This window comes from Bradyrhizobium sp. CCBAU 45384 (assembly GCF_028128665.1).
In the GTDB taxonomy this organism is placed as follows: Bacteria; Pseudomonadota; Alphaproteobacteria; order Rhizobiales; family Xanthobacteraceae; genus Bradyrhizobium; species Bradyrhizobium manausense.
On sequence record NZ_LBIZ01000110.1, the window covers coordinates 1 to 55,172 of the forward strand.

The window sequence follows — 55,172 nt, forward strand, 5'->3', positions numbered from 1 at the left end:
AGTCTGCAAGCCAAGCCGCCCATCAGCCGCCTCGGCCTGCCGATGGACGACCTGTTGAAATTCCACAGCTAACCCACCCTACAGGAGCTGCGAACTCGCCTCACTTCTTCGCGTAAATATCCTTGTAGGTATCCCGCAGCACGTTCTTCTGCACCTTGCCCATCGTATTGCGCGGCAATTCATCGACGACGAACACCCGCTTCGGCATCTTGAACTTGGCGAGCCGTCCGTCGAGCGCCTTCAACACGGCAGCCTCGGTGACCTCGGCGCCCTTGTTGCAGACCAGCACCGCCGTCACCCCCTCGCCGAAATCGGCATGCGGCACGCCGATCACGGCGGACTCGATCACGCCGGGCATGGCGTCGATCTCGCTCTCGATTTCCTTGGGATAGACGTTGAAGCCGCCGGAGATGACGAGATCCTTGCCGCGGCCGAGGATATGGACGTAGCCCTTGTCGTCGATCTTGCCGAGGTCGCCGGTGATGAAGAAGCCGTCGGGCCGGAATTCCGACTTGGTCTTCTCAGGCATGCGCCAATAGCCCTTGAACACGTTGGGGCCCTTGACCTCGATCATGCCGATCTCCTCGCGCGGCAGCTCCTTGCCGGTCTCGGGCTCGGTGACGCGGACGGAGACGCCGGGCAGGGGGAAGCCGACGGCGCCGGGGACGCGCTCGCCGTCATAGGGGTTCGACGTGTTCATGTTGGTTTCGGTCATGCCGTAGCGCTCGAGCACGGCGTGACCGGTGCGTGCGGACCATTCGCGATGGGTCTCGGCCAGCAGTGGCGCCGAGCCCGAGATGAACAGCCGCATATGCTTGGTCGTCTCCTTCGACAGCGCAGGATTCTGCAGCAAGCGCGTGTAGAAGGTCGGCACGCCCATCAGCACGGTGGCGCGCGCCATCAGCTTGATGATCAGGTCAGGATCGAGCTTGGGCAGGAAGATCATCGAGGCCCGCGCGAACAACGTCACGTTGGTCGCCACGAACAGGCCGTGGGTGTGATAGATCGGCAGCGCGTGGATCAGCACGTCCTTGTCGGTGAAGCGCCAATAGTCGACGAGCGACAGCGAGTTCGAGGCCAGATTGTCGTGGCTGAGCATCGCGCCCTTGGAGCGGCCGGTCGTGCCCGAGGTGTAGAGGATCGCAGCGAGGTCGTCGTTGGCCCGTGCGACCGTCGCGAATTCGCCGCTGGTCTTGTCAGCGGCCTCGGTCAGCGAGCCCTTACCGTCAGCGCCGAGCGTCTCGACCTTGGCCCTCACCTTGGCGGCGATCGGGGCGAGCCCTTCCGCCTTGGAGGGGTCACAGACAACCAGCGCAGGCTCGGCATCGCCGATGAAGTAGTCGAGCTCGTTCAGCGTATAGGCGGTGTTGAGCGGCAGATAGACCGCGCCAGCCCGCACGGTCGCCAGATACAGCACGATATTGGCGACCGACTTTTCGACCTGCACCGCGACGCGATCGCCGGGCTTCACGCCGCGCGCGACCAGCACATTCGCCACCTGGCCTGCCCGCGCGATCAGATCGCCATAGCTGATCCGGGCGCCGTCATGCGTCTCGATCGCGAGGCGGTTGGGGTCGTCCAGGCCGTCGAACAGGCGGGAAAACAGGTTGGCGTTGGCTGCGTGGTTCATGCAAGATTTCCTCGACCGCAGGACTGACAAGGCCGGTCAAAACCGAGGGCTGGATTAGCAAAAACCGCCCCAATGAAGCAACGGAGACAGTTTGCATGACAAAAAATGGGAAACGCGTGGCCTGGGTCACCGGCGGCGGCAGCGGGATCGGGGAGGCCGGCGCCGAGGCGTTGGCCGCCGACGGCTGGACGGTGGTGGTTTCGGGGCGCCGCAAGGACGCTTTGGAGACCGTGGTCGCGAAGATCACTAAGGCGGGCGGCTTGGCCGAAGCCATCGCGCTGGACGTGGCCAATGCGGACCAGGCCCAGAAGGCAGCCGACGGAATCGTCGCGAAGCATGGCCGCATCGACCTGCTCGTCAACAATGCCGGCATCAATGTCCCCAAGCGCAGCTGGAAGGATATGGAACTGGAGGGCTGGGACAGACTGGTCCAGGTCAATCTCAACGGCGTGCTCTATTGCATGCGCGCAGTGCTGCCGACGATGCGCAAGCAGCAGGACGGCTCGATCATCAACGTCTCGTCCTGGGCCGGCCGTCACGTCTCCAAGATGCCGGGCCCGGCCTACACCACCACCAAGCATGCGGTGCTGGCGCTGACCCATTCCTTCAACATGGACGAATGCGTCAACGGCCTGCGCGCCTGCTGCCTGATGCCGGGCGAGGTGGCGACCCCAATCCTGAAGCTGCGCCCGGTGGTGCCGAGCGAGGAGGAGCAGGCCAAGATGCTGCAGCCCGAAGATCTCGGCCGCACCATCGCGTTCATCGCCTCGATGCCGCCGCGCGTCTGCATCAACGAGCTCCTGATCAGCCCGACCCATAATCGCGGCTTCATCCAGACGCCGAACAATAGAGACTGAGGCGGGCACACTGCCGTAGGGTGGGCAAAGCGAAGCCTGCCCACGCATTTTCCGTGATCGAGAGAGATGGTGGGCACGGCGCTTCACGCCTTTGCCCACCCTACGGCACCGTGCGATTGCGCACCCACCCCACACGGACACGCCGCCCCATAGTTTCACGCATCACAATAAATTATTCCCCGAAACCGCCGCGCGAACCCTCCCGTAGTTCGGCCAACGACGCGCTGCTGCTTCACGTCAACTGTCGCAGACGCCGTTGTTGCCCCAACGCAAACGCCGGCGATCGCCGGTCACAATCGGGAGTCTCTCCATGTCGAAGCGCATTGCCTATCTCACCGCTGCTGCCTTCAGCGCGCTGGCCGTCACCGCAACAATCATCGCGCCCGCCCGCGCCGAGGAAAAGACCGTCATGGTCGGCGGCGCCGCGATGTTCCCCTCCAAGAATATCGTCCAGAATGCGGTCAATTCGAAAGACCACACCACGCTGGTGGCGGCGGTGAAGGCAGCAGGTCTCGTCCCGACGCTGGAAGGCAAGGGCCCGTTCACGGTGTTCGCGCCGACCAATGCCGCTTTCGGCAAGCTGCCGGCCGGCACCGTCGATAACCTGGTCAAGCCCGAGAACAAGGCGACCCTGACCAAGATCCTCACCTACCATGTCGTGCCCGGCAAGCTCGAGGCTTCCGACCTCACCGATGGCAAGAAGCTGAAGACGGCCGAGGGCGAGGAACTCACCGTCAAGAAGCAGGACGGCAAGGTCTGGATCATCGATGCCAAGGGCGGCACCTCGATGGTGACGATCTCCAACGTCAACCAGTCCAACGGCGTGATCCATGTGGTCGACACCGTGCTGATGCCGGCAACGTAACACCGCACCCTCCTGTTTCATCCCCGACAGGATGCGGACGAAATAGCGAGCCGGGGACACCCGGCTCGCATTATTTTGACCACCATAGCCTGACGGTATCGATTCGATTTGCCGCGTGGCGTAACGAAAGCGGCCGGACCGGCGTATAATCACCGACACCGACGTTCAGGACGGAACCACCATGTCGAGCCTTACCGCGACCGACGAGCAAATCAGCGCCACCAAGGCCAAGGTGATCCAGCCGGCCTGGGTCCGCGTCATGCACTGGACCAACGCCGTCGCCATGATCCTGATGATCATGTCGGGCTGGCAGATCTACAACGCCTCGCCGCTGTTCGACTTCCGCTTCTCCCACGACATCACGCTGGGCGGCTGGCTCGGCGGCGCGCTGCTCTGGCATTTTGCGGCGATGTGGCTGCTGATGGTCAACGGCCTCGTCTATCTCATCACCGGTTTCGCCACCGGCCGCTTCCGGAAAAAGCTGCTGCCGATCACGCCGTCAGGCGTGCTCCATGACGTCAAGGCGGCGCTGACCTTCAAGCTCGCCCATGACGATCTCACCGTCTACAATTACGTGCAGCGGCTGCTCTATGCCGGCATCATCGTGGTCGGCGTGCTAATCGTGCTGTCGGGCCTGTCGATATGGAAGCCGGTGCAATTGCACTGGCTGGTGACGTTGTTCGGCGACTATCCGACCGCGCGCTACGTCCATTTCTTCTGCATGGCCGCGATCTGCGCCTTCCTCGTCATTCACGTGCTGCTCGCGCTGCTGGTGCCGAAGAGCCTGCGCGCGATGATCATCGGCCGCTGAGGAGAATAACGATGGCCAAGCGCTCATTCCTGATCCCCGGCGTCGACAAGCGGCTGCTGATCAAGGACTCCCTCAAGGTGATGCCCGATCTCACCCGCCGCCGCTTCATCGCCGGCGGCGCCAGCCTCGGGGCGCTGACGCTGCTCACCGGCTGCGACGTGATCGATTCGTCCTCGGCCGAGGAGATGCTGAAGAGCGTCTCGAAGTTCAACGACGCGGTGCAGGATTTCATCTTCAATCCCGACGCGCTGGCGCCGACCTTTCCCGAGAGCGCGATTACGAAGCCGTTCCCGTTCAACGCCTATTACGATCTCGACGATGCGCCCGAAGTCGATGGCAAAGACTGGAAGCTCGAGGTCCGCGGCCTCGTCGACGTCAAGAAATCCTGGACGCTGGACGAGCTCACCAAGCTGCCGCAGTTCACCCAAATCACCCGCCACATCTGCGTCGAGGGTTGGAGCGCGATCGGCAGCTGGACCGGCACGCCCTTGCGCGATTTCCTCAAGCTTGTCGGCGCCGACACGCGCGCGAAATACGTCTGGTTCCAGTGCGCCGACAAGGACGGCTACAACTCGCCCTTGGACATGCGCACCGCGCTGCATCCGCAGACGCAGATGACGTTCAAATATGCGGGCGAGATCCTGCCGCGCGCCTACGGCTTCCCGATGAAGATCCGCGTGCCGACAAAACTCGGCTTCAAGAACCCGAAATACGTCGTCTCGATGGAAGTCACCAACGACTACAAGGGCGGCTATTGGGAAGACCAGGGCTATAATTCGTTCAGTGGGAGCTAGCGGCGAACTCCCCTGCCGTAGGGTGGGCAAAGGCGCGTGGCGCCGTGCCCACCATCTCTCTCGATCGCGAAAAATGCGTGGGCACGCTTCGCTTTGCCCACCCTACGGCACTACGGCATCGGTTGCTTTGCCGGCCCCACCTTCCGTTGCAGCAGCGCCAGCACCGCGCCCAACGCCAGCAGCGCCGCGGATACATTGAGCGCGTAGCTCAAGCTCCCCAGCGCGTCCGTGATCGCGCCGACCACGATCGGGCCGAGCGTCTGGCCGATGCCGAACGAGATCGTCATCGCCGCGATCGCGGTCGGCCACATCGGCGGCGGATAGTTGAAGCGCACGAAGGCAGTGGTCGAGCCGACGACCGCGAAGAAGGCGACGCCGAACACCAGCGCCGAGATTGCGAGCCATGCGGGCGAATGGCCGAGGATCGGCAAGGCCGCGCCAACAGCGTTGGTGCCGAGGATGATCGCGGTGGCGAGACCGCCGCGGTCGAGTGCGAGCACGCGGCGCCAGGCCCAGGGCGTGACGAACGCACTCATGCCGATCAGGCCCCAGAACCCGGCTTGCGCCGCGGCCCCGCCGCCGCCGTCGCGCACATAGGCGATCATGAAGGTCATGTAGGCGATGTAACCGGCGCCGAACAGGAAATAGGCGGCGAGATAGATCAGCACCGGGAGAACTGCGAAGGCGCCGTTTCTGCCTTCGGAAAAGCGCGCGCCGCTCTCGATCCGCACCAGAAACAGTGGCACGGTCATCGCGGCCGAGAGCAGCGTCATTGCCCACCACACGATCCACCATGAGCCCGGACCGAAATGCTGCAGCGTGAACGGTGCGATCAGCCCGGAGGCGAGAATGCCGATTCCGGGCCCGGCGTAAAACAGGCTCAGCAGGAAATTGGCCCGTTCAGGGCGCGACTGCGCGATTGAAGCCGCCAGCGCGCCGCCGGCGACGAAGCCGGCCGCTGCCCCGAGGCCGAGCACCAGGCGGGCGATGCTCAGCGCGATGAAATTCCCCGTCAGTGCACAGGTGGCCAGCGCGGCGAGGCAGGCGAGGGTTCCGCCGCGGATCGCGGCCGACCAGCCAATGCGCTGGATCAGCCGGGACGCGGCCAGCGCCCCCACGAGGTAGCCGACGGCGTTGATGGTGTTCATGAAACCCGCCGCCGAGTAGGACCAGCCGAGGTCCTCCCGCATGTCGGGCAGCACCAGCGCATAGGCAAAGCGGCCGATGCCGAGCCCGACGGTGGCGGCCAGCGACAGGGTCAGGATCAGCCGCGCGGGATGCGCGACAGGTGGGCGGCGAGGTGCGGGCAAAGGGGTACTCCGGCGGGGCGCAGTGTGGCAGGCCCGGTCCGCCTTGCACAGCCGCACCCCGGCAATGGTGTCTTGCCAAGCGCGCAACGCCGCTCTAGCACTCCGGCCGACCTGTCATTCCGGGGCGCGCAAAGCGCGAGCCCGGAATCCATTTTCCCGCTTGCGCTGTGGCCCGATGGATTCCGGGCTCGCTCGCTACGCTCGCGCCCCGGAATGACGGCTTAGAATTGAGAGGAAGAACTGATATGGCGACCCACAAATTGCTGCTGCTCCCCGGCGACGGTATCGGCCCCGAGGTGATGGGCGAGGTGAAGCGGCTGATCGACTGGCTCAATTCGTCAGGTGTCGCCAAATTCGAGACCGATACGGGTCTGGTCGGCGGCTCCGCCTATGACGCCCACAAGGTGTCGATCTCCGAAGGCGACATGGCCAAGGCCAAGGACGCCGATGCCGTGATCTTCGGCGCGGTCGGCGGTCCGAAATGGGATTCGGTGCCTTATGAGGTCCGCCCGGAAGCCGGCTTGTTGCGCCTGCGCAAGGATCTCGCTCTGTTCGCCAACCTCCGCCCGGCGGTGTGCTATCCGGCGCTGGCCGATGCCTCCAGCCTGAAGCGCGAGGCGGTCGAGGGCCTCGACATCGTCATCGTGCGCGAGCTCACCGGCGGCGTCTATTTCGGCGAGCCCAAGACCATCACCGATCTCGGCAACGGCCAGAAGCGCGCCATCGATACCCAGGTCTACGACACCTATGAGATCGAGCGCATCGGCCGCGTCGCCTTCGAGCTTGCCAGGAAGCGCAAGAACAAGGTGACCTCGATGGAGAAGCGCAACGTCATGAAGTCGGGCGTGCTCTGGAACGAGGTCATGACCCAGCTCCACAAGCGCGAATATCCTGACGTCACGCTCGAGCACCAGCTCGCCGATTCCGGCGGCATGATGCTGGTGAAATGGCCGAAGCAGTTCGACGTCATCGTCACCGACAATCTGTTCGGCGACATGCTGTCCGACATCGCCGCGATGCTCACCGGCTCGCTCGGCATGCTGCCCTCGGCCTCGCTCGGCGAGGTCGACGTCAAGACCAGGAAGCGCAAGGCGCTGTACGAGCCGGTGCACGGCTCGGCCCCTGATATCGCCGGCAAGGGTCTCGCCAATCCGATCGCGATGATCTCGTCCTTCGGCATGGCGCTGCGTTATTCCTTCGACATGGGCGATCTCGCCGACAAGGTCGACCAGGCGATCGCCGCGGTGCTCGCCAGCGGTCTTCGCACCGCCGACATCAAGTCGGAAGGCACCACCGCCGCCTCGACCACGCAGATGGGCGAAGCGATTTTGAAGGAATTGCAGAAGCTGCACGCGTAGCCACAAGCACCGCAATCGTAGGGTGGGCAAAGCGCAAGCGTGCCCACCAGTTGGTTGTGATTAGAGAGAGATGGTGGGCACGGCGCGATGCGCCTTTGCCCACCCTACGGCACCTGCTCCCGGAGCTACTTTCATGGATGCCTCACCCCGCCCCAAGATCGCGGAAACCTTCATCCATGAAACCGTGCGCCAGCGCGAGGCGCAGATCGGGCGGCGCTGCGAGATCCTTAGCCACACCCGGATCGAATACGCCGCGCTCGGCGATTACTCCTATCTCGGCGAATATTGCGACGTCGCCGACGCCGTGATCGGCAAGTTCACCGCCATCGCCAATTCGGTGCGGATCGGCGCGCCCAATCATCCGATGGGGCGGCCGTCGCAGCATCGCTTCACCTATGTCCCCGAATATTACGAGGCGGGCGCAACGCGCGATCGCGACTTCTTCGCCGATCGCCGCGGCGACCGCGTCATCGTCGGCAATGATGTCTGGATCGGCCACGCCGCAATCCTGCTGCCCGGCGTCAGCATCGGCGACGGCGCGGTGATCGGCGCGGGCGCCGTCGTCAGCCGCGATGTCGCGCCCTATACCATCGTCGGCGGCGTGCCTGCGCGCGCCATCCGCAAGCGCTTCGATGATGCTGTCGCGGCAAGCCTGCGCCGCATCGCCTGGTGGGATTGGCCGGACGAGCTGATCTTCGGGCGCCTCGCCGATTTCCGCTCCGAGGCAATCGAGGAGTTTTGCCGGCGCTATGATCCGGCAGCCAATTCGTAGGTGGTGTCGTAGGGTGGGCAAAGCGTAAGCGTGCCCACGCATTGTTCGTGATCGAGAGAGATCGTGGACACGGCGCAAGAGCGCCTTTGCCCACCCTACGGCACCTCGCACAAACAAAAATGGCCGGGCGCGAGCCCGGCCATTCTGATTCGGAAATCAGCCCGCTCAGTACAGCGGGAAATTCTGCGGGTAGCCGCCGACATCGGCCGGGGTCGCCAGCGGCTGGCGATCGATCGGGCGGTTGAGGTTTTCGCGGGCGAAGGACGGATAGCCGACGGCCGGCGGGAAGGCGTAGTCGGTGAACTTGCGGTCGCCCGGATTGACCTCGGTGCCGCCGTCGAGCCAAGAGCGCTTGCTCACATAGATGCGGGTGCGACCCTGCTGGTAGACCGCGTTGGGACCAGCAGGGCCGTAATAGGGACGGCCGCGATCGTCAAAGCGCTGCTTGGTCTTGGTGTCGGCCGAGGCCGGCGCCGCGAAGGCCACGGCCATCACGGCGCTCGCCGCAAGCAAGGTCGCCAATTTGTTCGCGGCAAAAAAATTCGAGCTCATCACGTCCCCTTCAGGCGGCAAGCCGCCAGTCGATTTCACCCCATACTAGCCCGGCCGGGGGCACTGCAACTAGGTCAATTCAGTCACACCAACACGGAATAATCGGGCGCGCCGGCAAAAGTTGCATGAATACCAGCGACTTGGGCTTGATGCGGGTCAAAGCGCGCCGCGCAATTGCGCATTCGCCGCGCCCAGCAGCCAGTCGGCCGGGCCGGGGGGATCACAGGAGCGGCGCTTCAGCTCGGCATGGGCGAACATCTCCGCCAGCTTCGGCTCGTTGCCGGAGGTCAGCAGCGTCAGCCGGTTCAGCATGCAGGCGATCGCGGCGCGCCGGGCCGGCATGGTGTCGCCCTGGCAGGAGAAGCCGGAGATCTGCAGCGGTGGCTCCTCGTTGCGCTTGAGGTAGCCGAGGCACGCCGGCGAGCCGTCCGCGGTGCCCGATGGCCGAAACAGGGCGACAGGGCCGAACTTGGTGTCGATCAGGCCGGCCTGCTCCAGCGCGGTGGCCGCCACGAGGCCCATTTGGATGGCGAGGCCGGCGGCTGCCGGACGCGTCACGTCGAATTCGTTGCCTTCCCGGTAGATCTCGAGCTCGGCCCAAGGTCTGTCGGCGTCGCCAGCCCAGCGCATGACGTCGCGGCGGCCGCCTTCGGGGTGCCTGAAAATTGTATAAGAGGCTGTTTTCTCTGATGTATCGAACCGGCTGAGGGCGAAGGCCGGATGCGAACGGTCAGCGATGGCCCAGCCCGGTTTCGCGGCAGGCTCATCGTCACGCAAATCGGGCAGCTGGCCGAGCCCGGCAAGCGCCAGGATGGCAAACAGGGCCAGCGCCCCCACATAGGCGAACAGGCGCGCCAGCGTCCCGACCACCTCGTCGGCGAAATTGGCAAGCGCCAGATCGATCTGGGTGGGGTTTGCGGCCATGCTGGCCTCAGGCGACTGCATCCACGGCCTTCAGGCAGGGTCCAACGTTGTCTTGAGGCCGGTTCTCGCATAGAAGCGCTGCTCTTCCTGTTTAAGCGTCAGCTTCAGGAACGGGCTTTTTCATCGGAGAGTGAACGATGGGTTACAAAGTCGCAGTCGTCGGCGCGACCGGCAATGTCGGACGGGAAATGCTCAACATCCTCGATGAGCGCAAATTTCCCGCGGACGAGGTCGTCGCCCTGGCGTCACGCCGCAGCGTCGGCGTCGAGGTCTCCTATGGCGACCGTACCCTGAAGGTCAAAGCCCTCGAGCACTACGATTTCTCCGACGTCGATATCTGCCTGATGTCGGCCGGCGGCTCGGTGTCGAAGGAATGGTCGCCGAAGATCGGCGCCGCCGGCGCCGTCGTGATCGACAATTCCTCGGCCTGGCGTATGGACTCGGACGTGCCGCTGATCGTGCCCGAGGTGAACGCGGCCGCGACCGAAGGCTTCAGGAAGAAGAACATCATCGCCAACCCGAACTGCTCGACCGCGCAGCTCGTGGTGGCGCTCAAGCCGCTGCACGACAAGGCCACCATCAAGCGCGTCGTGGTCTCGACCTATCAATCGGTGTCGGGCGCCGGCAAGGATGCCATGGACGAATTGTTCTCGCAGACCAAGGCCGTCTACACCAATGACGAGCTGGTCGCGAAGAAGTTTCCCAAGCGCATCGCCTTCAACGTCATCCCCCACATCGACGTCTTCATGGAGGACGGCTACACCAAGGAAGAGTGGAAGATGATGGCCGAGACCAAGAAGATCCTTGATCCCAAGATCAAGCTCTCCGCCACCTGCGTGCGCGTGCCCGTGTTCGTCGGTCACTCCGAGGCCGTTAACATCGAGTTCGAGAATCCGATCAGCGCCGACGAAGCGCGCAACATCCTGCGCGTGGCGCCCGGCTGCCTCGTCATCGACAAGCAGGAGCCCGGCGGCTACGCCACGCCGTATGAAGCCGCCGGCGAGGACGCCACCTATATCAGCCGCATCCGCGAGGACGCGACGGTGGAGAACGGCCTCGTGCTGTGGTGCGTGTCGGACAATCTGCGCAAGGGCGCCGCGCTGAACGCGATCCAAATCGCGGAAGTCCTGATCAACCGCAAGCTGATCAGCGCGAAGAAGCAGGCGGCGTAACTCCGCTGCCGTAGGGTGGGCAAAGGCGCAAAGCGCCGTGCCCACGATCTTTTCCGATTGAAGCAGGTGGTGGGCACGCTTCGCTTTGCCCACCCTACGAATTCAAGCTGAAACGCGGCGACTGGTGAGTAGCGAATGGCGAATGGATTTCCATTCGCAACTCGCTACTCGCCATTCCCTACTCGCCACTCGCCTTCTTGAATTGCTTGCTCGCCTGGTCCAGCACGAACAGCGTTCCCTCGGCAACGCCGAAATAGGCGCCATGGAGCTGCATCTGGCCGCTCTCGACGGCCCTGCGCACGAACGGGAACGTCATCAGGTTTTCGAGGCTGCGGAACACTGCGGCCTTTTCGATGCGCTCGACGAACTGCGCCATGGTCTCGTGGTCGCGCTGCTCCACCACTTCGCCCGGCTTGATGAACATCTGCATCCATTTGCCGATGAAGTCGCCCGGCGTGAGCGGCTCGATCTTGTCGACGAAGGCGCGGATGCCGCCACATTGCGCGTGGCCGAGCACCACGATGTGCTTCACCTTCAGCACCGTCACGGCATATTCCAGCGCGGCCGAGACGCCATGCGCGTTCTCGTCGGGCTGGTAGGTCGGCACCAGATTGGCGATGTTGCGGACCACGAACAGCTCGCCGGGCCCGACATCGAAAATCACCTCGGGCGAGACGCGGCTGTCGCAGCAGCCGATCACCATGACTTCCGGCGACTGCCCTTTCACCGACAGCTCGCGGTAGCGACTCTGCTCGGCCGGCAGCCGCTGGGTGGCAAAGGCCTGGTAGCCTTCCAGCAAATGCTTCGGGAATGTGATCATGGCCTATGCCTAATCATAGACCGCCAGGGTGAACAAGCCTTTCGAATGGGCAGGCCAGATGCTATCGCCTCCAACTGGAACAAGTCCGAGCCATCAGGAAGGAACGCAGCATGACCCGCCCGCGCCGCAGCCATCTGTTCATGCCCGGCTCCAATCCTCGCGCCCTTGAAAAGGCAAGGAATCTCGCCGCCGACGGCCTGATCCTGGACCTCGAGGATTCCGTCGCGCCTGACGCCAAGGCGCTGGCGCGCGACGGCATTGCCGCCGCGATCGCCGCAAAAGGCTTCGGCAAGCGCGAGGTCCTGATCCGGACCAACGGTCTCGACACGCAATGGTGGTCCGAAGACGTCGCCATGGCGGCCGAGGCTTCGCCTGACGGCATCCTGGTTCCAAAAGTTTCAAGCGTCGAGGATCTCCGGAGCATCGGCCGCGACCTCGCCCATCTCGGCGCCGCGCCATCAGTGAAGGTCTGGGCGATGATCGAGACCGCGCGCGCGGTGCTGCATGCCGAGGAGCTGGCCGAGGCCGGACGCGATCCATCGAGCCGCCTCGCCGGCTTCGTGTTCGGCCCTAACGACATCTCGCGCGAGACGCGGATCAGGATGCTGCCCGGCCGCGCCGCGATGATCCCGATGATCACCCATTGCATCCTGGCGACGCGCGCCGCCGGTCTCGAAATCCTCGATGGCCCCTATAGCGACATCGCCAACCCCGACGGTTTCGCCACCGAATGCGCGCAAGCGCGCGATCTCGGCTTCGACGGCAAGACGCTGATCCATCCCTCACAGATCGAGGCCTGCAACGCGATCTTCACGCCGCCCGAGGAGGACATCGCCCGCGCGCGAAAAATCATCGCGGCGTTCGAATTGCCGGAGAACGTCTCGCGCGGCGCGATCCGCCTCGACGGCGCAATGGTGGAGCGCCTGCACGCCGACATGGCGCGCCGCACCATCGCAATCGCGGACGCGATCGCCTCGATGAGCAAGGGCTGAGGTGTGAGCCAGTCCGCTTTGTCAACCTGGACAGCATTGGAACGCGGGTCGTTTTGAAGCTTTAAACGCCGCGAATGCATTGATTTGCCGCGCCGGTTTCTGATCACGACCGCGCGAAAATCGGCCGCGGTTGCTGCCGTTGACTTGCATAAGGCCCACGTCGCAAGGTAATGCCGGAAAGAATTGAAAGTGACTGGGTCCAACCTGGTGTGAGGTATCCTCATGACGGCTCTTGCGGAAGTGGCTGCTCCGGCCAATCTCGTTGACGAACTCACTGTTCATGCGGTGCGCAGCATCGAGGCCGCTGATCATTCCGCGTCTCCGTTTCCCCACATCGTCTTCCGCGATTTCTTCCCCGCGGATTTCTACCGGGACATGATCCGGAGCGTGCCGACCCAGGGCTACGATCCGATCACCGGTACGGGCACACGGATGGCGCTGCGCCTCTACGGTGAAAACGTCGACAAGATCGAGCCGTCATTGCGCCCCGCATGGGCTGCGGTGTCGGCCATGCTGACCTCGAAGCCTGTCGAGCAGGCGATCCGGAACCGGCTGCATGACGGGCTCGAGATTCGCGCCCGCGGCGACAAGGTGGCCAAGGCTGAGGATCTGACGCTGGTCGCAAAGCCGGTCGTCTATGTCGACAGGGACGGCTATCAGATCAAGCCGCATCCGGACACGCGCAAGAAGGTCGTGACGATGCAGCTGTATTGCCCGGCCGACGGCAGCCAGGAAGCGCTGGGAACGACACTCTACCAGGCCTCGCTCAAGGGCCTGTTTCACGTCGGCTCCTACTGCCTCGAGCCCGTGAAGACGATCCCGTTCCTGCCCAATGTCGGCTATGCCTTCGTGGTCCTGAAGGCCTATCACACCCTGACCCGGATGAGCTGGCACGGCCGTCCGCAGATCCATACCGATCGTGACAGGGTCACCATTCTCAACACGTTCTATGTGAACGAGACCGTCGGCTTCTGATCGTTGGGTCTGGACCGCGACCGGTTCGTAGCCGGTCGCGAGTACCACCGCCGCCTCGTCAGATCGTCTGGCCCCCGGACACCTCGACGCGCTGGGCCGTGATCCAGCGGTTGTCAGGACCGAGCAGGCTCGCGACCATCGGCCCGATGTCGTCGGGCAGGCCGACGCGGCCGAGCGCGGTCATCTGTGCAAATTGCTTGTTCAGATCAGGCAGGTCCCGGACGGCTCCGCCGAGGAAGTCGGTTTCGATCGCACCCGGCGCGACGACGTTGGCTGTGATGCCGCGTCCGCCGAACTCCTTGGCCATATACACCGTCAAGACCTCGATCGCGCCCTTCGCGGCTGCATAGGCGGAGAAGCCGGGGAAGGACACGCGCGTCAGCCCGCTCGAGAAGTTGATGATCCGGCCGTTGTCGGCAAGCAGCGGCAGCAAGGCCTGTGTCAGAAAGAATGGCCCTTTGACATGCGTGTCGAACAGGGCGTCGAATTGCAGCTCTGTCGTCTCGGCGATGGAAGCCATCTCGCCCTGGCCGGCATTGTTGACGAGATGATCGAACGTGGTCGCGCCCCAATGCATAGTCAGCGTCGATCGAACCTTTGCGACGAACGCGGGAAATGACGAGACGGAGGTAACGTCGAGTTCGAGCGCGACGGCCTTCCGGCCGAGCGCCTCGATCTCGGTGACGACCTCGCGGGCGGCGGAGGCGCCGCTGCGATACGTCACGATCACATCGCCGCCGTGACGCGCGATGGCGATCGCGGTGTTGCGGCCAAGACCCCGGCTGGCGCCAGTGACGAGCGAAATGGTGGGCATCGGAAGTTCCTCGTGGAGTTGCGGTGAGTTGCTTCTGCCCGCGATCGTTCGTCCGATGTTGCCGGATCCTCGGATCCTCTTGCCCAACACTCCAGAATGCGGCGGCGGCGGACTTGCCCAAAACTCCTGCTTTTCTGCCTGATTGCCCGGCGTTGTTGCTTGCGCGCCGGGCTCGGCCTAAAATTGGCGTGTGACCGAAACGCTGCTCCAGATCGCCAGTCGTTATTCCGCGGCTCACGCCGACGACAAAGGCATCGCCTCTACTCCCTTCGCCGGTGTCTCGATCATCCGCGAGACCGCGCCGAGCGCGCTCCTGTACGCTATCTCCAAGCCTCTGGTCGCATTGGTCCTGCAAGGTGCCAAACGTGTCGCGACCGGCCGGACGTCCTTCGACTTTGGTGCAGGCGATTCGCTGTTGATTGCGAGTGATGTGCCGACTGTCAGCCAGATCACGCGCGCGACGGCGGCGGCACCGTATCTTTCGCTCGTCCTCGAGCTCGACCCCACAATCATCGAAGGACTGGTGGTCGAGATGGGTTCGCTCCCGTTCATTCCGTCCCAACCGCTACGGGTCGAGCCTACGGAACAGGAGGTTGCGGATGCGGCGCTCCGCCTGTTGCGCCTGATCGACCGTCCCTCTGCCTTGCCGATCTTGCAGGGCCAGTTGGTGCGCGAGCTGCACTACTGGCTGCTGGCAGGACGGCACGGTGGCGCCATCAGGGCCCTCGGCATTGCCGACAGCCATGCCAAACGGATCGGCCGCGCCGTTGCCATCATCCGTGCCGACTACGCCAAGCCGTTGCGCATCGACCGGCTGGCCAGAGCCGCTGGCATGAGCCCGTCGGCGTTTCACGCGCACTTCCGGAGCGTCACGTCGGTGACCCCGCTCAAGTTTCAGAAGCAGCTGCGCCTGATCGAGGCGCGTCGCGCGATGCTGCCGGATGCTGCAAGCATCGCGGCCGCAGCCCATCAGGTCGGCTACGAAAGCGTCACGCAGTTCACGCGCGAATATTGCCGGCTGTTCGGGATGCCGCCCGGGCGCGACATGCGCGAGATGAAACGGCGCGCCGAAACGGCGGCGTGAAAGGTTGCTGATGGCGACGATCGACAAGGTCTACATCCTCGATGGCGGTATTGCAGAGGTCGAGGATGGCTCGATCTACTCTCCCGGCATCAATGTCGGCGTCCCCATGACGCTGAGTTGCAATGCCTATCTCATCAGTCACCGTGGCGAATGGCTGATCTGGGATACGGGAATCGAGGATGCGCTGGTGAAATACCCGGAAGGACGTATCATCGCGCATGGCATACGCGGCATCGTGCGTCGTCCCATCGCCGACCAGTTGGATGAAATTGGCGTGCGGCCCCGCGATGTCGGCACGATCATCCTGTCCCATGCCCATTTCGATCACATCGGAAATGTCGATCTGTTTGAAAATGCAAAATGGATCGCTCAGCGAGCCGAGTTTGAGGCCATGTTCGGACCGGAGCCTGACGAGTTCGGCTACTCGCTGCCGCACTACAAGATGTTGAAGGAGCGGCCTTACGAGATCGTCGATGGTGACCACGACATCTTCGGGGACGGCGCCGTGCGCATGATCTTCACGCCGGGCCATACTCCGGGGCATTGCTCGCTGATGGTAAGATTGCCGCGGCGCGGCGCCGTGCTGCTGAGCGGCGACGTCGCGCACAACAGGGAGAACCTCCGGCACATGCGCGTGCCGTCCTTCAATGCGGACCAGCAGGCAACGGTCGCGTCCATGGCCAAAGTCGTCGAAATGCTTCGCGCCGAGAACGCCGAAATCTGGATCAATCACGATACGGCGCAGAGCGAGGGGCTACCTCACGTGCCAGACTGGATCGCGTGAACGCCCGCGCGTCAATGCGGCGCGACCTCAGTGCGATCGAGCGATTCCAGCGTCGCGGCGTTGCCGCAATAGCCGTGATAGTTTTCGGCCGCGGTGCCGTCGGCGAGATCGCGGTCGCACTCGCCCTTGTGACCGCAGAGCGAGCAGACCCGCTCCATGTCGCGCAGCAGCAGCGGCTGTGCGCGTCCGAGTGCTTCCGCGCTGATGCCGAGCTGCTCCAGCATCTTCGGCAATTCGTCGGCGGCATGCTTGCCGTTGCGGACCAGCTCTTCGAGGTCGTCAGGCGCGATCCTGAGATCGTTCGCGATCCGGTCGAAATCGAAGCGATCAAGCTGCCGCATCTCGGCCATCTCGCGGCGATGCTTCAGCCAGCTCGCGAAGGACTCGATGAGGTCCTGGACGACGGGATAAGGCCTGCTTGCGGTGCTCATGGAAAGCTCCATTCGAACGTCGGAACTGGAGCAACACTAGGCAAAATGGTGCAGGCGCGCGTTGCGCTGGATCAAATCACGAAGATTGTCAGCGAGCTTGCGCCGCCTCTCCCGCTTGCGGGAGAGGGTCGGGGAGAGGGTTTCTCCTCGATGGGACAGTCCCCTAGAGGAGAACGCCCTCACCCACGTCGCTTCGCTCCGCGGCTCGATGATTCCAAATCAATGACCTCGGATGCGCTTGCGGCCCGTGATCATGGCCCGGATCAGGTTTTCGCGCTGAAGCAGGCTCATCAGCACCACGCCTGCAACGTGCAGCAGGACCAGAATCATGACGGCGTCCGATGCGAAGGCATGCGTGTCCTCGATCCACCAGACGCCGAAGAGGGTGACTGTCACCGACAGCGCGCCTGTGATCGCCGAGACGGCAATTGACAGCAGCAGCGCCACCAGCATCAGCGTCCCGGCGGGATTGAGCCCGATATAGCGGCCGGTGATGCCGCGGCGCAGGTTCCAGAGATAGGAGGGCGCGGCACGAAGGCGGACGCCGATCAAGCGAAAGCGCGAATAGCGGCTGCCCCAGAAGCCCCAGGCCAAACGGAAGACGAGAAGCCCGATCACCGCATAGCCGACGATGCGGTGAAGCTTGTCGTAGACGGTGGGTGTGAACCACGCCACCAGGACGCACGCTGCGAGAGCCCAATGCCAGAGCCGGAGCGGAAGGTCCCAGATTGCGACCGTCCGATCCGCGGGGGTCCGTTTCGCCCCCCCGCACGTGTCTGATACCGCGTTGCCGCTCAAGCCGGGACCACTTTCAAAGCATAAGCCCTACCTGGCAAACTTACTTGGCAAACCTACTTGGCGATCGTGTGCTTCAGGCTGAGATCTTCCGGGCTGTAGAACAGCTCATAGAGCTTGCCTTCCTTGACGCCATAGACCTCATAGCAGGAGCCTTCGATCTTGGAGCGACGCACTTCGTAACCCAGCGCCGTCGCCTTGGCTTCGGCGTCGCTGGCCGGCTTCCATGACGCCTTGTCGAGCTTGGTGCAATTCTTGAAACCGTCGGCCATCGCCGTCGATCCAGCGCCGATTCCGATCGCCAATGCCATGGCAACAACACGAATGACCTTCACGAACATCTCCTCTCCGTCATCTGCGCACCGCCTTGCGCGAGGCGCATCCGAAGGAAGCAAAGGCGGGCATGAAGTCAATCGACTCGGGTATGGCGTGATTTAGATAAGCTCTAACGTCGGATTGACGATGGCAGTCGTTGCGACGATCAGTAACCGGCCGCCGCCATCACCACGACGGCCGTGAGCGCCATCCAGCCGAAGTGGCGACCACGCGTCGCCCAAGCGTTGGCGCAGGCGGAAAGGCCGAACACGCCGATCATGGTCAGGACGATCCAGCGACGCGCCGAGGCTGAATCCATCCAGGGCGCGGCGACCAGCAGCACACCGCAGCCGATCCAGGCCACCGTCGAAGCCTGCCAGACCAGGCGGACCAGGGTGCGGAGCCGCGGCGGCTCGATGGTGGCACGGGGAAAGACCTTGGCTTCTCCGAGATAGCCATGGATGAGCGCCACGATGATGGCGCCGACGCCGGCACACTGCAGCAAGAGATCACGCATCAAGGCCTCCATACATGAGTGTATGGTGGGATAAGGGCTGGCCTGCCGGCTGTCAATACACTAGTGTATGGTCTGGGATCGGAACCCGACATGACCGAACAGCTCACCGCCGACGACTGGATCAGCCAGGGCATCAAGGCGCTCACCAGAGGCGGCTTTACCGCGCTGAAGGCCGATCCATTGGCAAGGGCCATCGGCGTCTCCCGCGGCAGCTTCTACTGGCATTTTGCCGATCTCGGCGCGTTCCACGCCGCCGTGCTGAGGCGCTGGCGCGAGATCGCGGCCGAGGAGATCATCGCCCGCGTCGAGGCCGACAGCGACGAGCCGCTCAGAGCGCTGCTGCGCAGGACCTTCGGCGCCCGGCTCGACCTGGAACGCGCGGTGCGCGCCTGGGCGGCGTTCGACGCGGCGGCGCAGGCGGCGGTCCGCGCCATCGACCGCCGCAGGCTCGATTATATCGAGGCCTTGCTGGCGAAACGGGGACTCGACGCCGCGACAGCGCAGGCGCGCGCGCAAATCCTGTACTGGACCTTTCTCGGCTTTGCGCTCTCGGCAGCGCCCGTGCCGAGCGCGCGGCTCCAGGGCCTGCTCGACGAGATCCAGAAGATGGTCTCTGACTAGCGTTTGACGCGTTTTCTTAACGCGAACCGGCGTCCACTTCGCTTGAAAACGCTACGGCCGGTGATGGGCGACCGCGAATTTCTGTGTTAGAGGCAAGCCAATGCCGGAGACCCCTATGAACGCGCCCACCGAACGCCCCGAAAACAGCGTCGATCCGAAACTGCTGGAGATCCTGGTCTGCCCGCTGACCAAGGGCCCGCTGGAATTCGACGCGGCCAAGCAGGAGCTGATCTCGCGGTCTGCGAGACTCGCTTATCCGATCCGCGACGGCATTCCGATCATGCTGCCGGAAGAGGCGAGGAAGATCGACTAAGCGAGTAGGGAGTGGCGAGTGGCGAATCGCAAAACTCTACTCGCCACTCTCCATTCGCTACTCGCCTACAGCGCCTCGCCCTTTAGCAGGCGAGGGATTTCGCCGGTGAGGCCGGCCGCCTGGCGGATGAAGAGATTCTTCAGAGGCGGGGTGCGGTCGACGATGCCGAGTCCGATGTCGCGGACGGTGCGCAGTAGCGTCGACTTATTCGAGAACAGGAAGTTGAGCGAGTTGGTGGCAACGCCCATCGCCATGGTGTCGAAGCGACGCCAGCGCTGGTAGCGTTCGAGCACGTCAGCGCCACCGAGATCCATGCCGAGCCGCGCGGCATCGACAACCACCTCGGCCAGCGCGGCGACATCCTTCAGCCCCATGTTGAGGCCTTGCCCCGCGATCGGGTGAATGACGTGGGCGGCATCGCCGACCAGCGCGAGGCGCTCGGCGACGAAGGAGCGCGCGACGAAATAGGACAGCGGAAACGCGCGCGGCTTGTCCAGCGCCTTGACCTCGCCGAGCTGCAAACCGAAACGCTGCTCGAGCTCGGCGTGAAATTCCTCGTCGCCAAGCCCAATGATGCGTGCGGCCTCTGCGCGACGCTCGGTCCAGACCAGCGAGGAGCGCCTTCCGGTCAGCGGCAAAATCGCAAACGGGCCCGCGGGCAAAAAGTGCTCTTCGGCGCGGCCTTCGTGATCGCGCTCGTGGCCGACGGTGACAACGATGCCGGATTGATCGTAGTCCCAGCCATGGGTGGCGATGCCGGCGCGCTCGCGCAGCTTCGATTTCGCACCGTCAGCTGCGACCAGAAGACTGGCGGCAATCTTGCTGCCATCGCCAAGCGTGACGTCAATGCCATCGGCGCTGGCGTCGTAGGACGCGACGGTGGTTGCGCGAAGATCGATGCCGGCGGCTTCGGCGCGGACCACCAGCGCATCGATCAGCCGACGGTTCTCGACCATGTGCGCGAAGGGTTCGCCCGGAGCGACGTCGCCGGCGAAATTCAGGAAGGTCGGACGCGTGGCGTCCTCCAGCTTCGAATCCGTGACGACCATGTCGAGGATCGGCTGCGCCTCGGCTTTCACATCGTCCCAGGCGCCGAGCACCTCGAACAGGCGGCGGCAGGCGGCCACGATCGCGGTTGCGCGGGGATCCCGGCTTGGCCGTGAGCTGAGCGCGGGATCGGCGACGATGACGGCAATCTCGGGGCCGAGCCCCTGACGCAGTGCCAGCGCGAGCGCCAGGCCCGCAAATGCGCCGCCGCCAATGACTATGTGACCCTGTACCGACATACCAAGTTTTCTCTGCCAAGCTTCCCAGTCAATTCTCGGGTCTTGCTAGCAGACTTGAGCTGGGCGAAACAGGGCGGTGAAACAAGGGCGGAACGGCCCGTCTGTGTCATTCCGGGGCGCGACAAAGTCGCGAACCCGGAATCCAGAGGTTATCAGCTCGAGATTCCGGGTTCGCACTGCGTGCGCCCCGGAATGACGACAATGCGAAAGCACCACCATGTCCAAAAGCCTGATCGACCTGATTTCGATCCTCGACCTCGAGCAGCTCGAGGTGAATTTGTTCCGCGGCAACAGCCCGAAGACAAGCTGGCAGCGGGTGTTCGGCGGGCAGGTGATCGGGCAGGCGATGGTCGCGGCCTGCCGCACGGTCGAGGGCCGGCTGCCGCATTCGCTGCATTGCTATTTCATCCTGCCGGGCGATCCGCAGATCCCGATCATCTACCAGGTCGAGCGTCTGCGCGACGGCAAGAGCTATTCGACGCGCCGCGTCACCGCAATCCAGCACGGCAACGCGATCTTCTCGATCATGGTATCGTTCCATGCCGAGGAAGAGTCCGCGTTCGACCACCAGGACAAGATGCCTGACGTGCCGCCGCCGGACAAGCTCACCGCGGAGGAGGTGGCGAAGCAGCCGATGTTCCGCGAGATGCCGGAGTTCATCCGCCGCTACTACGAATCCGATCGGCCGATCGAGCTGCGCCCGGTCGAGCTCGGCCGCTACTTCGGCCAGAAGATCGAGGACGGCCGCATCCATGTCTGGATCAAGACGGCGGCCAAGCTGCCCGACGATCCGGCGCTGCATATGTGCGCGCTGGCCTATGCCTCGGACTTCTCGCTGCTGGATGCGATCATGGCGCGCTATGGTCGCACGCTGTTCGACAAGCGCATGATGCCGGCAAGCCTCGACCACGCGATGTGGTTTCACCGCCCGTTCCGCGCCGACGAATGGCTGCTTTATTCGCAGGATTCGCCGAGCGCGCAAGGCGGCCGCGGCCTGACCCGCGGCTCGATCTTCAAGCCGGATGGCACGCTGGTCGCGTCCGTCGCACAGGAAGGCTCCGTGCGCGAGCGCAGGAGCTGATGATCCCAAGCGCGAATTCATCGCGCTCGAGATGGCTTGATCGTGCTTACATCGATCCGCGCGGCGCGAGCTCGGTCTGCGATGCGAACCAGTTCATGATCCAGCGATAGACCCACGGAATCGGGATGATGAAGCTGCACAGGATCGCCGCCACGATGCCGCGCCAGAGAATCCCGAGCCCGCTACCCCTGAAGTTGATCTCCCGACGCGTGCCCTCGATATTGCGATAGATCCAGCGCAGCTGGGCGGCCGCGACCCAGGCCCATCCGATGATGGTGATGAGGGAGATCGCGAACAACAGGTTCCAGCCGATATAGCCGAGCACCGAGCCGTTGAAGCTGAGGCCGAGCGGCTGCCCGTTGGATGCGATGTTCGCGATCATCCATTTGATCAGCATCCAGTAGAGAACGATCTGGACGATGTAGAAAGCGGTGCTCAGGATCTGGCTGCCGATGTAGCCGATCACAATTGCCAGAACGATGAAGCCGAAGAACCAGGGCACCATCGTCATTGCATTGCCGGTGAAGGACAGGTTCGGCCGCCCCGGGACCTTGACGCAGGACACGATCCATTTCGTATACCAGACGAACACCCACGGCACCGGAATGACGAGGCACGAGAGGATCAGCATCACCAGCGTGCGCCAGGTGAAGTCGACGATCCCGAAATCGACCGACAGCGATCCGCCGGCCGCACTGCCCGCGCCGGTATAGGCGCCACCACCCATCATCGGCGGCCCCCCGGCCGGAATGATCGGCGGCGCGCCGCCGCCGGAGATCAATCCAGGAATTTCGGCGGCCTTCTGCCAGCCGGCCATGCCCTCGGACCACACCAGCGTATCCGCGCGCACGACGCCTTGCGCGATCAGGTCGCGGAATTGCCCCTCCGGATAGGGCCCCTGCTGCTTGCCCTCGGATGCGTAGAACCAACTCGCCATGACGCGCCCCCCCCAAAATACTTATGTACCGCTCGGCCGGCGCGGGTTCACCGCATCCATGCCAAAAACGCATTGTGAGCGATGAACGGATGCCCTGTACAGAGGCGGCCGTTCACATCACCGCCCTTGGCCAAACGTTTTTCCGCTTCAATCTGCAAGTTTTTTGTGCCATTTGCCCGGAAAGATGCCAGATTGACGCATCGCCGGGGACACACGGCGGGCGCATCCCGGGGAACAGGCTGAATCATGAAACTCGTCGTCGCGATCATCAAACCCTTCAAGCTCGATGAAGTCCGTCAGGCCCTGACGGCGATCGGCGTCCACGGCATGACCGTGACCGAGGTGAAGGGCTATGGCCGCCAGAAGGGCCACACCGAGATCTATCGCGGCGCGGAATACGTCGTGAACTTCCTGCCCAAGCTGCGGATCGAGATCGCGGTTGCCTCCGACGTCGCCGAGAAGGCGGTCGCGGTGATCACTGCCACGGCGCGCACCGGTCAGATCGGCGACGGCAAGATCTTCGTCACGCCGATCGACCATGCGCTGCGCATCCGCACCGGCGAGACCGACAGCGACGCGCTCTAGCTCCAAGTTCTTCATCGTCGATCGCACCGGCAACGACGCCACAGCGTGCGACGCCATCACTATGCCGGGGAAAATGACATGGCGGGATTGTTGCGCCGCGTAGCCGCTATGGCTGCGGCAATCGGATTTGCGTTGGTTGCGGCTGCGCCGGCGCGGGCCGCGACATCAGAGATCAACACCGCCGACACCGCCTGGATGATCGTCGCCACCGCGCTGGTGCTGATGATGACGATCCCGGGACTGGCGCTGTTCTATTCCGGCATGGTGCGCAAGAAGAACGTGCTCGCGACCATGGCGCAGAGCCTCGCCGCGGTGACGCTGATCTCCATTCTCTGGGTGGCGTTCGGCTATTCGCTCTGCTTCGTCGGCGACGGCCCATGGCTCGGCTCGCTCGACCGCTGGTTCCTCGCCGGCATGACCATGGACAGCGTCAGCCCGGCAGCGAAGACGATCCCGGAAGCGCTGTTCATGCTGTATCAGATGACGTTTGCGATCATCACGGTGGCACTGGTCGCGGGCTCGGTCGCCGACCGGATGCGGTTCTCCGCCTACCTGCTGTTCTCGGTCGCCTGGTTCATCTTCGTCTACATTCCGCTGGCGCACTGGATCTGGGGCGGCGGCTTCCTCAACAGCATGGGCGTGCTGGATTTCGCCGGCGGCCTCGTCGTGCATCTGTCGGCCGGCACCGGCGGGCTCGTCGCGGCAAAGGTGATGGGACGGCGGCACGGCTATGGCACCGAAAACCTCTCGCCGTTCGATCTGTCGCTGGCGGTGGTGGGCACCGGCCTGTTGTGGGTCGGCTGGTTCGGCTTCAACGGCGGCTCGGCGGGCGCGGCCAATTCGCGCGCGGTGATGGCGATCATCGCAACGCATCTGGCAGCCTGTTCCGGCGCGCTGACCTGGGGCGCGATCGAATGGTCGACGCGACGCAAGCCCTCCGTGCTCGGCATGATCTCGGGCGCGGTAGCCGGCCTTGGCACCATCACGCCGGCCTCGGGCTTTGTCGCACCGTGGCACGGCATCGTCATCGGCATCGCCGCAGGCGCAGTCTGTTACTGGGCCTGCACCTGGCTGAAGCACCGCTTCAACTACGACGACTCGCTCGACGTGTTCGGCGTGCACGGCATCGGCGGGCTGACCGGCACGCTGCTCGCCGGCGTATTCGCCACCAGCGCGATCGGCGGCACCGCCGGCCTGCTCGAAGGGCATCCGCAGCAATTGCTGATCCAGCTCTACGGCGTCGCCGTCACCTTCGCCTGGTCGGCGGGCGTGAGCTTCATCCTGCTCAAGCTGGTCGGCCTGTTCGTGCCGTTGCGCGTGTCGCGGGAGCACGAGCTCGAGGGGCTCGACATTTCACAGCACGGTGAGGCGCTTCAGTAAGGGACTTGCGTAACACATAAGCCCGTGCTTATGTGTCGGCATGATCGAAGCCGACATCTTCAAGGCGCTGGCCGACCCGACCCGCCGCAAGGTCTTTGAGAAGCTCGCCGGCGGCAGCCTGAATGCGAGCGCCTTGCGCGACGGCCTGGAGATCAGCCAGCCGGCGATGTCGCAACATCTTTCAGTGCTGCGCGCGGCAGGTCTCGTGCGCGAGCAGCGGCAGGGCCGCTTTGTGAATTACGAAGTCGATCCCGAAGGAATTCTCGCCATCGGGGCCTGGCTTGCGCGCTACCGCGCCTATTGGCCGAAGCGCATGGACGCACTCGCCGACCTCCTGAAGGAGATGGATCAATGAGCGACGCCGCAAAACCTGATCCCTCCGAAGACGCCTTGATAGTCAAAGAAGCCTTGGTGCTCGAGTTTGAATTCGATGCACCGCCTGCAAAAGTCTGGCGCGCGGTGACGATTCCCGAATTGCGCGAGCGCTGGCTGCCGGATTGCGACCTGGCCGGCACTGAACCTGAAACATCGATTCTCGGCGCAGAGGTGCGCTACCGGATGCGCGATTCCGAGCCGCCGTTCCGCGAAAGCCAGGTCATCTTCAAGATCGAGCCGAACGTGTCAGGCGGCACGCGCTTTCGCATCATTCAGCAGGCCTGCGCCAAGCTGCCGCAGCCGGCCAACAGCAATTGCTGCCTGATGCGCGCGGCAGCCTGACCACCAACAAACTTCATCACCTCTAGACATGGAGGTCGCCGATGCGCGACATGCTTCAGCTCGTCCCTATGGTCGTCGAACAATCCGCGCGCGGCGAACGATCTTTCGACATCTATTCGCGCCTCTTGCGCGAGCGCATCATTTTCCTCAATGGCGAGGTCAACGACGCGATGTCGGGCCTGGTCTGCGCACAACTGTTGTTTCTGGAAGCAGAGAATCCGAACCGGCCGATCAATCTCTACATCAATTCCTATGGCGGCGTCGTCACTTCCGGGCTGGCGATGTACGACACCATGCAGTTCATCAAGGCGCCGGTGCATACGCTGTGCATGGGCACGGCGCGCTCGATGGGCTCATTCCTGCTGATGGCCGGCGAGCCCGGTCACCGCGCCGCGCTGCCCAATGCCAGCCTTCACGTGCATCAGCCGCTCGGCGGCTTCCAGGGTCAGGCGTCCGACATCCTGATCCATGCCAACGAGATGCAGGAAACCAAGCGGCGCATCATCCGCCTCTATGCGCAGCATTGCGGCCGTACCGAAGCGGAGGTCGAGCGGACCCTGGACCGCGATCACTTCATGACCGCCCAGCAGGGGGTTGAATGGGGCTTGGTCGACCGGGTGTTCACGGAACGCGCCCCCGCCTGATTATCCTTGGTCGGTTCCGACCATCCTGTAAGCAGCCGAAGGTCGCGCTCTATCTTCTGCAGCGCAGCGGCGCCCTTCGGCGAGTCTCTCCCTGTAAGAAAATACCTTTCTGCTGCCCGACGCGTGAGCAACATTGTGTCGGCAGCCTGTCCTGCCTGTATTTTGATCAGCCATGATCACGTTTTGAGCGCGACGTATTGGCGCACTGCAACGCAATACAAGCTGGGCGCGAAAACACCCGTTTTCATAGTCCGTTAGGCAACCCGCCCGATCTGGCACGGCATTTGATTCTAGGGGGCGTGGCTGTGCCCGCGTAGTGAAACGTCTCCCTCGTGGCGAACCAGTCGAGAAACGCCCGGCCACGTCCGGACCGGGCCCAAGCGGGGATAGGACCCATGAAAATTGTTATGGCGATTATCAAGCCATTCAAGCTGGAAGAAGTCCGTGACGCCCTGACCGCCATTGGCGTTCACGGTCTCACGGTGACGGAAGTCAAGGGATATGGCCGGCAGAAAGGCCATACGGAAATCTATCGCGGCGCCGAATATGCCGTGAGCTTCCTGCCCAAGATCAAGATCGAAGTCGCTGTCGCCTCCGAGCAGGTCGACAAAACCATCGACGCCATCACGTCCGCTGCGAAAACCGGACAGATCGGCGACGGCAAGATCTTCGTCATCAACCTCGACCATGCGGTCCGCATCCGCACCGGCGAGGCCGACGCCGCGGCCCTTTGATTTCGCGCTCAACCAAAATTCAATCAGGAGTAAATGCAATGACGTTTAAGCGTCCCTATGGCGCGGGATTGGCGGCTCTCGCAGTCGGCCTTTTCGCTGCGACCGCAGCCTATGCCGAGCCAACGGTCAACAAGGGGGATAACGCCTGGATGCTGACATCGACAGTCCTCGTGCTGTTGATGACGATCCCGGGTCTCGCGCTGTTCTACGGCGGCCTCGTTCGTTCCAAGAACATGCTCTCGGTCCTGATGCAGGTGTTCTACACTGTCTGCGTCGTCACCGTGATCTGGGCCGTGTACGGCTACAGCCTCGCCTTCACCGGCGGCTCCGACTTCATCGGCGGCTTCTCCAAGGCCTTCATGATGGGCGTCACCACCGACTCGAAGGCCGCAACTTTCTCGGTCGACGCCAACATCTCGGAGCTCGTCTATGTGTGCTTCCAGATGACCTTCGCGGCGATCACGCCCGCCCTCATCGTCGGCGCCTTCGCCGAACGCATGAAGTTCGCGGCCGTCGCGCTCTTCATCCCGCTCTGGGTCACGCTGATCTACTTCCCGATCGCGCACATGGTCTGGTACTGGCCCGGCCCGGACGCGATCCAGGACGCGGCCAAGGCTCTGGCTGCTGCGGGTGATGCGGCGGCGAAGACCGCGGCTCAAGCCAAGCTCGACGAGATCAACGCCGACGCCGGCTGGATCTTCAAGGCGGGCGCGATCGACTTCGCGGGCGGCACCGTGGTGCACATCAACGCCGGCATCGCCGGCCTGGTCGGTGCCCTCTTGATCGGCAAGCGCGTCGGTTACGGCAAGGAGCTGATGGCTCCGCACTCGCTGACCATGTCGATGATCGGCGCCTCGCTGCTCTGGGTCGGCTGGTTCGGCTTCAACGCCGGCTCCAACCTGGAGGCCAACGGCGGCGCTGCGCTCGCCATGACCAACTCCTTCGTCGCCACCGCAGCCGCCGCGCTGTCGTGGATGTTCGCGGAGTGGATCGTGAAGGGTCATCCGTCGGTGCTCGGCGTCATCTCCGGCGCTGTCGCGGGCCTCGTCGCCGTCACGCCTGCCGCCGGCTTCGCCGGCGTGATGGGTGCGATCGTCCTCGGTCTCGTGGTCGGCGTGGTCTGCCTGTTCTTCTGCACCGTGGTGAAGAACGCGCTCGGCTACGACGACTCGCTCGACGTGTTCGGCGTGCACTGCATCGGCGGCATCGTCGGCGCCCTCGGCACCGGCATCCTGGTGAACCCCGCTCTCGGCGGCGCCGGCATCATCGACTACACCGCGATCCCGCCGAAGGTTGCCGATTACGACTTCGCTGCGCAGATGCTGTCCCAGCTCAAGGCGGTCGGCACCACGCTGGTGTGGTCGGGCATCGGTTCGGCGATCCTCTACAAGGTCGTCGATGTGATCGTTGGCCTCCGCGCCAATGTCGAGACCGAACGTGAAGGCCTCGACATCACCGAGCACACCGAGCGCGCCTACAACATGTAACGTCTCCTCCCGGCCGCGATCTTCTCCGGAAGATCGCGTCCACTCCTACGGTTTGGGGCACATACCCGGCAATGCCCCGACCGTTGAGGGGCTCCAGCGCAAGTTGGAGCCCCTTTTTTTGCAAGATTGCTTTTAGGTCCGGCGACCTAAGAAAGGCATTGCCATTCCAGATTGCCGGCGCAGAAATAACGACCACAACGAATAACAACACGGGAGGTCGTCATGCGCTTGGAAGGCGGATGCTATTGCGGCGAGGTGCGCTACGTGGCCGAGGGCGATCCGATGATGCAGGGGCAATGTCATTGCCGCGAGTGCCAGTACATCTCAGGCGGCGCACCCAACACCTTCATCGCGATGCCGGCGAACGGCTTCACCTACATCACTGGCCAGCCCAAGCAGTTCACCCGCAAGGACCTCGAGCGCGCCGTCACGCGCGATTTCTGCCCCGAGTGCGGCACCCATCTCGTCACCAAAATACCCGGCCTGCCGGCCGTCGTGGTCAAGGTCGGCACGCTGGACGACCCGGAACAATTCCAGCCGCAGGTGGCGATCTACACCTGCGACAAGCAGGAGTTCCACACGATCCCCGCGGGGATGATGAAATTCGAGAAGCTGCCGGGGCATTAAGCCACCATGACGGTGCGCTCCCTCCCCCGCGTGCCTTGCGGGAGAGGTGACCAGGCCGCCATCCCGTTGTTATCCGGCCTCATTTTTCCGGCTCTGGACGGAGCGGCCCGCCGATGGTTAATCGCGTCTTAACCTCGCCCTATCTATGGTGAACTGAACCGCTTTCCCGCCGGCGCGCAGCGCGCGACCGGCCGTTCCGAGAGTACTGGCGCCCAGAATGGTCATGACCGCTTCATCCCGTGCGCCGCAGGCCAGTGGAAGCTCCGACAACCAACGCTCGCCCTTCGTCCGGCTGAACGAGCTGCTGGCTCCGCATGAGCCCGGCAAGCCCTTGATTTCGCTGGCTGTCGGCGAGCCGCAGCATCCCGTGCCCGACTTCGTCGGCCCGGTGCTGGCCAAGCACATCGCCGATTTCGGCCGTTACCCGATGAACCAGGGCATGGAGCCGTTCCGCAACGCTGCGAGCGCCTGGCTGTCGTCGCGTTTCAAGCTGCCGCGCGCGCTCGACCCCAAAAGCGAGCTTCTCGTGCTCAATGGCAGCCGCGAGGGGCTGTTCCTCGCCGCGATCGCAGCGGTGCGCTATGTCGGGCCGAAGCCCGGCAAGCCCGCGATCCTGATGCCGAACCCGTTCTATCCGGTCTATGGCGCCGGCGCTGGCGCAGCGGCTTGCGAGCCGGTCTATCTGCCGACCACGGTCGAAAACGGCTTCCTGCCCGATCTCGATGCCATCGACGAGGCTACGCTGGCGCGCACCGTGGCGTTCTATCTGGCCTCGCCCGCCAACCCGCAGGGCTCGGTCGCCTCGCGCGATTATTTCACCCGCCTGAAAAGCCTCGCCGATCGCTACAACTTCATGATCCTCAGCGACGAGTGCTATTCGGAGATCTACACCCGTCAGGCGCCGGGCAGCGCGCTCGAATGCGCAGGGCCCGATTTCACCCGCGTCGCCGCGTTCCAGTCGCTGTCGAAGCGCTCCAACCTGCCGGGCCTGCGCGTCGGCTTCGCCGCCGGCGACAAGACGTTCATCGGCAAGTTCCTGGAGCTGCGCAACATCGCAGCGCCCCAGGTGCCGGTGCCGCTGCAGCATGTCGCGACCGTCGCCTATGGCGACGAAGCGCATGTCGAGGAGAACCGCAGGCTCTACCGGATCAAGTTCGATCTCGCCGACCAGATCATCGGCAATCGTTACGGCTATCGCCGGCCTGATGCCGGCTTCTGCGTCTGGCTCAACACGTCAGAGATCGGCGACGATGTCGCCGTGACTCTGAAGCTCTTCAGGGAGGCCGGCGTGCGCGTGGTGCCCGGCTCCTATCTGGCGCGGCTTCAGCCCGACGGCTTCAATCCCGGCGCCGGCTACATCCGCCTGGCGCTGGTGCAGGACAGTGAGACCACGGCGCAGGCGCTGCACCGGCTGGTCGAAACTCTGGGTTAGGCGGGGCCCATGAGCATGTCGGCAATCGAACGTGTGATTCCCCTGGTCGGCCATCTGCCGCCTTCGATCCGCGAAGCGCTGAGCCGGCGTTTGCGCGAGCTGACCGGCTTTGGCCTGGTCACGCTCTCGGGCGTCGCATCCGCCGCTTTGATGACCTGGTCGGTGCAGGACCCGAGCCTCAGCCACGCGACCTCACGGCCGATCCACAATGTCCTCGGCTATGCCGGCGCCATCGGCGCCGACCTCGCGATGCAGATTCTCGGCCTCGGCGCCATCATGCTGATCCTGACGGTCGCGGTGTGGGGCTGGCGCATGATGACCCACCGCCCGTTCGACCGCGAGGCGCTGCGGCTCGGCTCATGGATTCTCTGCACGGTGATCGCGGCGGGCTTTGTCAGTTGTTGGCCGCATGGCGGCGCCTGGCCGCTGCCGACCGGGCTCGGCGGCGTCGTTGGCGATGCGCTGGTGCGCGCGCCAGCGGTGATCTTCGGACCGCCCGGCGCGATCTATCGCATCGTGCTCGGCGCTATCCTGTTCGTGGCGCTCACCGCAACCTTCCTGATCGCCTGCGGGCTCGGCGCGCGCGAGCATGACGAGGAACTTGCGGAGATCGAGGACGACGACAAGCCGCTCGAAGACGGCGAGGACAGCGATCGCGGTTCGGTATCGCTGGGCTTTCTGTTCCACGCGCTGATGAGCACCAAGGCACGCCTGATCTGGCTTTGTGGGGCTGCTTATCGCTCGCTGGTTTCAAGCGGCAGCAAGACCAAGCCGGTTTCGTTCAGTCGGCAGGAGCCCAATCTTGGTGGCAGCCGCGCCGCGCCCTCGATCTCGCCGCAGGCCGCGGACGAGGACTACGAGGACGAGCACGACGAGCAAGAAGTCGAGGAGGAGGAAGAAGAGGAAGAGGCGCCCGCGCGCACCTCGCGCAAGAAGGCTGCGCCGAAGGCGGCGCCCAAGAAGGGTTCCGACAAGTTCGATCTTCCCTCCGTCTCCATGCTGGCCGCGCCGAAGGCCGGCGATCGCCAGCCGCTCAGCAAGGCTGAGCTCGAGACCAATTCGCGCTCGCTCGAAGGCGTGCTGCAGGACTTCGGCGTGCGCGGCGAGATCGTGAAGGCCAATCCGGGTCCCGTCGTCACGCTGTACGAGCTGGAGCCCGCACCGGGCATCAAATCATCCCGCGTGATCGGCCTTGCCGACGACATCGCCCGCTCGATGAGCGCACTGTCGGCGCGCGTCGCGGTCGTGCCCGGCCGCAACGCCATCGGCATCGAGTTGCCGAACGCGCACCGCGAGAAGGTCTATCTGCGTGAGCTGCTGGTGGCGAAGGAAGCCACCGACACGGTCGCGAAGCTGCCGCTCTGCCTCGGCAAGACCATCGGCGGCGACCCCGTCATCATCGATCTCGCACGCACGCCGCACATGCTGATCGCCGGTACCACCGGCTCCGGTAAGTCGGTTGCGATCAACACCATGATCCTCAGCCTGGTCTACCGGTTGCGCCCCGATCAGTGCCGGTTGATCATGGTCGATCCGAAGATGCTCGAACTCTCCGTCTATGACGGCATTCCCCATCTGCTCACGCCCGTCGTGACCGACCCGAAGAAGGCGGTGGTCGCGCTGAAATGGGCCGTGCGCGAAATGGAAGAGCGCTACAAGAACATGGCCAAGCTCGGCGTGCGCAACATCGACGGCTACAACACGCGCCTGCTCGAGCTGAAAGCCAAGGGCGAAGAGCCGACGCGCACGGTGCATACCGGCTTCGACAAGGAGACCGGCAAGGCGATCTACGAGGAAGAGAAGCTCTCGCTCGATCCGCTGCCCTACATCGTCATCATCGTCGACGAAATGGCCGACCTGATGATGGTCGCCGGCAAGGACATCGAAGGCGCGGTGCAGCGCCTCGCGCAGATGGCGCGCGCCGCCGGCCTGCATGTGATCCTCGCGACCCAGCGTCCGTCGGTCGACGTCATCACCGGCACCATCAAGGCGAACTTCCCGACCCGCATCGCCTTCCAGGTCACCTCCAAGATCGACAGCCGCACCATTCTGGGCGAGATGGGCGCCGAGCAGCTGCTCGGTCAGGGCGACATGCTCTACATGGCCGGCGGCGGCCGCATCAGCCGCGTGCACGGGCCGTTTGCCTCGGACGAGGAAGTCGAGAAGGTGGTGCGTCATCTCAAGACGCAGGGCCAGCCGGAATACCTGGAAGCAGTCACGGCCGAAGAGCCGACCGAGGACGAAGATGGCGGCGCCGTGTTCGACGCCAGCGGCATGGGTGCGGATGGTGGCGGCGATCTGTTCCAGCAGGCCGTCGCGATCGTCAAGCGCGACCGCAAGGCCTCGACCAGTTACATCCAGCGCCGCCTGCAAATCGGCTACAACCGTGCTGCATCGCTGATGGAGCGCATGGAACTGGAAGGCATTGTCGGACCTGCCAATCACGCCGGCAAACGCGAGATTCTGGTCGAGGAAGAAGACAGTCATATGTGAGGCAAGGAGCGACCCACCCGCCTCCGAATGCTATTGTCACGCAAATTCGATCTCTGCTTTTGCCCGAAATCACGCTAAAACGGCGCCAGCCACGTTAGGACGACGCGTTGACCAGACATCCGGACCTTGGATTCGCAGCCTCTCTCGCCGCGCGCAGCGCGCGCGTGGCCGGCGTGCTTCTCGTCACCGCCGCGACGATGACCGTAGCCTCGGTCGCGCAGACGGTCCCCGTGCCGAAGCCGGCGCCGAAGGCGCGTGACGCCGCTCCGCCGTCGGGCGGACCGGCGATCTCAGGCGCAACACAAGCGCCACCGAATCCGATCATTCCGGATCCGCGCCGCAACGTGCCGAGCAGCATCTTCCAGACCTTCGACGACAAGCAGAAGGCGCAGGCGGCCAAGGTCAGTGCGTATCTGTCATCGCTGTCGACGCTGGTCGGAAATTTCGTCCAGGTCGGCCCCGACGGCAGCAAGACGCAGGGCGATTTCTACATCCAGAAGCCGGGCAAGATGCGCGTCGAATATGATCCGCCGAGCCCGATCGACATCGTCGCCGATGGATCCTCCGTCGTGGTGCGCGATCGCAAGCTTGCGACGCAGGACGTCTATCCGCTGTCGCAGACGCCGCTCCGATTTCTGCTGTCCGATCGCATCGACCTGATGAAGGACACCAACGTCGTCAACGTCTCCGCCGACGACCTCTTCATCAGCGTCACGATCGAGGAGAAGCAGGCGCTGGTCGGCACCAGCCGCCTCCTGCTGATGCTCGGCGCCAAGGACGGCCAGTTGAAGCAATGGACCGTGACCGATCCGCAAGGCTACGACACCACATTCGCGGTCTACAATCTGGATACGACCAAGAAGCTCGATCCGAACATGTTCAAGATCGACTTCACCAATTACAACGTGCCGTCGCCGGGTTGACGGTGCCGCAGGGTGGGCAAAGGCGCAACGCGCCGTGCCCACCATCCTTCCGTGATGGATACGGATCGTGGGCACGCTTCGCTTTGCCCACCCTACGAAACCTCGCCTGTGGACAGGCATTTCGCCCAAGCCAATCCATGCTAAGACGCAACTCCCATGCGTCTTTCCCTGACAACCTGGAACATCAATTCGGTGCGGCTGCGCATCGATCTGGTCGCGAAATTTCTCAAAAGCGCGCGGCCGGACGTGCTGTGTCTGCAGGAGACCAAATGCATCGACGATGCCTTTCCGCTGAAGCGCTTCAAGCGGCTCGGCTATGAGCATGTCGCGCTGAACGGACAGAAGGGCTATCACGGCGTCGCCATCGTCTCGAAGATACCGTTCGAGTCCACCGATATCCGCACCTTCTGCGACAAGGTGGATTCGCGCCATATCTCGGTGTCGTTCGGCGAGAAGGCCAATATCGCAAAGCCGCTCGTGCTGCATAATTTCTACGTCCCCGCCGGCGGCGACATACCCGATCCGGCGCTGAACGAAAAGTTCGACCACAAGCTTCGCTTCCTCGACGAGATGAAAGCCTGCGAGCCGCTGCATCCGCGCGGGCAGGATCGTCACATCCTGGTCGGCGATCTCAATGTCGCGCCGCACGAGAACGACGTGTGGTCGCACAAGCAGCTGCTGAAAGTCGTCTCGCACACGCCTGTCGAAACCGAAAAGCTGAAGGCGGCGCTTGAGGCCGGCGAGTGGGTCGACGTCGCACGCGACCGCATTCCGATGTCGGAAAAGGTCTACACCTGGTGGAGCTATCGCTCCGCCGACTGGACCGTCGGCGACCGCGGCCGGCGGCTCGACCACATCTGGGTCTCGCGCGCGCTGAAGGACGCGGTGCAGGATTTCAAGATATTACGCGATGCCCGCAGCTGGGAGCGGCCATCGGACCACGTGCCTGTGACGGTGACGCTGGAGGTGTGAGCACCCGGCGTCATTCCGGGGCGCGCGTAGCGCGAGCCCGGAATCCATTGAGCGACACAAACGGTGGATGAATGGATTCCGGGCTCGCGACTTCGTCGCGCCCCGGAATGACGGGTGGAGAGAGCTACGTACTCAGCTTCGAACCGGCCATCAGAATATCGCTGGCGATCTGGCTGGAGCGGATGGCGAATTCGTCGCGCAGGCGCACCGCGGCGGCGGGATCGCTTTCGAGCACGCGCTGAAACAGGCTGCGTGCGACGCGGATGACGGAGGAGTTCTCCAGCGCCACCGCGCCGGACGGCCGCTTCATCGGCACGACCAGCGCGAGCTCGCCGATCAGCGTGCCGGGACCTGCGATCATCTCGGCGCCGGCGCCGTCATCGACGCGAAAGGCGCCGCGCTGGACCACGAAGCCGGCGTCGGCATCGTCACCGAGATTGAACAGGATGTCGCCGCGGACGAAGTCGCGCTGCTCGGAGCCGATCGCCAGCATGCGCAACGAGGCGTCTCCCAACAGGCGCAGTGTCGGGACACGCTCAAGCAGCGCTACGTCATCGTCGATTGACATTCCGGTCCGAGGCTCGAGGAACGCGCCAATTTACGACGAATCGCGCGTATCCTGGAACGTATCACGGCACCAGCTTGTAGCCACCGGCTTCCGTGACCAGGATCTCCGGGTTGGCGGCATCCTTCTCGATCTTCTGGCGGAGGCGGTAGATGTGGGTTTCCAGCGTGTGGGTGGTGACGCCGGAATTGTAGCCCCAGACCTCCTGGAGCAGGGTCTCGCGCGAGACCGGCATCTGGCCGGCCCGGTAGAGGAAGCGCAGGATCGCCGTTTCCTTCTCGGTGAGGCGGACCTTGCGGGCATTGGCCGCGGTCAGCATCTTGGAGCCTGGGCGGAAGGAGTAGGGGCCGACCGAGAACACCGCGTCCTCGCTGGCCTCGTGCTGGCGCAGCTGGGCGCGGATACGGGCGAGCAGCACGGCGAAGCGGAAGGGTTTTGCGACATAGTCGTTGGCCCCTGATTCCAGGCCCAAAATCGTGTCGGAATCGGTGTCGTGCCCCGTCAGCATGATGATCGGCGCCTTGAAGCCGCCTTTGCGCAGGGAGCGGACCACCTCGCGGCCGTCGGTGTCGGGGAGGCCGACATCCATCAGAACAAGATCAGGGGCGTTGGCCTTTGCGGCGCTGGCGCCCTTGGCGCCGGTATCGACGGCGGAGGCTTCAAACTCTTCGTGTAGCGATAATTGCTCCACCAACGTATCGCGCAGATCGGTATCGTCATCCACGATCAGGATCTTGCGGGCATTGGCCATGGGGGATCATCCTTTTGGAGTCCGGCGAGACGCGCATGCATGCGGCACCCAGCCGTGATGGGAAAGTTTAGGGGTCGCTGTTTTTATTGTTGTTCGTGTTGAAGTAGTGGGCTGCTACCGATTCACAAGCCGGAAACACTCTAACCTAGAATAGCAGGACGGTTCGATGAATGTCCTGTAATGAATTCGACATCGCGATTTCACATGAAAAACAAAGCTGTGTCAGTTAGTTACACCGGGAATCGAGGCAACGGACCACTGTCCGCGATCCGCGTTAAGCCTGCCGCCGGGAATCCGCGCAGGGGCTGGCTGACGGCCGGCGGCCTGACAATTCCGGTGGCTCTGGGGCGCGGCGGCATTCTGGCCAACAAGCGCGAAGGCGATGGCGGCACTCCCAGGGGCAGCTTTCGGCCCCGGCAATTATGGTGGCGGGGCGACCGGCACAGCCGTCCCAGGACGTTTCTGCCGGCGCGCATCATCACCGACACGGATGCCTGGTGCGAGGACCCCGGTGACCGCCATTACAACCAGTGGATCCGGCGCGGGCAGGGCGAGGGCGGTGACCGGCTCAAGCGCGCCGACCATCTCTATGATTTCATCATCGAGATCGATCACAACACATGCCCGCGCATCGCCGGCCGCGGCAGCGCGGTGTTCCTGCACCTGGCGCGCGACAATTTCGGCCCGACCGCAGGCTGCGTCTCCATGACACGAGCGGCCATGCTGCAGCTGCTGCGGCGGATAGGACCAAGAACAAGAATCATCATCGGGTGAGGACACATGCTCGACAAGAATCAGATCGAAGCCGCTTCGCGTGTCCTCGTTCAACATTGGCGTGACGGCAGCAAGCTCGACGCGCTGGAGGCGCGGCTGCGGCCGCGGAGTAGGGCCGAGGCTTACGCCGTGCAGGCCGTGCTCGAAAACCAATCGTTCGGAAGCTTGTTCGGCTGGAAAATCGCAGCCACGAGCGAAGCCGGTCAGAAGCACATCAATGTTGCAGGGCCGCTGGCCGGCCGCATCATGAGCGAGACCGTGATCGCCGATGGCGGTACCGCCTCGATGACAGGCAATTCGATGCGCGTCGGCGAGCCGGAATTCTGCTTCCGCATGGGACGCGACCTGGCGCCGCGGTCTTCGCCCTTTGGCGCCGATGAAGTGCTTGCCGCCGTCGACACCTTGCATCCCGCTATCGAAATTCCGGATTCACGCTTCAGCGATTTCACCAGCGCCGGCGAGGCGCAGCTGATCGCCGACAATGCCTGCGCGCATCTGTTCGTGCTGGGGCCGGCGGCGATTGCGAGATGGCGCGCGATCGATCTCATCGAGGAGCGGCCGCAGATCACGCTGCGCGGCGAGCGTTATCTCGGTCACGGCAAGAACGTGCTCGGCGATCCCCGCGCCGCGGTCGCCTGGCTCGCCAACGAACTGCGCGAGCTCGGCATCACCTTGCGGGCAGGGCAGGTGGTGACGACAGGCACCTGCCATCCGCCGCTGCCGATCCAGGCCGGCGATCATTTTGCGGCGGATTTTGGTGTGCTGGGGAAGGTGTCGGTGGGTTTTGTGTAGATGCTTCCTCGTCGTCGTCCTGGCAAAAGCCAGGACGACCCGAAATAACTATCGATGCCCGAAGATCGCGCTGCCCACGCGCACATGGGTGGCACCCAGCATGATGGCGGTCGCATAATCCGCGCTCATGCCCATCGAGAGGTTCGTCAGGCCGTTGCGCGCGGCGATCTTGGCGGTGAGCGCGAAATGCGCCGCGGGCGGCTCATCCACCGGCGGGATGCACATCAGGCCTGATATCGTCAGGCCATAGGTGTCGCGGCAGCTCTTGAGGAAGGCGTCGGCCTCGCCGGGTGCGACGCCGGCCTTCTGCGGCTCCTCGCCGACGTTGATCTGGACGAAGAGTTGCGGGTGCTTGTTCTGGGATTCGATTTCTTTGGCTAACGCCTGGCAAATGCTCGGACGATCGACCGAATGGATCGCATCGAACAGCGCGACCGCCTCCTTCGCCTTGTTGGATTGCAGCGGACCGATGAGATGCAGTGCGATACCAGGGTAAGCAGACGTTAACGCTGGCCACTTGGCTTTGGCCTCCTGCACGCGATTCTCCCCGAACACGCGCTGTCCGGCGCCGATGACCGGCATAATTGCATCCGCCGAGAACGTCTTGGACACCGCGATCAGCGTCACCGAGGCGCGATCGCGCCGCGCGTCCTTGCAGGCGCGTGCAATTTCCGCCTCGACCGCGGCGAGCGCATTTGATGAATCGCCGGTTACCGGCGCGGCGTTGTTGTCTGTCATGATGTCGGTTGGGCCGTGACTTCAGGAGGTAGTTCCAATTTTACCGAGTTCAAGAAAGGCTTTTTGAACCCTTCGCTTTACCTTGCCCGTGGGGTGGGTAACGAAGATGGCAAACGTCAGTTTCAACCGCAAGCGCGTAAAACTCAAGCAGGTCCTCGGCATCAGGGCCCGGCTTGCGTTGCTCGCGGTGATTCTGGTCGCGCCCTTGATGCTCGAGCGGATCCGCTCGCTTGAAGACACCCGCACCAAGCAGATCGCGCAGGCCACGGCCGAATTCACCACCGTCGCGCGGCACAGCGCCGATGCGCAGCGTGAGGTGATCTCGTCGGTCGAGACCATCCTGAAATCGGAAGCCTTCATCCGTGCCTCCGCCGGCGGCGTCGGCAAGAGTTGCGACGTGCTGCGCGCGAGCCTGCCGACCAGCCTGCCCTGGATCCGCACACTCCTGATCGCCGGCCAGGACGGCCGCATCCAGTGTGCGACCAACAATATGTATGTCGGCCTCGACCTCTCCGACCGGCCTTATTTCCAGCAGGCGCAGGAGACCGGCCGGTTCGTGCTGTCCGACTTCATCCTGTCGCGCCCGGTGCAGGCACCGACCGTCATGGCGGTCTATCCGGTCTCCGCGTTCAGCGGCGTTGCGGACGCTGTCGTGCTCGCGACCGTCAATCTCGACTGGATGTCGAAAGTGATGAACAATCTCGGCGGCCGCGTCGGCATTACCGCGGTGCTGGTCGACAGCACCGGCACCGTGCTGGCCGCACCCGCCGACCAGCACAGCGCCGTCGGACGGCCCCTTGACGACATGCCGCTGATGTCGGCGATCGCCGACCTGGCCTTGCGCTCGAACCAGGACGAAGGCTCGTTGTCGTTCCTCGCCGCCGACGGCTCGCAGCGCGCGGTCAGCTTCATCCGCATCGCCGGCACCAATGCCCGCCTGATCGCCAGCATCGACGAAGACAAAGTGTCCGCGGCGGTGAGCCGCGACATCCGCACCGCCTATCTCCAGCTCGCTTTCGTCGTGATGTTCGTGCTGCTCGGTGCGCTGATCGCCGCCGAGAAGCTCGTGATCAGGCCGATCGAAATGCTTGCCGACATGGCCAAGCGTCTCGGCGAGGGCGATCTGTCGGCCCGCGCCGCGCGCAAGAGCCTTCCTTCCGAATTCGTGCCGCTGGCGCGCGCCTTCAACGCGATGGCGGCGCAGCTCAGCCAGCGCGAACGCGAGCTGATCGCGACCAATGATCGATTGACGGTGATGGCATCGATCGACATGCTGTCGGGCCTCGCCAACCGCCGCGGCTTCCAGAGCCGTCTCGACTTCGAATGGATGCGCGCGCAGCAATATGGCAGCGAGCTGGCGCTGCTGATGATCGACGTCGACCATTTCAAGCTGTTCAACGACACCTACGGCCATCTCGAAGGCGATTCCTGCCTGACGCGCCTCGGCGAGTCGCTGTCCGACATCGCTGCCGATACGATGGGCTTTGCCGCGCGCTATGGCGGCGAGGAGTTCTGCCTCCTGCTGCCGAACACCGACTTGATGCGCGCAGTCGCGATCGGCGAACAGGTGCGCGCGGCCGTGCTGAAACTCTGCATGCCGCACATCACCTCGGCCCACATGGTCGTCACCGTTTCAATCGGCGTCGCTGCGACCCGGCCGAACGAGTCGCTGCGTCCCGGCGATCTGATCGAAGCTGCTGACGCGGCGCTCTATGCCGCCAAGCATCGCGGCCGCAACAATGTCGTCGAGCACGGCGTGCAAGCGATCGAGAAAGGCACGGCGGGTATGGTGATTGCGGCGAGCGCCTAACCCGCAGCCTCGGCGCGATCGAGCTCGTTTTCCGCATCCATCAGGGCCTGCAGCCGCTCGGACGTCTCGACCACGACGGCGCTGACCTGGGGCGCGATATAGGTCTCGAACAAGTCCTGATTGGTCCTGACGTCGAAGGGACGGTTGTGGTCAATCAGCAGGTCGATGGCGTTGCGCAGGTCATTATGGCTGCCGGCGTAGTCCTGGAACCCGATCGCAAAATTGGTCAGCGTCGGTGGGAATCCGTTGCTCGGCCACATGGTCCGCACCGGCCCGTCCGGCGACGGACACGGCATAGTCGTAGTCGGGATCGTCGAAATCTGAGGCCATTGCCTGACGGGGGGTACACTATTGGGGACCACCGACCCCTTAATCCGATCCCAACACACCCATATACGTACTTTTGCGGAGCAGGATTGCGAGTGGCCGCTCGCCACGGCAACCCATTGACCCCCCGAGGACTTCTATGGCCTAGTCCGGCCTCTTCAGGCCGCCGAAACCACGAAAACGCAACGATTCCATGACCTCCGAACGCTATAACGCCCGCGACGCCGAACCGCGCTGGCAACGCAAATGGGACGAACAGGCGATCTTCGTCTCGAAGAACGACGATTCGCGGCCAAAATATTATGTGCTGGAGATGTTCCCCTACCCCTCCGGGCGCATCCACATCGGCCATGTCCGCAACTACACGCTCGGCGACGTGCTGGCCCGCTTCATGCGCGCCAAGGGGTTCAACGTACTGCACCCGATGGGCTGGGACGCCTTCGGCCTGCCGGCCGAGAACGCCGCCATCGAGCGCAAGGTCGCACCCAAGGCCTGGACCTACGACAACATCGCCGCGATGAAGAAGCAGCTCCGCTCGATCGGGCTGTCGCTGGACTGGTCACGCGAATTCGCGACCTGCGACCCCAGCTACTACAAGCATCAGCAGAAGATGTTCCTGGATATGCTCGCCGCGGGCCTTGCCGAGCGCGAGAAGCGCAAGCTGAATTGGGATCCGGTCGACATGACCGTGCTCGCCAATGAGCAGGTGATCGACGGCCGTGGCTGGCGCTCGGGCGCAATCGTCGAGCAGCGCGAAATGAGCCAGTGGGTCTTCAAGATCACGAAGTACGCGCAGGAATTGCTGTCGGCGCTGGATGGGCTCGACCGCTGGCCCGACAAGGTCAGGCTGATGCAGCGCAACTGGATCGGCCGCTCGGAAGGTCTGTTGATCCGCTTCGCGCTCGATCCGGCGACGACGCCTGCCGGCGAGAGCGAGCTGAAGATCTTCACGACGCGCCCGGACACGCTGTTCGGCGCAAAGTTCATGGCGATCTCGGCGGATCATCCGCTGGCGCAGGCGGCCGCCGCGAAGAACCCTGATCTCGCCGAGTTCATCTCCGACATCAAGAAGATCGGCACGGCACAATCGATCATCGACACCGCGGAGAAGCAGGGCTTTGATACCGGCATCCGCGCGGTGCACCCGTTCGACCCGGACTGGAAGCTGCCGGTCTATGTCGCCAACTTCGTGCTGATGGAATACGGCACGGGCGCGATCTTCGGCTGTCCCGCGCATGATCAGCGCGACCTCGACTTCGTCAACAAATACGCGCTCGGCAATACGCCGGTCGTCTGTCCCGAAGGCCAGGATCCCAAATCCTTCGTCATCACCGACACCGCCTATGACGGTGATGGCCGCATGATCAATTCGCGTTTCCTCGACGGCATGACCATCGAGCAGGCGAAGGAAGAGGTCGCCAAGCGCCTCGAAAGCGAGATGCGCGGCAACGCGCCGGTGGCCGAGCGCCAGGTCAATTTCCGCCTGCGCGACTGGGGCATTTCGCGCCAGCGCTATTGGGGCTGCCCGATTCCGGTCATCCACTGTCCGAGATGCGACGTGGTGCCGGTGCCTGATGACCAGTTGCCGGTGGTGCTGCCGGAAGACGTGAGCTTCGACAAGCCGGGCAATGCGCTCGACCATCATCCGACCTGGAAGCACGTCACCTGTCCCAAATGCGGCGGCAGCGCTAGCCGCGAAACCGACACCATGGACACCTTCGTGGATTCGTCCTGGTACTTTGCGCGCTTCACCGATCCCTGGAACGAGAAAGCACCGACGACGCCCGCGATCGCCAACCGCATGCTCCCGGTCGACCAGTATATCGGCGGCGTCGAGCACGCGATCCTGCATCTGCTCTACAGCCGCTTCTTCACCCGCGCCATGAAAGCCACCGGGCATCTCGCGCTGGATGAGCCGTTCGCCGGCATGTTCACGCAAGGCATGGTGGTACACGAGACCTACCAGAAGGCCGACGGCAGCTGGGTGCAGCCGGCCGAGGTGAAGATCGAGGTCGGCGGCAACGGACGCCGCGCGATCCTGCTCGCGACCGGCGAAGACGTCACGATCGGCCCGATCGAGAAGATGTCGAAGTCGAAGAAGAACACGGTCGACCCCGATGACATCATCGCGACCTATGGCGCCGATGTCGCCCGCTGGTTCATGCTGTCGGACTCCCCGCCCGACCGCGACGTGATCTGGAGCGATGAGCGCGTCCAGGGCGCCTCGCGCTTCGTGCAGCGGCTGTGGCGGCTGGTGAACGATGCCGTGGAGGTCAGCAAAACCGCTCCCGCAACCCGGCCAGGTTCCTTCAGTGACGATGCGACCGCCCTGCGCAAGGCCGCCCATGGCGCGCTGGACAAGGTCACATCAGGCGTCGAGCGGCTGCATTTCAACGTGTGCCTCGCCCATATCCGCGAGTTCACGAATTCGTTTTCCGAGGTGCTCCAGCGTCCCGGCCAGCCGGCCCCTGATTTGGCTTGGGCGATCCGGGAGGCCAGCCAGATCCTGGTCCAGCTGTTCTCCCCGATGATGCCGCATCTGGCCGAGGAGTGCTGGCAGGTTCTGGGCCAGCCCGGGTTGGTTTCCGAGGCCAGTTGGCCGCAAATCGAACGCGATTTGCTGGTTGAAGACAGCGTGACCCTGGTGGTCCAGGTCAACGGCAAGAAGCGGGGCGAGGTCACGGTTGCAACAGTGGCCCAGAATCCGGAAATCGAGGCTGCCGCTTTGGCCCTTGATGCTGTAAAACTGGCCTTGGACGGCAAGCCCGTCCGCAAGGTGATCATCGTCCCCAAGAGGATCGTGAATGTTGTCGGCTAGGATCCGTATCGCTGCCCGCTTGCTGGCGATTGCCACACTGGCGGCGCTGACGGCCGGCTGCTTCCAGCCGATGTATGCCGAGCATACCGATGGCACCCCCGGCTTGCGTGAAAAGCTGATGGGGGTCGATCTGCCACCGATCTCGAAGGCGAACGCCTCCCGCGAGGCCCGCGTCGGCATCGAGATCCGCAACGCCCTCGCCTTCAAGCTCTACGGCTCGGCGACCGGCATGCCGCCCACGCATCGACTCGATATCCGCTTCACCACCACCAAATCGTCGCTGATCGTCTCGGCCGTGACCGGCCTGCCGACCAGTGAGAATTACGGCATCGACTGCCAGTATAATTTGGTCGAGGTCGTGACCGGCAAATCGGTGATGACCGGCTCGACCTTCTCGCGCGTGTCCTACGACATGCCCGGCTCGTATCAGCGCTTCGCCCGCAACCGCGCGATACGCGACGCCGAGGATCGTGCGGCCAACGAGATTGCCGAGAACATCAACACAAGGCTCGCCGCGTTCTTCACCGCGGGCTCGTAGTTCATTCCCGCCTGAGGCCCGATGGTCGCGCTGCGCGGCAAAGAGATCGATGCCTTCCTCGCACGTCCTGATGCGGGCCGCCCGATCATCCTGCTTTACGGTCCCGACGCCGGCCTCGTGCGCGAGCGCGCCGACGCACTGATCGCGTCCGCCATTGACGATCCCAACGATCCCTTCTCGCTGGTCAAGCTCGACGGTGACGAGCTGTCCGCCGAGCCGTCGCGTCTGGTCGACGAGGCCATGACCGTGCCGCTGTTCGGCGGCCGCCGCGCCATTCGCATCCGCGCCGGCTCGCGCAGCTTTGCTGCCGGCATCGACACGCTGGCCGAGATGAGCGTGAAGGATTGCCGCATCGTGATCGAAGCCGGCGAGCTGCGTCCCGAATCGCCGCTGCGCAAGGCCTGCGAGAAGGCCAGGATGGCGGTGGCGATCGGCTGCTATCCCGACACCGAGCGCGACCTCGCCAAATTGATGGACGACGAGCTTCGCATTGCGAACTTGCGTATCACGCAGGATGCCCGTGCCGCGCTGATGTCGTTCCTCGGCGGCGACCGGCAGGCCTCGCGCAACGAGCTGCGCAAGCTCACGCTCTATGCTCACGGCAGGGGCGAGATCACGCTTGAAGACGTGATGTCCGTGGTCGCGGATGCGTCCGAGCTCAAGCTCGATCCGATCGTCGACGGCGCTTTCGCCGGCCGGCCCGACATTGTCGAGACCGAGTTCGCAAAGGCCATGATCGCCGGAACATATCCCGGTGTGATCATTTCGGCCGCGCAGCGCCAGGCCGCATGGCTGCACAAATCCGCGCTCGCGATCGCCGACGGCCAGCCGGCCTCCGCCGTGCTGGACGGCGGATTTCCGCGCTTACATTTTTCACGAAAACCGATGGTCGAAACGGCGCTGCGCAATTTCAGCGTGGCAAGGCTCGCTGCCATCATCGAGCAGCTCGCGACCGCCGCGCTCGACACCCGCAAACAATCGACGCTCGCCGCCGCCATCGCCCAGCGCACGCTGATGGCGATCGCGGCGAACGCGAAGCGGCGGGGGTAGCCACGGCTCTCTCCCCGTCATTGCGAGGAGCACTTGCGACGAAGCAATCCAGAGTCTTTCCGCGGAGAGATTCTGGATTGCTTCGCTACGCTCGCAATGACGAATTCCGTCATCCTGAGGTGCGAGCCGCGCGGCGCAACGCGGTGCGCGGGGAGCCTCGAAGGATGAACGGCCCCGATGCAACCGGGCCGTCGCCCTTCGAGGGCCGCTGAAGAAGCGGCCACCTCCAGCGACAACGGCTTCGCCGTTGCGCGGGGATGACGGTCATAGGAAGTTGCTGAGCCTACAGCCCGCCCTTCGCCAACCGCTTCATCACCTCGTCGAGCTGATCGAGGTTGCGGTAGTTGATCTGGACCGAGCCGCCGGGATCGCGGTGATTGACGGTGACCTTGAGGCCGAGCGCGTCGCTGACGCGCTTCTCGAGATCGATCGTATCAGGGTCCTTTTCCTTAGGCCCGGTGGAGCGCGGCTTTTGCGGCTTGCGCTCCGGGACGCCCTCTTCATGCGCGAGCGCTTCGGTCTGGCGGACGTTGAGCCCCTCCGCAACGATCCGCTTGGCCGCGGCGAGCGGATCCGGCACGCCGATCAGCGCGCGGGCGTGACCGGCGGTCAACTCGCCGGTCGCGATGAAGGCCTGCACCTCGGCCGGCAACTTGGTCAGCCGCATCATGTTGGCGACATGGCTGCGGCTCTTGCCGACGACTTTCGCGATATCGTCCTGGCTGCGTTTGAACTCGTTGGCGAGCGCATGATAGCCCTGCGCCTCTTCCATCGGATTGAGGTCTTCGCGCTGCACGTTCTCGACGATCGCGAATTCCAGCGCATCGCTGTCGCTGATGTCGACCGGCACGATCGGCACCTCGTGCAGGCCAGCCATCTGCGAAGCGCGCCAGCGCCGCTCGCCGGCGATGATCTCGAAGCGATCCTGCGCGCCCTTGACGGGACGGACCACGATCGGCTGGATCACGCCGTGCTGCTTGATGGACTCGCAGAGCTCCTTGAGCTCGGTGTCCGAAAACGTGCGGCGCGGGTTGCGCGGATTGGCCTTGATGAATTCGATCGGCACCTTGCGCTGCGCACGCGGACGGTCGACGTGCTGGGCTTCGCCGCCGACGTCACCGATCAGACTTGCAAGACCCCGGCCCAGTCGCGAACGCGCTTCATCGGCCATCGCCAGCTCCCTTGGATTCACGCTGCAGCACTCCAGAACTGTATTTACTAATCGTAGGGTGGGCAAAGCGAAGCGTGCCCACCGATTGCTTATGAGCGGAAGACGGTGGGCACGGCGAAGACGCCTTTGCCCACCCTACGGCAACATCAATGCGTCGTCCGCAGCTCGCGCTCGCGCTGGATCACTTCGGTGGCGAGCCGCAAATAGGCTTCGCTGCCGACGCATTTGAGATCGTAGACCAGCACCGGCTTGCCGTAGGACGGCGCCTCCGAGATGCGCACGTTGCGCGGGATCATGGTCTTGTAGACCTTCTCGCCCATGAATTGGCGAACGTCGGCGACGACCTGGTTCGAGAGGTTGTTGCGCGAGTCGAACATGGTCAGCACGATGCCATGGATCGACAGATTCGGATTGAGCGTCGAGCGCACCTGCTCCACCGTCTGCAGCAATTGCGACAGACCTTCGAGCGCGAAGAACTCGCACTGCAGCGGCACCAGGATCGCGTCCGATGCGGCCATCGCATTCACCGTGAGCAAATTGAGCGAGGGCGGGCAGTCGATCAGCACATAGGTGTAATCGGCATCCGGCGAGACGTTGTTGTTGAGCGAGGCGATCGCATCGCGCAGCTTGAAGGCGCGGCCGGCAGTGGTGCCAAGCTCGAGCTCGAGGCCGGAGAGATCCATGGTCGAGGGCGCGATGTGCAGGCGCGGCACCGCGGTCGACACGACGGCCTCGCGCAGAGGGGCCTCACCGATCAGCACGTCATAGGTCGAGCAGGAGCGGTTGCGACGGTCGATGCCGAGACCGGTCGAGGCGTTGCCCTGCGGATCGAGATCGACGATCAGGACGCGCTCGCCGATCGCGGCGAGTGCGGTGCCGAGATTGATCGCTGTGGTTGTTTTCCCCACACCGCCCTTCTGATTCGCCAGCGCCAGGATGCGCGGGTGGCCATGCGGCACTTCAGCTTTTTCTCGGTCAGCTCTTTGCTGGGCACCCTGGTCTTGCTGCGGTTCGTCCATCACGGTCATCGAAATTCCCCAACTCAACCCCTGAGCGCCTCACCCGCGCCGTTCAACTGAAGTCAGCTCGACGATCCAACCGTCCCCCGTCCGGCTTCGGTGGAGTTGCGGCCGAATATTCCAATATTTAGCGGCTTCGGTCAATTCAGCCTCTACATCTTGACCCTTCGGAAATAACGCCTTTGCGCCTTGGTGCATCAGCGGCTCCGCAAAGCCGATGAGTTGATGTAGCGGAGCCAGCGCGCGCGCGGTGACGCAATCGACGGGGCCGGTGATTCTATCCACATTATCCCCGATCTCAGCGAGATGTACGACCCCCGGAGACGTGGTGACGCGAACAGCTTCGCGCAAAAAGGCGGCCTTCTTGGCGATTCGCTCGACAAGATGGACACGAGCGTCCGGGGTCCCCGCCATGGCGCAGGCCAGCACGACGCCGGGAAAACCGCCGCCGCTGCCGAGGTCGGCCCAGCGTTTTGCAGACGGGGCGAGATCGACGAGCTGAAGCGAATCGGCGATGTGCCGCGTCCAGAGGTTCGGCAGGGTGGAGGGTGCGACCAGATTGGTCTTGGCCTGCCACTCCCGGAGAAGCGCGATGTAGCGGTCGAGCCGGGCCTCCGTTTCATGTGAAACGGGCGCGAGCTTGAGTGCCGCGCGCTTGTCGGCGGCGATGATGGAGTCGAGCGCCTGATCGTTGGCGCTGGCCTTGTCGATCCTTGGCCGGGCTGGTGCCGGATCCGGTCGATGACGAGCGCCCTCGCCGGCTCGAGATCGTCGCGATAGCGGCCTGTCCCCGCCCGATCCGCGCTGTTTCACGTGAAACGCCTATGCGATTGCTTTGGACGCCTTTCGGGCCTCGCGGCGGAGATAGGCCGCGAGGATGCCGAGCGCGGCCGGTGTCATGCCATCGATCCGGCCGGCCTGGCCGACGGTGAACGGCCGCGCCTTCTCCAGCTTGGCCCGGACTTCATTGGAGAGACCGGGGACGAGGCTATAGTCGACCTCTGACAGCACCATGCCTTCGTCGCGCCGGAAAGCTTCGACGTCAGCGCTCTGCCGCTCCAGATAGACGTCGTACTTGGCGTCGATCTCGAGATGGGTGGCGATGACCGGATCGATGGACGCCAACTCCGGCCAGATCGCGCGGACCTGGCTCCAGCCGATCTCGGGATAGGCCATCAGCTCGAACGCCGAGCGGCGCTGACCGTCCCGGTTGAGGGACAGCCCATGCTTGATCGCCTCGTTAGGGGTGATGGTCAGGGACTTCGAGAGGGTTCGGGCGGCGTTCAGCGCCGCCATCTTGGCGCGATGATGCCTGATACGGGCGCTGCCGACGCAGCCCAGAGCGATCGCCTTCTCGGTCAGGCGCTGATCGGCATTGTCGGCCCGCAGGGTCAGCCGGTACTCGGCCCGCGAGGTGAACATCCGATAGGGCTCGGTGATCCCTCGGGTGACGAGATCGTCGATCATCACGCCGAGATAACCGTCGGCACGGTCGAACACGGTCAGCGCGGCGCCGCTTGCGGCGAGCGCTGCATTGAGGCCGGCGACGATGCCCTGGCCGGCGGCTTCCTCATATCCCGTGGTGCCGTTGATCTGCCCGGCCAGGAACAGACCCCGCAGTCGCTTGGTCTGGAGGGTCGGATCGAGCTCCCGGGGATCGATGTGATCATATTCGATGGCATAACCCGGGCGGACCATCTTTACCTGCTCGACGCCGGGGATGGTCGCGAGGATCGCGAGCTGGACCTCCTCCGGCAGCGACGTCGAGATGCCATTGGGGTAGACCGTGCTGTCATCGAGCCCTTCGGGCTCCAGGAAGATCTGGTGGCCGTCGCGATCGCCGAAGCGGACGATCTTGTCCTCGATCGACGGGCAATAGCGCGGACCGGAGCTCTTGATCTGGCCCGAGTACATGGGGGAGCGATGGACGTTGGCCCGGATCACCTCATGGGTCGCGGCCGTGGTCCGGGTGATGCCGCACTGGATCTGCGGGGTCGTGATCCGCTCGGTCATCACCGAGAACGGCTCCGGGGGCTCGTCGCCGGGCTGCATTTCGACCGCGGACCAGTCGATGGTCGAGCCGTCCAGACGCGGCGGAGTGCCCGTCTTGAGGCGTCCGAGGGTAAAGCCGGCCCGCTCAAAGGAGGCTGAAAGGCCCATCGCAGGGGCCTCGCCGACCCGGCCCGCGGGCCAATTCCTCTCACCGAGATGGATCAGACCACGCAGGAAGGTGCCGGTTGTGACCACAACAGCCCCTGCCCGGAGCTCCCGGCCATCGGCCAGACGCAGTCCTGTGACCCGGCCATCGACCACGATCAGTTCGTCGGCCTCACCTTCGATGACGAAAAGGCCTGCAGTCTCCCGGATCGCGACCTGCATCGCGGCGGCATAAAGCTTCCGATCGGCCTGGGCGCGTGGACCACGGACTGCCGGACCCTTGCGGCGGTTCAGGACGCGAAATTGAATGCCGCCGGCGTCGCCGACCCGGCCCATCAGCCCATCGAGGGCATCGACCTCGCGGACCAGATGGCCCTTGCCGAGACCACCGATGGCGGGATTGCAGGACATCGCGCCGATCGTGGAGAACCGGTGCGTCACCAGCGCGGTCACGGCGCCCATTCGCGCAGCCGCAGCCGCGGCCTCACAGCCGGCATGGCCCCCGCCGATGACGATGACGTCGAAACTCTCTCGCTCCTGTCGCATGGGCGAACTTCTAGCTCAGCGGGGGAAAAGCCGGAAGTAGAAACTGGGTGGGCCTGTGTTTCACGTGAAACACGGCGGGGCGGCTCCCCCGAAACAACCCCATGCACCGTAAGAAAGGCATTCGGAATGGCATCTGTTTCACGTGAAACAGATGGACTTGGGCCGGGTGCGAGAAAGGGCAAGGCCGCTCCGGCTACCGTCATTGCGAGCGCAGCGAAGCAATCCAGAATCCCACCGCGGTGGAGATCCTGGATTGCTTCGTCGCAAGGGCTCCTCGCAATGACGGGCTTGGGCGGAGGTGGTTTCCCGTGAACCAGCTCGGAACCCATGCCTTGTTGTTTCACGTGAAACAAGCAATGGAACAAGCTCTAGTTCTACATTGAAGAACTAGCGCTACTTTCCAATACAGAATTTCTGAAAGATGACTCCAAGGACGTCCTCGACGTCCACCCGGCCGAGCAGCCGGCCCAAGGCATAGGCTGCGGCACGCAATTCTTCGGCGGCCAGCTCTTCGCCCTCTTCTACAAGCTCCAGGCTCCGGCGCAAGCTGTCCGACGCCTGGCTCAACAAATCCCGCTGGCGGGTTCGAGTCACCATTCCGCCCTCGGTGCTCCCAAAGAAATCCGAGGCGAACTTGACGAGGGCGTCGACCAGCTCGGCAATGCCATCGCCGCGACTCGCCGAGATTGCGAATTCGCCGCGCGAATCGGCGCCACCGAGGTCGATCTTGTTGCGCACGATCCAGACTGACCCATCTGGCCGATCGCCCTCTTCGGATCTCCGAAGCAACCGTACCGCGTCCGGATCGGCGGCACGGTCTCCCTCCACCAGCCACAGCACCAGGTCGGCATCGTCGGCCCGCGCCCTCGCCCGGCGCACGCCTTCCTGCTCGACGGGATCATCGGTGTCGCGGATCCCGGCCGTGTCGATGACGGTGACCGGGTAGCCGTCGAGATCGAGCTGCACCTCGATCACGTCGCGCGTGGTCCCGGCGTATGGCGAGACGATCGCGACCTCACGGCGGGCGAGCTGATTCATCAGCGTCGACTTGCCGACATTCGGCTCGCCGGCGATGGCAACCACGAGCCCGTCACGCAGGCGTTCAGAATGCCCTTGTGCCGCAAGGACTTTTGCAATTTCATCGCAAAGCGCCTGGATCGCTTCCACCGCCGGCGCCCTCAGCTCCGCCGGCACATCGCCTTCATCGGAAAAATCGATGCCGGCTTCGATCAGCGCCGAGGCTTCGATGATGCGCTCGCGCCAATCGCGCGCGCGATCGCCGAGCAGACCCTGCAACTGCCGCAGCGCCTGGCGCCGCTGACGATCCGTGTCGGCATGAATGAGGTCGTCGAGACCCTCGGCTTCGGTGAGATCGAGCTTGCCGTTCTCGAACGCGCGCCGCGTGAACTCGCCGCGGTCGGCCGCGCGCGTATTCGGAATTAGCGAAATAGCGGTGAAGAGCGCAGCGAGCACCGCGCGGCCGCCATGGACGTGGAATTCGGCGACGTCCTCGCCGGTCGCGCTGGCCGGCCCCGGAAACCAGAGCACGACGGCCTCGTCGATCGGTTGACCCGTGCCGTCGCGGAGCACGCGGCGGCTTGCTTGCCGCGGTGTCGGCAGCCTGCCCGCGAGCAATGTCAGTGCGAGCGCGGCTTGCGGACCGGAGACACGCACCAAGGCGATTGCGCTCGGCGGTCGGCCGGACGACAGCGCAAAGATGGTCTGGTCTCGCGGATGCATGGCGTATTTGTCCACCTGGCAGGGAAAAGGCAAACGGCCTGTTGGCGGACGCTGGCGGGCCTTGTTCACTGCGTTCCAATCGGCACAAATTTATATTGCAGTGCAATATAAAGCGCCGCCATTTTGCTGCAGAAATCCCTTCGGCCCGCAATATCGGCGCAACGGGAATCAAGTATTTTCAGATATATCAAAGCGATATATCGAAATAGGCTTCGAATCCAAGCCGGACCGTTATGCTGCACCCTTTCCGCAGCAAAGCCGCACAACAAAAAGGGCGCCCCGAGGGCGCCCCAAAAATGTTTCTGCACCCTGGCTCAGGTGTTCATGGAGTCGAAGAACTCCGAATTGCTCTTGGTCGAGCGCAGCTTGTCGAGCAGGAAGTCGATCGCGTCCATCGTGCCCATCGGATTGAGGATGCGGCGGAGCACGTACATCTTCTTGAGCACCTGCGGATCGGTAATGAGCTCCTCCTTGCGGGTGCCGGAGCGTGAGATGTCGATCGCCGGGAAGGTGCGCTTGTCCGAGACCTTGCGGTCGAGGATCAGTTCCGAGTTACCGGTGCCCTTGAACTCTTCGAAGATGACTTCGTCCATGCGGCTGCCGGTATCGACCAGCGCGGTCGCGATGATGGTGAGCGAGCCGCCCTCCTCGATGTTGCGGGCGGCACCGAAGAAGCGCTTCGGGCGCTGCAGCGCGTTGGCGTCGACACCGCCGGTGAGCACCTTGCCTGATGACGGCACCACGGTGTTGTAGGCGCGCCCGAGGCGCGTGATCGAATCGAGCAGGATGACGACGTCGCGGCCGTGCTCGACCAGGCGCTTGGCTTTCTCGATCACCATTTCGGCGACCTGGACGTGACGCACCGCCGGCTCGTCGAAGGTCGACGACACTACCTCGCCCTTCACCGAGCGCTGCATGTCGGTGACTTCTTCCGGACGCTCGTCGATCAAGAGCACGATCAGATAGCAATCGGGATGATTGGCCGTGATCGAATGCGCGATGTTCTGCATCAGCACGGTCTTACCGGTGCGCGGCGGCGCGACGATCAGCGCGCGCTGGCCCTTGCCGATCGGCGCGACGATATCGATCACGCGTGCGGACAGGTCCTTCCGCGTCGGATCGTCGATTTCCATGCGGAAACGCTGATTCGGAAACAGTGGCGTGAGGTTGTCGAAATTGACCTTGTGCTTGGCCTTTTCCGGGTCCTCGAAATTGAGCGTGTTGACCTTCAGCAGCGCAAAATAGCGCTCGCCCTCTTTCGGGCTGCGAATATGGCCTTCGATGGTATCGCCAGTGCGCAGGCCAAAGCGGCGAATCTGCGAGGGCGAAACGTAGATGTCGTCAGGGCCCGGCAGATAATTGGCATCGGGCGAGCGGAGGAAGCCGAAGCCGTCGGAGAGCACCTCGACCACGCCCTGGCCGACAATGTCGGTCTCGGCGAGCGCGAGCTGCTTGAGGATGGCGAACAACAGCTCCTGCTTGCGCATGGTGCTGGCATTCTCGACCCCATTCTCCTCCGCGAACGAGACGAGCTCGGCCGGCGTTTTGGATTTGAGGTCTTCGAGTTTGATTTCCCGCATTGGGGTGGTCCTGTGGGGTAACCTTGGGAGGGGTGCGAGGAGGCTCTGAAATGCGGACGTGAGAAGGTAAGGTCCGCAGGTCTGGCAAGGTTAAGTGCCGGTGGGGGCTTCAAACCTGATGCGGTGTCCGGCCTTCAAAAAGCTCGGACACAACCACATCCGCCTGCGTTGGGTGGGATATCGATAATATAGAAAATCGCTTTCCACTCCGCAAGCCGAAGCTCTGAGCGATCGTTCACGTTTCCTGCCTCAAATCTCGCCTAGAACGGCTTCACGATCACCATGATGACGATGATGATCATCAGGGCGGTCGGCAACTCATTGATAATCCGGAAGAATTTCTGGCTGTGCGGGCGCTTGTCGGCGGCGAAGTCCTTGAGCCAGCGGGAAAAAAAGCCGTGGACCGCGGACAGCGCCAGCACCATTGCCAGTTTTACGTGCAGCCAGCCGAAGCTGAACCAATGGCCGGCCCAGGCGAGATACAGCCCGGCGAGCCAGGTGAGGATCATGGCGGGGTTGATGATCGCCTTGAGCAGGCGGCGTTCCATGACCTTGAAGGTTTCTGACTGCTTCGAGCCGATCTCGGCTTCGCAGTGATAGACGAACAGCCTGGGCAGATAGAGCATGCCGGCCATCCAGGCGATGACCGCGATCACGTGCACCGCCTTGATCCAGAGATAGACGTCTTCGAACATGTCAGGCGTCCGACTTTGCGCCCAGCCGTCAGGCGGGCTGGGGATAGTAAGAACTCGTTAAGGTCTCACCTCCACACATATCCGTCCCTAGGGCCTTCCTCAAATCTAGAATCTTAGATTCTTAAAGGTTTGAGTCTGAGTGACCGTGGATTGGACTCACACAATGCCGTCCGCGCGGTCGCGAGCGCTTGTTCACATCCATCAACACGTCCCGGGCCGGTTCCCGTCCGGCCGGATAAATGGTCCTGATACAAAGGCTTGCGCATCTCTGTCCGCAGCCTATCAACGGGGTTATCCGCGCAATCCCGCTTCGCTCTCGACAGGCCGTCGGATTTGTTCTGACGGGCAGCGGTGTGAAGAAAATTGGCAGATGTCCCGCCCCTGGTGTCGCACAACCCTTTCCGAGGGGTTAAGCTCCACAGAAATCCACAAACCACACAGCCCCCATACAAAGAGTTTTTGTGCCGACCTCGAGCAATTATTTCCATCTGCACCTCGTCTCCGACTCCACCGGTGAGACCCTGATTACGGTCGCGCGCGCCGTCGCAGCGCAGTACGCGAATGTCACGCCGGTCGAGCATGTCTATCCGCTGGTGCGCAGCCAGAAGCAGCTCGACCGCGTGCTCGACGAGATCGAGGAAGCGCCCGGGATCGTGCTGTTCACGTTGCTGGAGAAGGATCTGGTCTCCAGGCTCGAGGACAAGTGCAAGGCGATCAATGTTCCGAGCCTGTCGATCATCGGCCCGGTCATGCAATTGTTCGAAGCCTATCTGGGTGCCGCGACCACGGGCCGCGTCGGTGCGCAGCACGTGCTCAACGCCGAATATTTCAAGCGCATCGATGCGCTGAACTACACGATGATCCATGACGACGGGCAGCATGTTGAAGGTCTGGAGGAAGCCGACGTCGTGCTGGTCGGCGTGTCCCGCACCTCGAAGACGCCGACCTCGATCTATCTCGCCAATCGCGGCATCCGCACCGCCAACGTGCCGCTGGTCCCGGGCATTCCCGTGCCGGCGCAGCTGGAGACATTGACCCGGCCGCTGGTGGTGAGCCTGCACGCAACGCCGGAACGCCTGATCCAGATCCGCCAGAACCGCCTGCTCTCGATGGGCGCCGAATCCGGATCGGGCAGCGACTCCTATACCGACAGGCAATCGGTGACCGAAGAGGTCGCGTTTGCGCGCAAGCTGAGCGCCAAGCACGACTGGCCGCTGCTTGACGTCACCCGGCGCTCGATCGAGGAAACCGCAGCGGCGATCATGAAGCTCTACAGCGATCGCCAACGCAACCGGCC

At 63.7% G+C, this 55,172-nt stretch carries 57 protein-coding genes (1 of these 57 running past the window's edge); 33 read left to right on the top strand and 24 right to left on the bottom strand.

Translation table 11 applies throughout. The features are described from left to right. Positions 1-100: 100 nt before the first annotated feature. Positions 101-1,630, bottom strand: coding sequence for a malonate--CoA ligase (locus tag XH80_RS20710; RefSeq protein ID WP_271600176.1), 1,530 nt, complete (start codon positions 1,628-1,630; stop codon positions 101-103). Between the two features lie 95 nt (positions 1,631-1,725). Between XH80_RS20710 and XH80_RS20715 the strand changes: the two genes are divergently transcribed. The 4 genes from XH80_RS20715 (at position 1,726) to XH80_RS20730 (ending at position 4,957) form a co-directional block, all read left to right on the top strand. Further along, positions 1,726-2,487: an SDR family oxidoreductase gene (locus XH80_RS20715; RefSeq protein ID WP_271600177.1), complete on the top strand. Its 762-nt coding sequence runs from the start codon at positions 1,726-1,728 to the stop codon at positions 2,485-2,487. A 310-nt stretch (positions 2,488-2,797) separates the two neighbouring features. Further along, positions 2,798-3,352, top strand: a complete 555-nt coding sequence (locus XH80_RS20720) for a fasciclin domain-containing protein (protein WP_271600178.1) — start codon at positions 2,798-2,800, stop codon at positions 3,350-3,352. 181 nt (positions 3,353-3,533) lie between these two features. Continuing rightward, positions 3,534-4,163, top strand: a complete 630-nt coding sequence (locus XH80_RS20725; RefSeq protein WP_271600179.1) for a cytochrome b/b6 domain-containing protein — start codon at positions 3,534-3,536, stop codon at positions 4,161-4,163. Between the two features lie 11 nt (positions 4,164-4,174). Next, positions 4,175-4,957 carry a molybdopterin-binding protein gene (locus XH80_RS20730; protein WP_271600180.1) on the top strand — a complete coding sequence of 261 codons (783 nt, stop codon included), beginning with the start codon at positions 4,175-4,177 and terminating at the stop codon, positions 4,955-4,957. Positions 4,958-5,067: 110 nt separating this feature from the next. On the opposite strand, the gene XH80_RS20735 is transcribed toward XH80_RS20730, so the two are convergent. Then, on the bottom strand, positions 5,068-6,267 hold the full coding sequence (locus XH80_RS20735; protein ID WP_271600181.1) for a YbfB/YjiJ family MFS transporter: 1,200 nt from the start codon (positions 6,265-6,267) through the stop codon (positions 5,068-5,070). A 245-nt stretch (positions 6,268-6,512) separates the two neighbouring features. On the opposite strand from XH80_RS20735, the gene leuB reads away from it, so the two are divergent. Continuing rightward, the gene (leuB, locus tag XH80_RS20740) at positions 6,513-7,625 is read left to right on the top strand and encodes a 3-isopropylmalate dehydrogenase (protein WP_271600182.1); all 1,113 of its coding nucleotides are present in this window, start codon (positions 6,513-6,515) and stop codon (positions 7,623-7,625) included. A gap of 133 nt (positions 7,626-7,758) precedes the next feature. Next, the gene (locus XH80_RS20745; RefSeq protein WP_271600183.1) at positions 7,759-8,397 is read left to right on the top strand and encodes a DapH/DapD/GlmU-related protein; all 639 of its coding nucleotides are present in this window, start codon (positions 7,759-7,761) and stop codon (positions 8,395-8,397) included. A gap of 165 nt (positions 8,398-8,562) precedes the next feature. On the opposite strand, the gene XH80_RS20750 is transcribed toward XH80_RS20745, so the two are convergent. Together XH80_RS20750 and XH80_RS20755 are read right to left on the bottom strand one after the other, a co-directional pair. After that, complete coding sequence (locus XH80_RS20750) at positions 8,563-8,949, bottom strand: hypothetical protein (RefSeq protein WP_271600184.1); 387 nt, start codon at positions 8,947-8,949, stop codon at positions 8,563-8,565. Between the two features lie 156 nt (positions 8,950-9,105). Beyond that, the gene (locus XH80_RS20755) at positions 9,106-9,894 is read right to left on the bottom strand and encodes a hypothetical protein (protein ID WP_271600185.1); all 789 of its coding nucleotides are present in this window, start codon (positions 9,892-9,894) and stop codon (positions 9,106-9,108) included. 116 nt (positions 9,895-10,010) lie between these two features. Between XH80_RS20755 and XH80_RS20760 the strand changes: the two genes are divergently transcribed. Continuing rightward, the gene (locus XH80_RS20760; RefSeq protein WP_271600186.1) at positions 10,011-11,045 is read left to right on the top strand and encodes an aspartate-semialdehyde dehydrogenase; all 1,035 of its coding nucleotides are present in this window, start codon (positions 10,011-10,013) and stop codon (positions 11,043-11,045) included. A 178-nt stretch (positions 11,046-11,223) separates the two neighbouring features. Here XH80_RS20760 and XH80_RS20765 read toward each other — a convergent pair whose 3' ends face one another. Beyond that, positions 11,224-11,865, bottom strand: coding sequence for a carbonic anhydrase (locus XH80_RS20765; protein WP_271600187.1), 642 nt, complete (start codon positions 11,863-11,865; stop codon positions 11,224-11,226). A gap of 110 nt (positions 11,866-11,975) precedes the next feature. Between XH80_RS20765 and XH80_RS20770 the strand changes: the two genes are divergently transcribed. Both XH80_RS20770 and XH80_RS20775 read left to right on the top strand, forming a co-directional pair. Next, the gene (locus XH80_RS20770; RefSeq protein WP_271600188.1) at positions 11,976-12,857 is read left to right on the top strand and encodes an HpcH/HpaI aldolase/citrate lyase family protein; all 882 of its coding nucleotides are present in this window, start codon (positions 11,976-11,978) and stop codon (positions 12,855-12,857) included. Positions 12,858-13,079: 222 nt separating this feature from the next. Continuing rightward, positions 13,080-13,832 (top strand): hypothetical protein, encoded by a 753-nt coding sequence (locus XH80_RS20775; protein ID WP_271600189.1) that lies wholly within the window; start codon positions 13,080-13,082, stop codon positions 13,830-13,832. A 58-nt stretch (positions 13,833-13,890) separates the two neighbouring features. Here XH80_RS20775 and XH80_RS20780 read toward each other — a convergent pair whose 3' ends face one another. Then, positions 13,891-14,646, bottom strand: coding sequence for an SDR family NAD(P)-dependent oxidoreductase (locus XH80_RS20780; RefSeq protein ID WP_271600190.1), 756 nt, complete (start codon positions 14,644-14,646; stop codon positions 13,891-13,893). 190 nt (positions 14,647-14,836) lie between these two features. Between XH80_RS20780 and XH80_RS20785 the strand changes: the two genes are divergently transcribed. Further along, positions 14,837-15,730, top strand: a complete 894-nt coding sequence (locus XH80_RS20785) for an AraC family transcriptional regulator (protein ID WP_271600191.1) — start codon at positions 14,837-14,839, stop codon at positions 15,728-15,730. A gap of 10 nt (positions 15,731-15,740) precedes the next feature. Continuing rightward, the gene (locus XH80_RS20790) at positions 15,741-16,514 is read left to right on the top strand and encodes an N-acyl homoserine lactonase family protein (RefSeq protein WP_271600192.1); all 774 of its coding nucleotides are present in this window, start codon (positions 15,741-15,743) and stop codon (positions 16,512-16,514) included. 11 nt (positions 16,515-16,525) lie between these two features. On the opposite strand, the gene XH80_RS20795 is transcribed toward XH80_RS20790, so the two are convergent. The 4 genes from XH80_RS20795 to XH80_RS20810 all read right to left on the bottom strand — a co-directional run bounded on the left by XH80_RS20795 (position 16,526) and on the right by XH80_RS20810 (position 18,572). Beyond that, on the bottom strand, positions 16,526-16,945 hold the full coding sequence (locus XH80_RS20795) for a hypothetical protein (RefSeq protein WP_271600193.1): 420 nt from the start codon (positions 16,943-16,945) through the stop codon (positions 16,526-16,528). A gap of 219 nt (positions 16,946-17,164) precedes the next feature. Further along, entirely contained in the window at positions 17,165-17,743 is a 579-nt protein-coding gene (locus XH80_RS20800; RefSeq protein ID WP_271600194.1) for a cytochrome b/b6 domain-containing protein, read from the bottom strand. A gap of 53 nt (positions 17,744-17,796) precedes the next feature. After that, entirely contained in the window at positions 17,797-18,075 is a 279-nt protein-coding gene (locus XH80_RS20805; protein ID WP_271600195.1) for a PepSY domain-containing protein, read from the bottom strand. A gap of 146 nt (positions 18,076-18,221) precedes the next feature. Beyond that, entirely contained in the window at positions 18,222-18,572 is a 351-nt protein-coding gene (locus XH80_RS20810) for a hypothetical protein (protein WP_271600196.1), read from the bottom strand. Between the two features lie 90 nt (positions 18,573-18,662). Here XH80_RS20810 and XH80_RS20815 point away from each other — a divergent pair, with 90 nt between their 5' ends. Together XH80_RS20815 and XH80_RS20820 are read left to right on the top strand one after the other, a co-directional pair. Beyond that, positions 18,663-19,193 carry a TetR/AcrR family transcriptional regulator gene (locus XH80_RS20815; RefSeq protein ID WP_271600197.1) on the top strand — a complete coding sequence of 177 codons (531 nt, stop codon included), beginning with the start codon at positions 18,663-18,665 and terminating at the stop codon, positions 19,191-19,193. A gap of 115 nt (positions 19,194-19,308) precedes the next feature. Further along, entirely contained in the window at positions 19,309-19,506 is a 198-nt protein-coding gene (locus XH80_RS20820; RefSeq protein WP_271600198.1) for a Trm112 family protein, read from the top strand. Between the two features lie 65 nt (positions 19,507-19,571). Here the strand turns inward: XH80_RS20820 and XH80_RS20825 are convergent, their stop codons facing one another. Beyond that, the gene (locus XH80_RS20825; protein WP_271600199.1) at positions 19,572-20,792 is read right to left on the bottom strand and encodes a ubiquinone biosynthesis hydroxylase; all 1,221 of its coding nucleotides are present in this window, start codon (positions 20,790-20,792) and stop codon (positions 19,572-19,574) included. A 217-nt stretch (positions 20,793-21,009) separates the two neighbouring features. Here XH80_RS20825 and tesB point away from each other — a divergent pair, with 217 nt between their 5' ends. Further along, entirely contained in the window at positions 21,010-21,873 is an 864-nt protein-coding gene (gene tesB / locus XH80_RS20830) for an acyl-CoA thioesterase II (protein WP_271600200.1), read from the top strand. A gap of 46 nt (positions 21,874-21,919) precedes the next feature. On the opposite strand, the gene XH80_RS20835 is transcribed toward tesB, so the two are convergent. Together XH80_RS20835 and XH80_RS20840 are read right to left on the bottom strand one after the other, a co-directional pair. After that, the gene (locus XH80_RS20835) at positions 21,920-22,810 is read right to left on the bottom strand and encodes a DUF4339 domain-containing protein (protein ID WP_271600201.1); all 891 of its coding nucleotides are present in this window, start codon (positions 22,808-22,810) and stop codon (positions 21,920-21,922) included. Positions 22,811-22,857: 47 nt separating this feature from the next. Then, positions 22,858-23,079, bottom strand: a complete 222-nt coding sequence (locus tag XH80_RS20840; protein ID WP_271600202.1) for a hypothetical protein — start codon at positions 23,077-23,079, stop codon at positions 22,858-22,860. On the opposite strand from XH80_RS20840, the gene XH80_RS20845 reads away from it, so the two are divergent. From XH80_RS20845 to xth, 12 genes are all read left to right on the top strand, one after another. Then, positions 23,057-23,395, top strand: coding sequence for a P-II family nitrogen regulator (locus XH80_RS20845; RefSeq protein WP_057752475.1), 339 nt, complete (start codon positions 23,057-23,059; stop codon positions 23,393-23,395). The two genes, XH80_RS20840 and XH80_RS20845, sit on opposite strands and share 23 nt — an antisense overlap. Positions 23,396-23,473: 78 nt before the next feature. Beyond that, positions 23,474-24,775 carry an ammonium transporter gene (locus XH80_RS20850; RefSeq protein WP_271600203.1) on the top strand — a complete coding sequence of 434 codons (1,302 nt, stop codon included), beginning with the start codon at positions 23,474-23,476 and terminating at the stop codon, positions 24,773-24,775. A gap of 40 nt (positions 24,776-24,815) precedes the next feature. Then, complete coding sequence (locus tag XH80_RS20855; protein ID WP_271600204.1) at positions 24,816-25,130, top strand: ArsR/SmtB family transcription factor; 315 nt, start codon at positions 24,816-24,818, stop codon at positions 25,128-25,130. Further along, positions 25,127-25,492, top strand: a complete 366-nt coding sequence (locus XH80_RS20860; protein ID WP_271600205.1) for an SRPBCC family protein — start codon at positions 25,127-25,129, stop codon at positions 25,490-25,492. Before XH80_RS20855 ends, XH80_RS20860 begins: the two co-directional genes overlap by 4 nt. Before the next feature lie 41 nt (positions 25,493-25,533). Then, positions 25,534-26,136 carry an ATP-dependent Clp protease proteolytic subunit gene (locus XH80_RS20865; protein ID WP_271600206.1) on the top strand — a complete coding sequence of 201 codons (603 nt, stop codon included), beginning with the start codon at positions 25,534-25,536 and terminating at the stop codon, positions 26,134-26,136. 395 nt (positions 26,137-26,531) lie between these two features. Further along, positions 26,532-26,870 carry a P-II family nitrogen regulator gene (locus XH80_RS20870; protein ID WP_027535364.1) on the top strand — a complete coding sequence of 113 codons (339 nt, stop codon included), beginning with the start codon at positions 26,532-26,534 and terminating at the stop codon, positions 26,868-26,870. A gap of 38 nt (positions 26,871-26,908) precedes the next feature. Next, complete coding sequence (locus XH80_RS20875) at positions 26,909-28,357, top strand: ammonium transporter (RefSeq protein ID WP_057752493.1); 1,449 nt, start codon at positions 26,909-26,911, stop codon at positions 28,355-28,357. A 222-nt stretch (positions 28,358-28,579) separates the two neighbouring features. Further along, positions 28,580-28,984, top strand: coding sequence for a GFA family protein (locus tag XH80_RS20880; protein WP_271600207.1), 405 nt, complete (start codon positions 28,580-28,582; stop codon positions 28,982-28,984). 217 nt (positions 28,985-29,201) lie between these two features. After that, complete coding sequence (locus tag XH80_RS20885; protein ID WP_271600208.1) at positions 29,202-30,416, top strand: aminotransferase class I/II-fold pyridoxal phosphate-dependent enzyme; 1,215 nt, start codon at positions 29,202-29,204, stop codon at positions 30,414-30,416. A 9-nt stretch (positions 30,417-30,425) separates the two neighbouring features. Next, positions 30,426-32,909: a DNA translocase FtsK gene (locus XH80_RS20890; protein ID WP_271600209.1), complete on the top strand. Its 2,484-nt coding sequence runs from the start codon at positions 30,426-30,428 to the stop codon at positions 32,907-32,909. Positions 32,910-33,073: 164 nt separating this feature from the next. Continuing rightward, the gene (locus XH80_RS20895) at positions 33,074-33,832 is read left to right on the top strand and encodes an outer membrane lipoprotein carrier protein LolA (protein ID WP_271600375.1); all 759 of its coding nucleotides are present in this window, start codon (positions 33,074-33,076) and stop codon (positions 33,830-33,832) included. A 156-nt stretch (positions 33,833-33,988) separates the two neighbouring features. Next, positions 33,989-34,804 (top strand): exodeoxyribonuclease III, encoded by an 816-nt coding sequence (gene xth, locus XH80_RS20900; RefSeq protein WP_271600210.1) that lies wholly within the window; start codon positions 33,989-33,991, stop codon positions 34,802-34,804. 124 nt (positions 34,805-34,928) lie between these two features. Here xth and XH80_RS20905 read toward each other — a convergent pair whose 3' ends face one another. Continuing rightward, complete coding sequence (locus XH80_RS20905) at positions 34,929-35,372, bottom strand: cyclic nucleotide-binding domain-containing protein (RefSeq protein ID WP_057752509.1); 444 nt, start codon at positions 35,370-35,372, stop codon at positions 34,929-34,931. Between the two features lie 61 nt (positions 35,373-35,433). Continuing rightward, on the bottom strand, positions 35,434-36,120 hold the full coding sequence (locus XH80_RS20910; RefSeq protein ID WP_007598630.1) for a response regulator transcription factor: 687 nt from the start codon (positions 36,118-36,120) through the stop codon (positions 35,434-35,436). Positions 36,121-36,324: 204 nt separating this feature from the next. On the opposite strand from XH80_RS20910, the gene XH80_RS20915 reads away from it, so the two are divergent. Further along, positions 36,325-36,894, top strand: coding sequence for a L,D-transpeptidase family protein (locus XH80_RS20915; protein ID WP_271600211.1), 570 nt, complete (start codon positions 36,325-36,327; stop codon positions 36,892-36,894). A gap of 6 nt (positions 36,895-36,900) precedes the next feature. Then, positions 36,901-37,686 carry a 2-keto-4-pentenoate hydratase gene (locus XH80_RS20920; protein WP_271600212.1) on the top strand — a complete coding sequence of 262 codons (786 nt, stop codon included), beginning with the start codon at positions 36,901-36,903 and terminating at the stop codon, positions 37,684-37,686. Between the two features lie 48 nt (positions 37,687-37,734). Here the strand turns inward: XH80_RS20920 and XH80_RS20925 are convergent, their stop codons facing one another. Further along, the gene (locus tag XH80_RS20925; protein ID WP_271600213.1) at positions 37,735-38,424 is read right to left on the bottom strand and encodes a YggS family pyridoxal phosphate-dependent enzyme; all 690 of its coding nucleotides are present in this window, start codon (positions 38,422-38,424) and stop codon (positions 37,735-37,737) included. Positions 38,425-38,530: 106 nt separating this feature from the next. Here XH80_RS20925 and XH80_RS20930 point away from each other — a divergent pair, with 106 nt between their 5' ends. Beyond that, a complete protein-coding gene (locus tag XH80_RS20930; protein WP_271600214.1) occupies positions 38,531-40,234 on the top strand; it encodes a diguanylate cyclase domain-containing protein in 1,704 nt (567 codons plus the stop codon). Here XH80_RS20930 and XH80_RS20935 read toward each other — a convergent pair. Further along, positions 40,231-40,494: a hypothetical protein gene (locus tag XH80_RS20935; RefSeq protein ID WP_271600215.1), complete on the bottom strand. Its 264-nt coding sequence runs from the start codon at positions 40,492-40,494 to the stop codon at positions 40,231-40,233. The genes XH80_RS20930 and XH80_RS20935 overlap by 4 nt on opposite strands. A 260-nt stretch (positions 40,495-40,754) precedes the next feature. Between XH80_RS20935 and leuS the strand changes: the two genes are divergently transcribed. The 3 genes from leuS to holA are packed head-to-tail and all read left to right on the top strand — an operon-like array spanning position 40,755 to position 44,967. Further along, on the top strand, positions 40,755-43,379 hold the full coding sequence (gene leuS / locus XH80_RS20940) for a leucine--tRNA ligase (RefSeq protein ID WP_271600216.1): 2,625 nt from the start codon (positions 40,755-40,757) through the stop codon (positions 43,377-43,379). Then, on the top strand, positions 43,366-43,917 hold the full coding sequence (locus XH80_RS20945; protein ID WP_271600217.1) for an LPS assembly lipoprotein LptE: 552 nt from the start codon (positions 43,366-43,368) through the stop codon (positions 43,915-43,917). The genes leuS and XH80_RS20945 overlap by 14 nt, the downstream gene beginning before the upstream one ends. A 21-nt stretch (positions 43,918-43,938) precedes the next feature. Next, entirely contained in the window at positions 43,939-44,967 is a 1,029-nt protein-coding gene (holA, locus tag XH80_RS20950; protein WP_271600218.1) for a DNA polymerase III subunit delta, read from the top strand. Positions 44,968-45,250: 283 nt separating this feature from the next. Here holA and XH80_RS20955 read toward each other — a convergent pair whose 3' ends face one another. From XH80_RS20955 to hemJ, 7 genes are all read right to left on the bottom strand, one after another. Then, positions 45,251-46,138, bottom strand: coding sequence for a ParB/RepB/Spo0J family partition protein (locus tag XH80_RS20955; RefSeq protein ID WP_220003625.1), 888 nt, complete (start codon positions 46,136-46,138; stop codon positions 45,251-45,253). A 146-nt stretch (positions 46,139-46,284) separates the two neighbouring features. Next, on the bottom strand, positions 46,285-47,166 hold the full coding sequence (locus XH80_RS20960; protein ID WP_271600219.1) for a ParA family protein: 882 nt from the start codon (positions 47,164-47,166) through the stop codon (positions 46,285-46,287). Between the two features lie 30 nt (positions 47,167-47,196). Continuing rightward, positions 47,197-47,829 carry a 16S rRNA (guanine(527)-N(7))-methyltransferase RsmG gene (gene rsmG, locus XH80_RS20965; protein ID WP_271600376.1) on the bottom strand — a complete coding sequence of 211 codons (633 nt, stop codon included), beginning with the start codon at positions 47,827-47,829 and terminating at the stop codon, positions 47,197-47,199. Between the two features lie 150 nt (positions 47,830-47,979). Continuing rightward, on the bottom strand, positions 47,980-49,860 hold the full coding sequence (mnmG, locus tag XH80_RS20970; protein ID WP_271600220.1) for a tRNA uridine-5-carboxymethylaminomethyl(34) synthesis enzyme MnmG: 1,881 nt from the start codon (positions 49,858-49,860) through the stop codon (positions 47,980-47,982). 393 nt (positions 49,861-50,253) lie between these two features. Then, positions 50,254-51,600 carry a tRNA uridine-5-carboxymethylaminomethyl(34) synthesis GTPase MnmE gene (gene mnmE, locus XH80_RS20975; RefSeq protein ID WP_271600221.1) on the bottom strand — a complete coding sequence of 449 codons (1,347 nt, stop codon included), beginning with the start codon at positions 51,598-51,600 and terminating at the stop codon, positions 50,254-50,256. 314 nt (positions 51,601-51,914) lie between these two features. Further along, on the bottom strand, positions 51,915-53,180 hold the full coding sequence (rho, locus tag XH80_RS20980; protein WP_057751982.1) for a transcription termination factor Rho: 1,266 nt from the start codon (positions 53,178-53,180) through the stop codon (positions 51,915-51,917). Positions 53,181-53,440: 260 nt separating this feature from the next. Continuing rightward, positions 53,441-53,875, bottom strand: coding sequence for a protoporphyrinogen oxidase HemJ (hemJ, locus tag XH80_RS20985; protein ID WP_271600222.1), 435 nt, complete (start codon positions 53,873-53,875; stop codon positions 53,441-53,443). Positions 53,876-54,336: 461 nt separating this feature from the next. Here hemJ and XH80_RS20990 point away from each other — a divergent pair, with 461 nt between their 5' ends. Then, positions 54,337-55,172 carry the 5' portion of a pyruvate, water dikinase regulatory protein gene (locus XH80_RS20990; protein WP_057751988.1) on the top strand. The gene runs 10 nt beyond the window's last position, so 836 of the gene's 846 nt are visible here — the first part of the coding sequence; the start codon lies at positions 54,337-54,339; its stop codon lies off the right edge, out of view.

What these genes read in the sequence shown, in the direction of transcription:
- XH80_RS20710 (WP_271600176.1), bottom strand. Translation starts at nt 1,630, where the DNA reads ATGAACCACGCAGCCAACGCCAACCTGTTTTCCCGCCTGTTCGACGGC.
- XH80_RS20715 (WP_271600177.1), top strand. Translation starts at nt 1,726, where the DNA reads ATGACAAAAAATGGGAAACGCGTGGCCTGGGTCACCGGCGGCGGCAGC.
- XH80_RS20720 (WP_271600178.1), top strand. Translation starts at nt 2,798, where the DNA reads ATGTCGAAGCGCATTGCCTATCTCACCGCTGCTGCCTTCAGCGCGCTG.
- XH80_RS20725 (WP_271600179.1), top strand. Translation starts at nt 3,534, where the DNA reads ATGTCGAGCCTTACCGCGACCGACGAGCAAATCAGCGCCACCAAGGCC.
- XH80_RS20730 (WP_271600180.1), top strand. Translation starts at nt 4,175, where the DNA reads ATGGCCAAGCGCTCATTCCTGATCCCCGGCGTCGACAAGCGGCTGCTG.
- leuB (WP_271600182.1), top strand. Translation starts at nt 6,513, where the DNA reads ATGGCGACCCACAAATTGCTGCTGCTCCCCGGCGACGGTATCGGCCCC.
- XH80_RS20745 (WP_271600183.1), top strand. Translation starts at nt 7,759, where the DNA reads ATGGATGCCTCACCCCGCCCCAAGATCGCGGAAACCTTCATCCATGAA.
- XH80_RS20750 (WP_271600184.1), bottom strand. Translation starts at nt 8,949, where the DNA reads ATGAGCTCGAATTTTTTTGCCGCGAACAAATTGGCGACCTTGCTTGCG.
- XH80_RS20755 (WP_271600185.1), bottom strand. Translation starts at nt 9,894, where the DNA reads ATGCAGTCGCCTGAGGCCAGCATGGCCGCAAACCCCACCCAGATCGAT.
- XH80_RS20760 (WP_271600186.1), top strand. Translation starts at nt 10,011, where the DNA reads ATGGGTTACAAAGTCGCAGTCGTCGGCGCGACCGGCAATGTCGGACGG.
- XH80_RS20765 (WP_271600187.1), bottom strand. Translation starts at nt 11,865, where the DNA reads ATGATCACATTCCCGAAGCATTTGCTGGAAGGCTACCAGGCCTTTGCC.
- XH80_RS20770 (WP_271600188.1), top strand. Translation starts at nt 11,976, where the DNA reads ATGACCCGCCCGCGCCGCAGCCATCTGTTCATGCCCGGCTCCAATCCT.
- XH80_RS20775 (WP_271600189.1), top strand. Translation starts at nt 13,080, where the DNA reads ATGACGGCTCTTGCGGAAGTGGCTGCTCCGGCCAATCTCGTTGACGAA.
- XH80_RS20780 (WP_271600190.1), bottom strand. Translation starts at nt 14,646, where the DNA reads ATGCCCACCATTTCGCTCGTCACTGGCGCCAGCCGGGGTCTTGGCCGC.
- XH80_RS20790 (WP_271600192.1), top strand. Translation starts at nt 15,741, where the DNA reads ATGGCGACGATCGACAAGGTCTACATCCTCGATGGCGGTATTGCAGAG.
- XH80_RS20795 (WP_271600193.1), bottom strand. Translation starts at nt 16,945, where the DNA reads ATGAGCACCGCAAGCAGGCCTTATCCCGTCGTCCAGGACCTCATCGAG.
- XH80_RS20810 (WP_271600196.1), bottom strand. Translation starts at nt 18,572, where the DNA reads ATGCGTGATCTCTTGCTGCAGTGTGCCGGCGTCGGCGCCATCATCGTG.
- XH80_RS20815 (WP_271600197.1), top strand. Translation starts at nt 18,663, where the DNA reads ATGACCGAACAGCTCACCGCCGACGACTGGATCAGCCAGGGCATCAAG.
- XH80_RS20820 (WP_271600198.1), top strand. Translation starts at nt 19,309, where the DNA reads ATGAACGCGCCCACCGAACGCCCCGAAAACAGCGTCGATCCGAAACTG.
- XH80_RS20825 (WP_271600199.1), bottom strand. Translation starts at nt 20,792, where the DNA reads ATGTCGGTACAGGGTCACATAGTCATTGGCGGCGGCGCATTTGCGGGC.
- tesB (WP_271600200.1), top strand. Translation starts at nt 21,010, where the DNA reads ATGTCCAAAAGCCTGATCGACCTGATTTCGATCCTCGACCTCGAGCAG.
- XH80_RS20835 (WP_271600201.1), bottom strand. Translation starts at nt 22,810, where the DNA reads ATGGCGAGTTGGTTCTACGCATCCGAGGGCAAGCAGCAGGGGCCCTAT.
- XH80_RS20845 (WP_057752475.1), top strand. Translation starts at nt 23,057, where the DNA reads ATGAAACTCGTCGTCGCGATCATCAAACCCTTCAAGCTCGATGAAGTC.
- XH80_RS20840 (WP_271600202.1), bottom strand. Translation starts at nt 23,079, where the DNA reads ATGATCGCGACGACGAGTTTCATGATTCAGCCTGTTCCCCGGGATGCG.
- XH80_RS20850 (WP_271600203.1), top strand. Translation starts at nt 23,474, where the DNA reads ATGGCGGGATTGTTGCGCCGCGTAGCCGCTATGGCTGCGGCAATCGGA.
- XH80_RS20855 (WP_271600204.1), top strand. Translation starts at nt 24,816, where the DNA reads ATGATCGAAGCCGACATCTTCAAGGCGCTGGCCGACCCGACCCGCCGC.
- XH80_RS20860 (WP_271600205.1), top strand. Translation starts at nt 25,127, where the DNA reads ATGAGCGACGCCGCAAAACCTGATCCCTCCGAAGACGCCTTGATAGTC.
- XH80_RS20865 (WP_271600206.1), top strand. Translation starts at nt 25,534, where the DNA reads ATGCGCGACATGCTTCAGCTCGTCCCTATGGTCGTCGAACAATCCGCG.
- XH80_RS20870 (WP_027535364.1), top strand. Translation starts at nt 26,532, where the DNA reads ATGAAAATTGTTATGGCGATTATCAAGCCATTCAAGCTGGAAGAAGTC.
- XH80_RS20875 (WP_057752493.1), top strand. Translation starts at nt 26,909, where the DNA reads ATGACGTTTAAGCGTCCCTATGGCGCGGGATTGGCGGCTCTCGCAGTC.
- XH80_RS20880 (WP_271600207.1), top strand. Translation starts at nt 28,580, where the DNA reads ATGCGCTTGGAAGGCGGATGCTATTGCGGCGAGGTGCGCTACGTGGCC.
- XH80_RS20885 (WP_271600208.1), top strand. Translation starts at nt 29,202, where the DNA reads ATGGTCATGACCGCTTCATCCCGTGCGCCGCAGGCCAGTGGAAGCTCC.
- XH80_RS20890 (WP_271600209.1), top strand. Translation starts at nt 30,426, where the DNA reads ATGAGCATGTCGGCAATCGAACGTGTGATTCCCCTGGTCGGCCATCTG.
- xth (WP_271600210.1), top strand. Translation starts at nt 33,989, where the DNA reads ATGCGTCTTTCCCTGACAACCTGGAACATCAATTCGGTGCGGCTGCGC.
- XH80_RS20905 (WP_057752509.1), bottom strand. Translation starts at nt 35,372, where the DNA reads ATGTCAATCGACGATGACGTAGCGCTGCTTGAGCGTGTCCCGACACTG.
- XH80_RS20910 (WP_007598630.1), bottom strand. Translation starts at nt 36,120, where the DNA reads ATGGCCAATGCCCGCAAGATCCTGATCGTGGATGACGATACCGATCTG.
- XH80_RS20915 (WP_271600211.1), top strand. Translation starts at nt 36,325, where the DNA reads ATGAAAAACAAAGCTGTGTCAGTTAGTTACACCGGGAATCGAGGCAAC.
- XH80_RS20920 (WP_271600212.1), top strand. Translation starts at nt 36,901, where the DNA reads ATGCTCGACAAGAATCAGATCGAAGCCGCTTCGCGTGTCCTCGTTCAA.
- XH80_RS20925 (WP_271600213.1), bottom strand. Translation starts at nt 38,424, where the DNA reads ATGACAGACAACAACGCCGCGCCGGTAACCGGCGATTCATCAAATGCG.
- XH80_RS20930 (WP_271600214.1), top strand. Translation starts at nt 38,531, where the DNA reads ATGGCAAACGTCAGTTTCAACCGCAAGCGCGTAAAACTCAAGCAGGTC.
- XH80_RS20935 (WP_271600215.1), bottom strand. Translation starts at nt 40,494, where the DNA reads ATGTGGCCGAGCAACGGATTCCCACCGACGCTGACCAATTTTGCGATC.
- leuS (WP_271600216.1), top strand. Translation starts at nt 40,755, where the DNA reads ATGACCTCCGAACGCTATAACGCCCGCGACGCCGAACCGCGCTGGCAA.
- XH80_RS20945 (WP_271600217.1), top strand. Translation starts at nt 43,366, where the DNA reads ATGTTGTCGGCTAGGATCCGTATCGCTGCCCGCTTGCTGGCGATTGCC.
- holA (WP_271600218.1), top strand. Translation starts at nt 43,939, where the DNA reads ATGGTCGCGCTGCGCGGCAAAGAGATCGATGCCTTCCTCGCACGTCCT.
- XH80_RS20955 (WP_220003625.1), bottom strand. Translation starts at nt 46,138, where the DNA reads ATGGCCGATGAAGCGCGTTCGCGACTGGGCCGGGGTCTTGCAAGTCTG.
- XH80_RS20960 (WP_271600219.1), bottom strand. Translation starts at nt 47,166, where the DNA reads ATGACCGTGATGGACGAACCGCAGCAAGACCAGGGTGCCCAGCAAAGA.
- mnmG (WP_271600220.1), bottom strand. Translation starts at nt 49,860, where the DNA reads ATGCGACAGGAGCGAGAGAGTTTCGACGTCATCGTCATCGGCGGGGGC.
- mnmE (WP_271600221.1), bottom strand. Translation starts at nt 51,600, where the DNA reads ATGCATCCGCGAGACCAGACCATCTTTGCGCTGTCGTCCGGCCGACCG.
- rho (WP_057751982.1), bottom strand. Translation starts at nt 53,180, where the DNA reads ATGCGGGAAATCAAACTCGAAGACCTCAAATCCAAAACGCCGGCCGAG.
- hemJ (WP_271600222.1), bottom strand. Translation starts at nt 53,875, where the DNA reads ATGTTCGAAGACGTCTATCTCTGGATCAAGGCGGTGCACGTGATCGCG.